The organism is Georgenia sp., from assembly GCF_054605595.1.
The window spans coordinates 1-43,340 of sequence record NZ_JBTSDU010000011.1; the positions used below are offsets into that span (position 1 = coordinate 1).

The 43,340-nt window shown below is 69.4% G+C and carries 48 protein-coding genes and 2 pseudogenes; 31 read left to right on the forward strand and 19 right to left on the reverse strand.

From position 1 onward, the window contains the following. Positions 1-704 (reverse strand): DNA adenine methylase (locus tag ACYC1Z_RS02670; protein ID WP_461408015.1); only part of this gene is annotated, 704 nt, incomplete at its 3' end. 331 nt (positions 705-1,035) lie between these two features. After that, on the reverse strand, positions 1,036-1,365 hold the full coding sequence (locus ACYC1Z_RS02675; protein ID WP_026529636.1) for a hypothetical protein: 330 nt from the start codon (positions 1,363-1,365) through the stop codon (positions 1,036-1,038). 210 nt (positions 1,366-1,575) lie between these two features. On the opposite strand from ACYC1Z_RS02675, the gene dprA reads away from it, so the two are divergent. Continuing rightward, positions 1,576-2,580, forward strand: a complete 1,005-nt coding sequence (dprA, locus tag ACYC1Z_RS02680; RefSeq protein WP_036542732.1) for a DNA-processing protein DprA — start codon at positions 1,576-1,578, stop codon at positions 2,578-2,580. A gap of 22 nt (positions 2,581-2,602) precedes the next feature. Here the strand turns inward: dprA and mobF are convergent, their stop codons facing one another. Next, positions 2,603-6,157, reverse strand: coding sequence for a MobF family relaxase (gene mobF, locus ACYC1Z_RS02685; protein ID WP_461408035.1), 3,555 nt, complete (start codon positions 6,155-6,157; stop codon positions 2,603-2,605). Between the two features lie 326 nt (positions 6,158-6,483). On the opposite strand from mobF, the gene ACYC1Z_RS02690 reads away from it, so the two are divergent. The 3 genes and pseudogenes from ACYC1Z_RS02690 (at position 6,484) to ACYC1Z_RS02700 (ending at position 7,372) form a co-directional block, all read left to right on the forward strand. Then, positions 6,484-6,642 (forward strand): DNA cytosine methyltransferase, encoded by a 159-nt coding sequence (locus tag ACYC1Z_RS02690; RefSeq protein WP_187326294.1) that lies wholly within the window; start codon positions 6,484-6,486, stop codon positions 6,640-6,642. Between the two features lie 33 nt (positions 6,643-6,675). Beyond that, positions 6,676-6,810 (forward strand): annotated as a pseudogene (locus ACYC1Z_RS02695) (DNA cytosine methyltransferase); the annotation flags it as partial. A gap of 94 nt (positions 6,811-6,904) precedes the next feature. After that, positions 6,905-7,372, forward strand: a complete 468-nt coding sequence (locus ACYC1Z_RS02700) for a hypothetical protein (RefSeq protein ID WP_187326295.1) — start codon at positions 6,905-6,907, stop codon at positions 7,370-7,372. Positions 7,373-7,536: 164 nt separating this feature from the next. On the opposite strand, the gene lnt is transcribed toward ACYC1Z_RS02700, so the two are convergent. From lnt to ACYC1Z_RS02745, 9 genes and pseudogenes are all read right to left on the reverse strand, one after another. Continuing rightward, positions 7,537-9,183 (reverse strand): apolipoprotein N-acyltransferase, encoded by a 1,647-nt coding sequence (gene lnt / locus ACYC1Z_RS02705; RefSeq protein ID WP_461408016.1) that lies wholly within the window; start codon positions 9,181-9,183, stop codon positions 7,537-7,539. 78 nt (positions 9,184-9,261) lie between these two features. Then, positions 9,262-9,627 (reverse strand): thioredoxin, encoded by a 366-nt coding sequence (gene trxA, locus ACYC1Z_RS02710; RefSeq protein WP_036542724.1) that lies wholly within the window; start codon positions 9,625-9,627, stop codon positions 9,262-9,264. A 54-nt stretch (positions 9,628-9,681) separates the two neighbouring features. After that, on the reverse strand, positions 9,682-10,575 hold the full coding sequence (locus ACYC1Z_RS02715) for a sulfite exporter TauE/SafE family protein (protein ID WP_036542721.1): 894 nt from the start codon (positions 10,573-10,575) through the stop codon (positions 9,682-9,684). Positions 10,576-10,696: 121 nt separating this feature from the next. Then, positions 10,697-10,930 carry a YgaP-like transmembrane domain gene (locus ACYC1Z_RS02720; protein WP_218871006.1) on the reverse strand — a complete coding sequence of 78 codons (234 nt, stop codon included), beginning with the start codon at positions 10,928-10,930 and terminating at the stop codon, positions 10,697-10,699. Positions 10,931-11,042: 112 nt separating this feature from the next. After that, a pseudogene (locus ACYC1Z_RS02725) lies at positions 11,043-11,297 on the reverse strand (rhodanese-like domain-containing protein); the annotation flags it as partial. 100 nt (positions 11,298-11,397) lie between these two features. After that, on the reverse strand, positions 11,398-12,807 hold the full coding sequence (locus ACYC1Z_RS02730) for an MBL fold metallo-hydrolase (RefSeq protein WP_461408017.1): 1,410 nt from the start codon (positions 12,805-12,807) through the stop codon (positions 11,398-11,400). A gap of 71 nt (positions 12,808-12,878) precedes the next feature. After that, the gene (locus tag ACYC1Z_RS02735) at positions 12,879-14,123 is read right to left on the reverse strand and encodes a hypothetical protein (protein WP_138445558.1); all 1,245 of its coding nucleotides are present in this window, start codon (positions 14,121-14,123) and stop codon (positions 12,879-12,881) included. Next, positions 14,120-14,989 carry a cytochrome c biogenesis CcdA family protein gene (locus tag ACYC1Z_RS02740; RefSeq protein WP_102209895.1) on the reverse strand — a complete coding sequence of 290 codons (870 nt, stop codon included), beginning with the start codon at positions 14,987-14,989 and terminating at the stop codon, positions 14,120-14,122. The genes ACYC1Z_RS02735 and ACYC1Z_RS02740 overlap by 4 nt, the downstream gene beginning before the upstream one ends. A gap of 6 nt (positions 14,990-14,995) precedes the next feature. After that, the gene (locus tag ACYC1Z_RS02745; protein ID WP_461408018.1) at positions 14,996-15,748 is read right to left on the reverse strand and encodes a DsbA family protein; all 753 of its coding nucleotides are present in this window, start codon (positions 15,746-15,748) and stop codon (positions 14,996-14,998) included. A gap of 92 nt (positions 15,749-15,840) precedes the next feature. On the opposite strand from ACYC1Z_RS02745, the gene ACYC1Z_RS02750 reads away from it, so the two are divergent. The 6 genes from ACYC1Z_RS02750 to ACYC1Z_RS02775 are packed head-to-tail and all read left to right on the forward strand — an operon-like array spanning position 15,841 to position 18,886. Further along, a complete protein-coding gene (locus ACYC1Z_RS02750) occupies positions 15,841-16,431 on the forward strand; it encodes a hypothetical protein (protein ID WP_461408036.1) in 591 nt (196 codons plus the stop codon). Continuing rightward, positions 16,428-16,817: a BlaI/MecI/CopY family transcriptional regulator gene (locus ACYC1Z_RS02755; RefSeq protein ID WP_036542093.1), complete on the forward strand. Its 390-nt coding sequence runs from the start codon at positions 16,428-16,430 to the stop codon at positions 16,815-16,817. Before ACYC1Z_RS02750 ends, ACYC1Z_RS02755 begins: the two co-directional genes overlap by 4 nt. Then, positions 16,814-17,797: a M56 family metallopeptidase gene (locus ACYC1Z_RS02760; RefSeq protein WP_036542091.1), complete on the forward strand. Its 984-nt coding sequence runs from the start codon at positions 16,814-16,816 to the stop codon at positions 17,795-17,797. Before ACYC1Z_RS02755 ends, ACYC1Z_RS02760 begins: the two co-directional genes overlap by 4 nt. Before the next feature lie 32 nt (positions 17,798-17,829). Next, entirely contained in the window at positions 17,830-18,156 is a 327-nt protein-coding gene (locus ACYC1Z_RS02765; protein WP_036542089.1) for a hypothetical protein, read from the forward strand. A gap of 30 nt (positions 18,157-18,186) precedes the next feature. Then, on the forward strand, positions 18,187-18,702 hold the full coding sequence (locus ACYC1Z_RS02770; RefSeq protein WP_461408019.1) for an aspartate/glutamate racemase family protein: 516 nt from the start codon (positions 18,187-18,189) through the stop codon (positions 18,700-18,702). Beyond that, positions 18,689-18,886 carry an aspartate/glutamate racemase family protein gene (locus ACYC1Z_RS02775; RefSeq protein WP_461408020.1) on the forward strand — a complete coding sequence of 66 codons (198 nt, stop codon included), beginning with the start codon at positions 18,689-18,691 and terminating at the stop codon, positions 18,884-18,886. The genes ACYC1Z_RS02770 and ACYC1Z_RS02775 overlap by 14 nt, the downstream gene beginning before the upstream one ends. Before the next feature lie 39 nt (positions 18,887-18,925). Here the strand turns inward: ACYC1Z_RS02775 and ACYC1Z_RS02780 are convergent, their stop codons facing one another. The 5 genes from ACYC1Z_RS02780 to ACYC1Z_RS02800 form a co-directional block, all read right to left on the reverse strand. Next, a complete protein-coding gene (locus ACYC1Z_RS02780; RefSeq protein ID WP_461408021.1) occupies positions 18,926-19,579 on the reverse strand; it encodes a class I SAM-dependent methyltransferase in 654 nt (217 codons plus the stop codon). Then, entirely contained in the window at positions 19,576-19,740 is a 165-nt protein-coding gene (locus tag ACYC1Z_RS02785) for a hypothetical protein (RefSeq protein ID WP_169720974.1), read from the reverse strand. Before ACYC1Z_RS02785 ends, ACYC1Z_RS02780 begins: the two co-directional genes overlap by 4 nt. Before the next feature lie 66 nt (positions 19,741-19,806). Further along, positions 19,807-20,082: a metal-sensitive transcriptional regulator gene (locus tag ACYC1Z_RS02790; RefSeq protein WP_026529653.1), complete on the reverse strand. Its 276-nt coding sequence runs from the start codon at positions 20,080-20,082 to the stop codon at positions 19,807-19,809. Beyond that, positions 20,069-20,389, reverse strand: a complete 321-nt coding sequence (locus ACYC1Z_RS02795; RefSeq protein ID WP_028850586.1) for a hypothetical protein — start codon at positions 20,387-20,389, stop codon at positions 20,069-20,071. Before ACYC1Z_RS02795 ends, ACYC1Z_RS02790 begins: the two co-directional genes overlap by 14 nt. Next, on the reverse strand, positions 20,382-20,516 hold the full coding sequence (locus tag ACYC1Z_RS02800; RefSeq protein WP_461408022.1) for a hypothetical protein: 135 nt from the start codon (positions 20,514-20,516) through the stop codon (positions 20,382-20,384). The genes ACYC1Z_RS02795 and ACYC1Z_RS02800 overlap by 8 nt, the downstream gene beginning before the upstream one ends. Before the next feature lie 263 nt (positions 20,517-20,779). Here ACYC1Z_RS02800 and ACYC1Z_RS02805 point away from each other — a divergent pair, with 263 nt between their 5' ends. The 5 genes from ACYC1Z_RS02805 (at position 20,780) to ACYC1Z_RS02825 (ending at position 27,107) form a co-directional block, all read left to right on the forward strand. Continuing rightward, entirely contained in the window at positions 20,780-21,364 is a 585-nt protein-coding gene (locus ACYC1Z_RS02805) for a hypothetical protein (RefSeq protein WP_112266852.1), read from the forward strand. A 208-nt stretch (positions 21,365-21,572) separates the two neighbouring features. Next, positions 21,573-22,424 (forward strand): helix-turn-helix domain-containing protein, encoded by an 852-nt coding sequence (locus tag ACYC1Z_RS02810; RefSeq protein ID WP_164498149.1) that lies wholly within the window; start codon positions 21,573-21,575, stop codon positions 22,422-22,424. Between the two features lie 220 nt (positions 22,425-22,644). Further along, complete coding sequence (locus ACYC1Z_RS02815) at positions 22,645-23,382, forward strand: ArdC-like ssDNA-binding domain-containing protein (RefSeq protein WP_461408023.1); 738 nt, start codon at positions 22,645-22,647, stop codon at positions 23,380-23,382. Continuing rightward, a complete protein-coding gene (locus ACYC1Z_RS02820) occupies positions 23,348-24,643 on the forward strand; it encodes a tyrosine-type recombinase/integrase (protein ID WP_461408024.1) in 1,296 nt (431 codons plus the stop codon). The genes ACYC1Z_RS02815 and ACYC1Z_RS02820 overlap by 35 nt, the downstream gene beginning before the upstream one ends. After that, positions 24,636-27,107, forward strand: coding sequence for a tyrosine-type recombinase/integrase (locus tag ACYC1Z_RS02825; RefSeq protein ID WP_461408025.1), 2,472 nt, complete (start codon positions 24,636-24,638; stop codon positions 27,105-27,107). The genes ACYC1Z_RS02820 and ACYC1Z_RS02825 overlap by 8 nt, the downstream gene beginning before the upstream one ends. Positions 27,108-27,359: 252 nt before the next feature. Here the strand turns inward: ACYC1Z_RS02825 and ACYC1Z_RS02830 are convergent, their stop codons facing one another. After that, complete coding sequence (locus tag ACYC1Z_RS02830) at positions 27,360-28,016, reverse strand: hypothetical protein (RefSeq protein WP_461408026.1); 657 nt, start codon at positions 28,014-28,016, stop codon at positions 27,360-27,362. Between the two features lie 56 nt (positions 28,017-28,072). Beyond that, positions 28,073-28,534 carry a hypothetical protein gene (locus ACYC1Z_RS02835; protein ID WP_461408027.1) on the reverse strand — a complete coding sequence of 154 codons (462 nt, stop codon included), beginning with the start codon at positions 28,532-28,534 and terminating at the stop codon, positions 28,073-28,075. A gap of 367 nt (positions 28,535-28,901) precedes the next feature. On the opposite strand from ACYC1Z_RS02835, the gene ACYC1Z_RS02840 reads away from it, so the two are divergent. The 16 genes from ACYC1Z_RS02840 to ACYC1Z_RS02915 all read left to right on the forward strand — a co-directional run bounded on the left by ACYC1Z_RS02840 (position 28,902) and on the right by ACYC1Z_RS02915 (position 43,091). Then, positions 28,902-30,002 carry an ArdC-like ssDNA-binding domain-containing protein gene (locus ACYC1Z_RS02840; protein WP_461408028.1) on the forward strand — a complete coding sequence of 367 codons (1,101 nt, stop codon included), beginning with the start codon at positions 28,902-28,904 and terminating at the stop codon, positions 30,000-30,002. Between the two features lie 66 nt (positions 30,003-30,068). Next, complete coding sequence (locus ACYC1Z_RS02845; RefSeq protein WP_461408029.1) at positions 30,069-30,317, forward strand: hypothetical protein; 249 nt, start codon at positions 30,069-30,071, stop codon at positions 30,315-30,317. Beyond that, positions 30,317-31,231 (forward strand): bifunctional DNA primase/polymerase, encoded by a 915-nt coding sequence (locus tag ACYC1Z_RS02850; protein WP_461408030.1) that lies wholly within the window; start codon positions 30,317-30,319, stop codon positions 31,229-31,231. Before ACYC1Z_RS02845 ends, ACYC1Z_RS02850 begins: the two co-directional genes overlap by 1 nt. Then, positions 31,228-31,938 (forward strand): helix-turn-helix domain-containing protein, encoded by a 711-nt coding sequence (locus ACYC1Z_RS02855; RefSeq protein ID WP_036542085.1) that lies wholly within the window; start codon positions 31,228-31,230, stop codon positions 31,936-31,938. The genes ACYC1Z_RS02850 and ACYC1Z_RS02855 overlap by 4 nt, the downstream gene beginning before the upstream one ends. Beyond that, a complete protein-coding gene (locus tag ACYC1Z_RS02860; protein WP_026529658.1) occupies positions 31,935-32,339 on the forward strand; it encodes a hypothetical protein in 405 nt (134 codons plus the stop codon). Before ACYC1Z_RS02855 ends, ACYC1Z_RS02860 begins: the two co-directional genes overlap by 4 nt. Before the next feature lie 92 nt (positions 32,340-32,431). Beyond that, complete coding sequence (locus tag ACYC1Z_RS02865) at positions 32,432-33,328, forward strand: hypothetical protein (protein ID WP_461408031.1); 897 nt, start codon at positions 32,432-32,434, stop codon at positions 33,326-33,328. Continuing rightward, entirely contained in the window at positions 33,325-34,350 is a 1,026-nt protein-coding gene (locus ACYC1Z_RS02870; protein ID WP_461408032.1) for a ParB N-terminal domain-containing protein, read from the forward strand. Before ACYC1Z_RS02865 ends, ACYC1Z_RS02870 begins: the two co-directional genes overlap by 4 nt. A 41-nt stretch (positions 34,351-34,391) precedes the next feature. Beyond that, the gene (locus ACYC1Z_RS02875) at positions 34,392-35,081 is read left to right on the forward strand and encodes a hypothetical protein (protein ID WP_036542082.1); all 690 of its coding nucleotides are present in this window, start codon (positions 34,392-34,394) and stop codon (positions 35,079-35,081) included. A gap of 13 nt (positions 35,082-35,094) precedes the next feature. Then, a complete protein-coding gene (locus tag ACYC1Z_RS02880; RefSeq protein ID WP_461408033.1) occupies positions 35,095-36,726 on the forward strand; it encodes a M23 family metallopeptidase in 1,632 nt (543 codons plus the stop codon). Beyond that, positions 36,726-36,992, forward strand: coding sequence for a DUF6112 family protein (locus tag ACYC1Z_RS02885; protein ID WP_026529667.1), 267 nt, complete (start codon positions 36,726-36,728; stop codon positions 36,990-36,992). Before ACYC1Z_RS02880 ends, ACYC1Z_RS02885 begins: the two co-directional genes overlap by 1 nt. 125 nt (positions 36,993-37,117) lie before the next feature. Beyond that, positions 37,118-37,387 carry a DUF6112 family protein gene (locus ACYC1Z_RS02890; RefSeq protein WP_026529668.1) on the forward strand — a complete coding sequence of 90 codons (270 nt, stop codon included), beginning with the start codon at positions 37,118-37,120 and terminating at the stop codon, positions 37,385-37,387. A 28-nt stretch (positions 37,388-37,415) separates the two neighbouring features. Continuing rightward, a complete protein-coding gene (locus ACYC1Z_RS02895; protein WP_026529669.1) occupies positions 37,416-38,747 on the forward strand; it encodes a TrbL/VirB6 family protein in 1,332 nt (443 codons plus the stop codon). 6 nt (positions 38,748-38,753) lie between these two features. Next, positions 38,754-40,220, forward strand: a complete 1,467-nt coding sequence (locus tag ACYC1Z_RS02900) for an SCO6880 family protein (RefSeq protein ID WP_026529670.1) — start codon at positions 38,754-38,756, stop codon at positions 40,218-40,220. A 50-nt stretch (positions 40,221-40,270) separates the two neighbouring features. Then, positions 40,271-41,068 carry a hypothetical protein gene (locus ACYC1Z_RS02905; protein ID WP_036542075.1) on the forward strand — a complete coding sequence of 266 codons (798 nt, stop codon included), beginning with the start codon at positions 40,271-40,273 and terminating at the stop codon, positions 41,066-41,068. Between the two features lie 41 nt (positions 41,069-41,109). Continuing rightward, positions 41,110-41,577 (forward strand): hypothetical protein, encoded by a 468-nt coding sequence (locus ACYC1Z_RS02910; protein ID WP_026529672.1) that lies wholly within the window; start codon positions 41,110-41,112, stop codon positions 41,575-41,577. After that, positions 41,520-43,091, forward strand: a complete 1,572-nt coding sequence (locus ACYC1Z_RS02915) for an ATP-binding protein (protein WP_461408034.1) — start codon at positions 41,520-41,522, stop codon at positions 43,089-43,091. The genes ACYC1Z_RS02910 and ACYC1Z_RS02915 overlap by 58 nt, the downstream gene beginning before the upstream one ends. Positions 43,092-43,340 lie beyond the last annotated feature (249 nt).

The following is a 43,340-nucleotide window of genomic DNA, read 5'->3' on the forward strand; positions in this document are numbered from 1 at the left end:
TCCACCGTATTGACGATCGCCGGGAGGGCTGTGTGATCGCGCCCGTCGAACGCGTTGAGGTAGAGCTGAGACCCCGCCTGAACATAGGGCGGATCGATGTACATAAATGCTCGATCGTCCTGAGCGTAACGCTGGATCACTGTCCTGCCGTCAAGGTCTGAGACCGTGATCTGATCGGCCAAGCCTCCGATCGCAGTCAATCGTTCGATGAGCGTTTCGCGATTGAAGCGGGCGTCAATCTTGTATCTCCCTTCCTGCCGCTGACCGCCGATAACTCCGGCATTCAGAATCCCTGAACGATTGGTCCTGTTCAGAAAGAAGAAGGCGAACCCGAGGCGGAGTGCATCTCGCTCATCGCGCGATCTGTATATCTCTCGCTGCTTCTGCCATTCAGCGATCGTAAGTGGGACGGACGCAACCATTTCAACGAAGCTGGCATTGTCTCCGACCGCAGATTTCCAGAAGGCGTACACCGCAGGGTCAATGTCGTTGATAACCAGTTCTTCGACAATGCCCTCACGGAGCAACGCAATCCCAGCTCCCACGCCACCGGCATATGGCTCGATATAACGTGCGCGCTCGACCCTGAGAGCATCGATGATGTCGCCAAAGAAGCCAGCGAGCGCCGCCTTTCCTCCCGGATAGCGGAGCGGCGAGAGCGTTCCGTACCGACGTGACGCGACAACCCGCAGCGTGTCACTCATCAGGACTCCTTCCCCGCTCGATGCGCGGCGACTCGACAGCGAGCCGAGCAGAAGCGCGCATCACCTCGCCCGAGGAACGCCTGATCGCAGCGCTCGCAGTTACGCCACGCCTTACGGCGACGTAGCCGCTCATGACGCAGCGCTCGATCAACGTCAGTGAGGCCCGCGTCGCTCAGGCTCGTGAAGTCCTGCATGTAACGGATACTACTCGTAACGACATCACAGAGCCATCGACACGCCGAATCGATGCGGTACACCGTGAAGGGACGCGCCAACCGAATGCGACTGTGTCGTGGTCAGTGCCCTATGGCGCGGTGGGCTCGCCTGCGCGTCACCGCGAGGACGGCACCGGCTGCCGTTCGCGACGCTCCCCCGCACGGACACTTATGAGCTGGATCAGACTGACGGGGCCGATCCAAAGGAACTTGAAGGCGTTCCAGACGAACACCAGGACCAGCAGGTAGAGCCAACCGGGACCCCCGTCGTTGATGATCGTGGTGCAGATCGCCGCGGCGTAGAAGTAGACCCCGGCGAGCAGCATCGCGGGGACGCCCCACTTCAGGCCGCGCCGTGTGCGGATCGCGTTGAGCAGCAGGTTCGTGGGTGCGTAGCGGAGTACGCCATAGCCTCGTGCGCTGAGCGCCACGGACGTCCGGAGCATTGCAGGCCTCTTTCCTCGTCATAGCGCGACGGTGTTCCGTCGTGGAGGCGGCTATGAACCGAGTGCCCGCGAAGGGCCGTCCCGAAGGACCCGCATAGTTTGCTGAACCTGCCTCGCTACCGAGTTTACGACTGTCCTATGGCAGAGGGAACCCCATCGGCAGGCGGGCGTGTACCTCGTCGGTGACCTTGGAGCGAGAGGACACCGATCATGGCCACGTTGGCGGAGCAGGTGCAGGGTGAGCGGATGGCGCGGGTCGCGTTGTCGATGATCGCCGAGCCGAACGACCCGATCACGGGGTACGTCCTGGCCCGTCACGGCGGGGTCGAGACGCTGCGGCTGATCGAGTCCGACGACGAAGTGCCCGGCCTGGCACGCGCCGACACACTGATGTGGCGCGAACGACTGACGGCGCGGGTCACACCCGGCCTGCTGGATCAGATGGCTCAGGCGGAGCGGCATGGATTCGGCACGCTCATCCCCGCCGACAAGGAATGGCCCGCCGGCCTGAACGACCTGAGCGATCGTGCGCCGTACCTGCTGTGGACTCGCGGTGCGGTCTCGTTCTTGATGACGGCGCTGAGCGATCGGGCCACGATCACGGGCGCTCGCGCTGCGACCGCCTATGGAGAGCAGGTCGCGGGCGAGCTGGCGGCGGGTCTTGCCGATGAGGAACGGGTCGTCGTCTCCGGTGGCGCCTATGGGATCGAAGGGGCCGCGCACAAGAGCGTGCTTGCCGCGAGCGGTCAGACGATCGCCGTTCTGGCCGGCGGGTTGGACCGCCCCTACCCGGCCGGGCACAGCGAGCTGCTGAATCGCATTGGGGATGTCGGCTTGCTGGTGAGCGAGCTGCCGCCGGGAGCCGCACCGACCAGACACAGGTTCCTGGCCCGCAACCGCCTGCTGGCGGCGCTCTCGGGTGCGACCGTGATCCCCGAGGCCGGTCCTCGGTCCGGGTCGATGACCACTGTCATCGCCGCACGCGAACTCAGCCGGGGCGTCGGTGCGGTGCCCGGCCCGGTGACCAGCGTCGCGAGCGCGGGGCCGAACGAACTCATCAAGCAAGGCTTCGCCTCGCTCGTCACCCAGCCCAGCGACGTGATCGACCTACTCGACGCCGACAGAACCCCGGACCGGACTGTGACGCGGCCCGAGGTCGGACGCGAGTTCGGGCACCGGCACCCGTCGCCGGGCACGCCGGGGCGCTCTCTCTGACGGCCGCCCTCGCTGGACGGGTTCACAAGCTCGGTGCGGGGCGTGATGTGGTCGCTGGCCGCACCGCATCAGCCGTCGTGCCTTCGTGAGCGATCGCCTGGGCGCGGTTGAGGGCGGCGCGGGCGCGGATGGCGTCGATCTTCTGGCTGGTGCTCTCCGGCGTCGGGCCGAGCGGGGTCCGGTCGTCGGTGATGCCGTAGCGGTCGCGGTAGGCGGCGACGGTGCGAGCGGCACGCCACCACGCCGCCTTCTGCTTGTCGCCCCTCGGAGCCGCGCCGAGGTCGGCCGTCCACGGCTCCTCATCGGTGAGGTAGCCGCGGAGCACGGCGTCGGCGCGGCCTTCGATCAGCTCGCGGCGCTCGTCCAGGGCTCGCCGCATGTCGTCTGCCATCTGCCCGCCGGCGTGCGGGATCAGTCCGACGATCAGCCTCGGGGCCTTGCGGGTGCGGCCTGATCCGGCAGGCCGGGCGGTGGCGCGTGCCACGCGGGCGTGCAGGACGGAGGCGATGTCATCGGCATCGTCCAGACTCCGCGCGGCGACCAGCCGCGGGAGCAGCGCGTCGAGGTCGTGGTGGTTGGCCTCGGCGTGACGCAGCTCGGCCGACAGCGCGCCGTAGGCGTCGGAGCCGAGCACGTCTTCGATCTGCTCGGCGGTGATCCCGGACGCGGCGAGCAAGGTCGCCCAGCGGTCGTGCTGGGCGGCTTGCGCGATCGTGTCGTACTCGGCCGCGAGCTGCGCGATCGAGCCCCAGCGGTCCTGCTCGGCAGCGACCGTCTCGTGCGCAGACAGCTCGGCGCCGATGTGCTGCAACACGCCGTAGAGGATCGAGCGAGCGGTGACGTTCGGGTTGTCTCCGGGATGCGGCACCGCGTGTTCTGCGTCCTCTCGGTCGACGGTGACATAGGCGTGGTTGCTGTGGGCGCCGCGGGTCATGGAGACGTAGAAGTTCTCCCGCGTCGTGGTGGCGGTGACGACCGCGTGCGCGGTGTCGGTGGTGACGCCCTGGGCGCGGTGCGCGGTGATCGCGTAGCCGAGGTCCAGGTGCTCGGCCACATAGTCGGCCGGCAGGACGATCCCGCCGCCGAACCTGCGCCCGGCCGGGCGGATGATGACCGACCCGTCCTCGCGAACTCCGGTGACGGTCCAGCGGGAGCCGTTGCGGACCCAGGTTCGGCCGTTGCGGAGCCGCCGGTCGTTCTCGCGGGTGATGACCAGATCGCCCTCGGAGACCGCGGTGCCGTCGCGCAGCGGCAGTTCGCGGGTCGGGTTTACGGTGCCGTCGATGATCCGATCCGCCCGCGCTCTGGCGTTCAGCTCGGTGACGGTCGCGTGGGTCTCGGTCACCAGGATCGACGCCCGCCCGGCGGCAAGATCGGCCCGCCATTCTGTGTAGGCGGCGTCGATCATCGCTTCCTCGTCGCCGCCGGTGATCCGGCCGTGCTCGATCAGGGCGTCGATCGCCTCGGCACGGCCGTGGCGTAGCTGGAGCGAGGTGGTCTTCTCCCATTCGTTGGTGAAGCGGTGCAGATCGGTCAGCTCGGGCGCGTCATCGCGGGCGTGCACGAGCATGGCGAAACTGCCGCCGGCGCCGGGTGATTGGAGCTGGCCCCAGTCGCCGACCAGGAGGACTTTCGCGCCGGCCTTCTCGGCTTCGTGGGTGAGCCGATCCAACGACATCGTGCCGGCCAGGCTCGCCTCGTCGATGATGACGAGCTGCCCGGCCGTGAACGTAGTCCCGTACATGAGGTGGTTCTGCCACCACTTCGCCGTGTTCTCCGTGGCGATGCCGAGGTCATCGGCGAGGACCTGCGCGGCGACCGCCGAGGGGGCGAGCCCGATCACCGACCCTGTGCCGTGCTCCTTCTCCCACGCCCTGCGGAGCCCGTTCATCGCCGTCGTCTTCCCGGCCCCAGCCGGGCCGACCAGCACGTCCACGACCCGACCGGAGACCGCGATCGCGGCAAGGGCCGCGGCCTGATCCTCGCCGAGCACCCGGCCGCGTGCGTCGGGCTTGCGGGCGATCCTCTCAACCGTCTCCAACGGCACCACCGGCCCGGCCGTTGTGGCGGCACGCGCCAGGAGTCGGTCTTCGGCGGCCAGCAGGACTTCGGATGAGAACAGGGTCGAGGCGTGCGGCCGGAACCGAGAGGTGCCGTCCACGCGGCGGAACTGCAACGGGCTGGACGCCAGCTCCGGCGGCGTCAGCCGCAGCGAAGCGTGCTCGGCGGCATCGACCACGAGCCCGGTGATCGCCTCCCGGTCCTGGATGCTGGCGAACCGCCACCCCATCAACTGCCGGGATGCTTCGGCATGCAGGTTCCAGCGGGTCCAGGTCGAACGCTTCTCGCCCACCGTCTCCATCACGGTCTGCCCGACCTCGCGCACCACATCCAGCGGCACGTCGTCGGCGCGCAGCACCCGCCGCGGTGCGTCTGCGGTGGATGCGGTGAACGTGCGCGCCCAGCCGTTCGCGTCCCGGCGCAGCACCCGGCCGGCGCGCTGCCGCCACTCGGCGGTGAGGTCGGCCAGCGACCGGACCTGCTTCTCCGGCCTCGTGGCGAGCGTCGCCTGCGCCCGAAGTTTCAGCACCGTTCGCGCGGAGGGCTGCCTGCCGTGCTTGGCGACGTACCCGGCGATGAGGCGGTCTTTCTCGGCCTCGATGTGTCGGGACCGGGTGGAGAACTCGGTCACCAGCTCGTCGGGCACGCCCTCGATTTCCCATGCCGGGTTCCGGTCCCTGCCCCGTTCGCGTGCTTCCCATTCGACGCCGAGGACGCGGGTGAGCTGGTCGGCCAGCGCGGCGTTGTAGAGCTCGGAGACTGCGACGACCACGGAGTGCATCGGCCGGCCGGCGAGGGTCCGCCAGCGGCCGTCCTGCACGGTCAGGACCTTGTTGCTGACGACGACGTGGGTGTGCAACTGCGGGTCGCCCGCACGGCTGTCGTAGTGATCGAATGCCGCGGCCACGACACCGGCGACGTCGACGTGCGCAACCGCGCCGTCCGGCCCGGTTGCACCGACGCGGGTTGCGGCAACCTCGCGTTCGAGGAACGCAACCAGCTCTGCAACCGCCGCATGATGGGCGTCCGCGATCAGGGCTTGGGTGCCGGCGTCCGCGACCGCCCAGATCGTGGAGACTGACTTGGGCACGCTGAATGTGAAGTCGTAACCGGCTACTGCGCGGCGGGTGCCGCGCTCGGCTTCCTCCGCCTCGATCGCGGCCACTTCCTGCGCTCGAGTCGCCGGCCCCAACTCGGGGTCGAGGGCGTCGACGCGCTGCTTGATCCGCTCGGTGATCGACGCGAACTGCTGGTAGGCGCGGCCCAGCGGCTCGCCCGTGATCGGGTCATGGCCCATCCCGACCAACAGCGCGAGCTGAGCTTCAGAGACCTGCCCTCCCTCGACCAGGTCGCCGTGCCCGAGACGACCCAGCCCCGAGCCCATCCAGAAGCCCGGCGGCGTGCCCGCCTCCGCGTAGTAGCGGGTCAGCGGCGTGCTCAGGCTCCGGTCGCCGTCGCCCGCGGCGATGGACTTCAACAGGTACTTGTATCCATCGCCCGCGCTCATCACGCGCATCGAAACCGTCACCTCGGCTGCTCCTTCCGGCCGCGCTCGGAGAGCAGGTGAGCCCGCGAGACCGGTCGCATCAGATGCGACAAAGCCCGAAACGGCCTCGTCTGAAAGACGTGTGATGGCTCGGTGGGCCGGCGAACGAGAGCTGGCGGCGCCGCCTGAGTCACGGATTCCGAAGTACGCGGGGGTGGTGCGCCGCGCGCGGGTCACGGCATCGGCGACGAGGCAAGCGGTGGCGGTTCGAGTGGTCGCGCACCTGGTCGCTGACCAGCCCGGTGGTGACCTCATGCGTGAAGTCCGACCGGGATCACCCGTCAACCGGAGCCCTCATGCACGACCCTCACGACCGGACTCGCCCACTCAGGGTCGGATCACTGTTCTCCGGGTACGGCGGTCTCGACCTCGCCGTCGAACACGCCTTGGATGGCGAGACGATCTGGTTCTCCGAGAACAACGAACACGTCTCCCGCATCTTCGCCCACCACTGACCCGACGCCCCCAACCTGGGCGACATCACCACCATCGACTGGCGCACCGTCGAGCCGGTCGATGTTCTCTGTGGAGGCTTCCCCTGCCAGGACGTCTCGACCGTGGGCAAGCGCGCCGGCCTCGCGCCCGGCACCCGCTCCGGGCTCTGGTCGTACATGGCCGCCGCGATCGACGCGCTGCAACCCCAGCTCGTCGTCATCGAGAACGTGCGCGGCCTGCTGTCCTCACCCGCCGTCCGCGCACCCCTAGAAGAAGACGACGATGCGCAAAGCAATCCCGACCACGCAACCCCCGGCGATGCAGCCCTTCGCGAAGTGGAACCCGACCCGTGGGGTCTGGGAGACCTCGCAGCTCGACCTCTCCGGGCAGTCGGCGCCGTACTCGGCGATCTGGCCGACCTGCGGTATGACACGCAATGGATCGGCCTACCAGCGTCCCTTGTCGGCGCTCCTCATCCCAGGCTTCGCGTCTTCATCCTCGCCCGCAGCCGGGGCACTGTTCAGGACGCCGCTCGCCACGGACTCGACTCGTGGCGGCGAGTCACTGGAACAGGTGAGGGCGAGGCGGGGGACGATCGCGCTCTCGCATCAGATCATCGACCTCGCGCTAAACGGGCCGGCTGGCTTGCAGAGCAAGAGCAGCGAACCCGAGATGCTGTGGTTCCTGATCGAGGACATCTTCGCCGCTGGGGACGCTACGCCCGCGCCATCGCCCGATGGGAGCATGTGACAGGACGAATCGCGCCAGCGCTGCTAGACAGGACTAGTGGACCGCGGCCGTCGCCCGAGTTCGTGGAGTGGTTGATGGGTCTCCCCAGTGGTTGGATCACTGATCCGATCCATCAACTCACGGCTAATCAGCAGATCGCTGCGCTCGGCAACGGCGTTCTTCCGCTACAAGCGCTCTCGGCGATGCGCGTCGGCGCACTCGTGCAGGCCGATGCTGCTTCGTTGGCTGGAGTCCAGCACCCGATGGTGTCGCGAGGATGCACGGTCTCGCAGGAGGAGGAAGGCGAGGACGAGAAAGCCGGCGAGAGTGCCTGAGACGATCAGCGTGTTGATCGACTGCGCCAACATGACGGCGGCGGTGAGCCCGTCCCGGAGCTCAAGGTCGGCGATCATGAGTCCGGATTCGTCCGCGGCTAGTGCGGCCAGCGTGGCGCCGTTCGGGGCGAGTACCTGGCTGGTGCCGGTGGTGGAGAGGTTGACGACGCTGCGGCCGGTCTCGATGGCACGCATGCGCGCGAACGCAAGCTGTTGCAGGTGTTCATCGGTGTCGCGAAAGTCGGCGTTGTTCGTCTGGAACATGAGCACCTGGGCACCGCTGTGCGCGCCTTCGTGAATGACGTCATCGAAGGCCACGTCGAAGCAGATCGCCAGTCCCACCTCTACGCCGTCGACCTCGATGGCGGGTGTGTCGACGCCGGCGGCGTACTCGCGTTCTAGGAGGTCTACCAGGCTGGGCACGAGCGCGCCGTAGAACCACCGGTCGGGCACGTACTCGCCGAAGGGGACGGGATGGCGTTTGGCGTGCGCGGCCGTCGGCCCGTTCGAGGTCCAGAGGAAGGAAGTGTTGTAGACGAGGTGGCCGTCTGCCGCGGCGGCGTTGAGCAGGATCGGGGCGTCGTATCGGGCGGCTGCATCGTCGAGCGCGTGAGCGGTGGCCTCGTCGGCGAGGGGATCACTGTCGACGCCGCCCTCGGGCCAGAGCACGATGTCGACCTGTTCGTCTTCGAGAGGGGCGGAAGCGGCGAGCTGAGATTCCAGGACCGCGCCCGGTTCGTGCTCATCGACGTACGCGGCGGGGCCGTTGCCCTGCACAGCGCCCACCCGGATGGTGCCCGCGTGACTGGTCGGGAACTGCGGCACCAGGACCATCACCGCTGCGAGACCGAGCACGGGGATCGACGCCGCCCACGAGGCGAGAGGTGTTCTCGGGTGCTCGGTGGCGTTACCGCGTGCCGGTTGCGCGCGCACGATCCAACGGACTGCTTCGATCGCGGCGGCGCACACGGCGACCATCAGGAAGCCCAGGCCGGAGACGCCGACCCATGACGCGACCGGAGCGATCGGGCTTTCCGATTGGCTCATCGCCACCCGTCCCCACGGGAATCCGCCGTAGGGCCAGGAGCCCATGATGAGTTCGCGGATCGTCCAGGCTCCCGCTACCAGCAGCGGCAGCGCCAGCAGCCGCATCGCGAAGGCGTTGCGCCGGCGCGGCAGCCATCGGTAGGCGAGGGCGATCGGCACCGTCAGCACAGCCGTGTAGATCGTCAGCGCGCCAGCCAGGGCCACCCACGGGACCCAGCTCAGCGGATGCTCCCCGAGAAACTGCGCCGACCAGGACACGTGAGGAAACCAGAACGCTGCGCCGAAGACTGTCCCGACCAGCAGCGCCCCCCAGGACCGTCGCCCGATGAGAGTGACCAGGGACAACGTCACCGAGACGAACGCCAGCGGCCACCACCCGAGTGCGGGGAACGCCGCATCCATCGCGAGCCCGGCCACGCCGGCGACTGGCATCGCGGCCCATAGCGGCAAGGGCGCAGTCTCGGACGCCCGCGTCCGCGTGTCGGCCGATGTCTCGACTCTGAGCCCGGAAATGATGCGCTCCCTGTTCTAGCGAGGGTCGGACGCCTGCATTTGCGCGCGCACGTGGTCCATGTCGAGGTCGCGGATTTTGCCGATCAGGTCGTGGAGCGCTTTGGCCGGGAGCGCTCCGGGCTGGGAGTAGACCAGGACGCCGTCTTTGAAGCCCATCAGCGTGGGGATGGAGGTGATCTGTGCGGCGGCGGCCAGGGATGCCTGGGCCTCGGTGTCGACCTTGGCGAACAGGATGTCGGGATGCTCGGTGGACGCGGCCTCGAAGACGGGGGCGAAGCTGCGGCATGGTCCGCACCAGGCGGCCCAGAAGTCGACCAGCACGATGGGATGGTCGGTGATGGCGGCTGAGAATGCGTCTTCGGTGAGGTCGATGGTTGTCATGAGGGTGGGGCTCCGGAGTCTGGTCGGCGACGGTGTGTTGTGAGGTGAAGTGGTTCAGCCCGGGGTCGGCCGGGCTAGGCCGAAGGGACAGTTGAGAGCGGTCAGCCGGCAGACGAGGACGAGGACCACCGTGATGAGTCCGAGGCCTCCGGCGGCGATCGCCCAGGCCGGCGGCAGCTCGATCACGAGCACGAGCGTTCCGGTGAGCAGGACGAAGACGCCGAAGACCTTCTGGAGGGCGTCGGCTGGTATGCGTCCTGACAGGCGCGCACCGAGGAGCGCTCCGAGCACGGCCATCGCAGTGACCGCGGCCACCAGGGGCCAGTCGAGGGTCACCGTGGTCAGGTAGCCGGCGAGTCCGGCGAAGGACTTCATCGCGATCACCAGCAGTGAGGTGCCCACGGCCACCGGCATGCTGAGGCCGCCCAGCAGCACGAGGGCGGGGACGACGAGGAAGCCGCCGCCGGCGCCGACGATCCCGGTGATGAGGCCGACGACGATGCCTTCGAGCATGGTCCGCAGCATCGGCAGCGAGTGGGCGCGCTCGGTCCCGGCATCGGCCGTGGGTTGGTCGGTGTCGCGCCTGGGCTTTCTGGTGACCATCGCGATCGCGGTGGCGATCATCATGATCGCGAAGGCCACCATCAGCACGGCACCGGGGAGCTGGCCTCCGATGAGTCCTCCGGCGAAGGCGCCCACCATGCCAGCGGCTCCGAAGATGAGCCCGGTGCGCCATCGGACTCGACGGTGCCGGGCGTGCACGACGAGGCTGGACAACGAGGTCACGCCGACGATCAGCAGCGAGGCCGCGATGGCCTCTTTCGGGGGCATGCCCGCGATGTAGGTGAGCAGCGGGACGGTCAGGATCGACCCGCCACCGCCGAGCGTCCCTAGCGCGAGCCCGACACCCACGGCGAGCACGAGGGTGAGGATCAGGGTGCCGCTCACTCGTGCTCACCGGGCATCGTGGTTGGTGCTGCGGGTCGTGACGCCGACCGTGCCGATGCCGGTCCTAGATGCGGGGTCGTTGCAGTTGAACGCCGTCGGAACGTCGGAGCACGCCAGGGCATCACAGTTCCTGGGTCGCGACCGGGATGGATGCGATCGCGCTCCGTGCGGTGGGGCTGGCCGTGACCTTGTTCCAGGGCATGCGGGAGAGGATGCGGCCCATCAGGCAGGAGCCGGTGAGCGCCGCGACGACGAGCCCGGCGCTGAGCGCGAACGCGATGAACCGGGACTCCGGCCAGAGGAACTCGGCCACGAGCAGGCTCACCAGGACGATCAGCCCGGCCGTGAACCGCACCCTGGCGCTCGATGTCCCAGCGAGCTGCGCTGCGGACCACCTGGCCGCCAGCGGCCTCGAAGGCGGGCACGCCGCCGGTGAGCACGTTGGCCGTCCGCACGCCGGCGGCAGCGAGATGCTGCTGGGCCTGGGTGGCGCGGTTGCCGGACTGGCACACGAGTACCGCGCGGTGCCCGAGCCGCTCTGCCAGATCCGAGGCGTGTTCGGTCAGCAGCGGCAGCGGGACGTTGTACGAGCCGTGAATGTGGAGGGTCTCGAACTCGGCCGGGGACCGCACGTCGATGATCGTGAGGTCGTCGTGGAGCTGACGCCACTGGGCGAGCTCCTCGGCGGTGAGCGTTCGGAGCTCGGCGGAGGGATCGGTCATGGGGTGGTTCCTCGTCAGGTCTGGCCGCGGGCAGCGGAGATGCGAATGGAAGGGGCTGGGGCCGACCGCCCGTCGGAGGATGCGATCGTTCTGCTGTGCGTCAGGCCAGCGCGGTCTCGCTGGTGGTCTCCTGCCATGCGCGCCAGGCGTTATAGCTGCCGTCGAGCTCGACGACGGCGTGCCCGGCGCGTCGTAGGGCACTCGCGGCGACGGTGTTCCGCATCCCGGACTGGCAATAGGTCACGATCGTGCCGGAGCGCGGCAGCTCGTCTTTGTGCCAGAGGACGCGTGCGGCGCTGAGCTGTGTGGCGCCGGGGATGTGCCCGGCGGCGTACTCGCCGCGCTGGCGCACGTCCAGCAGCAGCGCGGCATCGAAACCTGCCAGCTCTGCCGGCTCGATGAGGGGCGGGACGAACCGGGGAAGCCCGTCGATGGTGGTGACGTAGCCGGCGGTCTGGTCGATGCCGACCCGCAGCAGCCGATCCGCGATCGCCTGGGCGGCGGTCTGGTCCTCGGCCAGCAGCACCAGCGGACGCGAGTCGGCCTCGGGATCGTAGGCCCAGGCGGCATAGGTGGCGGTCTTGGAGCCGTCGGGGATGTTGAGCGAGCCGGCAACGGTGCCCTGATGGGCCTGCGCCGGCGGGCGGGTGTCGACGAAGGTGATCTCGTCGGCCTCCAGCCGCCGCGCCACCTCCGCTACGGCCAGCTCGGGCACCGGGCCGCGCTCGCCCAGCACGGCGGGACCCTCGCGGTTCTGCTTCTTCATCCTCGCGAAGTAGGCGTGCGCGTCGGGCTGCCCGTCGAGCAGCTCCTCGATGAACCCCTGCTCGTCGTCGGCAGCCAGGTGGCGCGACCACCAGGCGTTCGCGCGTTCGTAGCCGACCGTGGTCGAGGGCAGCGCGCCGAGCGCCTTGCCGCACGCACTGCCGGAGCCGTGCCCCGGGTGGACCTGGACGTGATCCGGCAAGGTCAGGAACACCTCACGCAAGCTGGTGAACAGTTGCCGCGCGCCCTCGAAGCGGGTGTCGACCCCGCCCGCGGCCTCGTCCAGCAGGTCGGGGCGGCCCAGGTCCCCGGCGAACACGAAGTCGCCGGAGATAAGGTAGCCGGGCTCGCTGGCGAAGGCGCCGTCGGTGACCAGGAACACCAGGTGCTCAGGAGTGTGACCAGGCGTGTGCCGGGCCTGGATCGTGATGTTGCCGATCGTGATCGTGTCGCGGTCGTACAGACGCCGGGCGTCGAACCCGTACTGCCAGTCCGCGCCGCCCTCGCCGGAGACGTAGACCTCGGCGCCGACCGCCGCAGCCAGCTCGCGGGTCCCGGACAGGTAGTCAGCGTGGATGTGGGTCTCGGTCACTGCGACGATCCGCATGCCGTGCTTGGCCGCGAGCGCCAGGTAGTCCGCGATGTCGCGGCGCGCGTCGATCACCACCGCCTCGCCCTTGGCCTGGCAGCCGATGAAGTACCCGGCCTGCGCCAGGTCCTCGTCGTAGATGCGTTCGAGGAGCACTGTTCATCCTTCCGTCGATGTCATCGATACCCTGGGGGGTATTTTTACCGTCTCATACCCCCTGGGGTATTTCAAGTCGAGTCTGCGACCCGAGCGCCCACGATCGACATGCCCGCGTGGCTGGACGTCGGGAAGGACTCGTTCAGAGGGGACTCAGCGATCGTCGCCACCAGGTGCCGTCGTTCCTGGAGGAGGAGTGCAGCGCCGTTGATGGTGATGTGGGTGGGCACGATGATCGGTCCTTGGCCGTCGGGTTCGTAGGCTTGGGCGACATCGCCGGTGAGGACGTTGTGGACCCGGATCGCCCCGTCCTCTCGCAGGTAGAGGAAGACGCCGCCGATCGCGGCGATGGTGGTCTCGGCGGCAACAGGCAGGGACCACAGCGGTCGGTCGTCGGCGTCGTAGCCGTGCAGGCCGGTGTCGTCCAGGGTGACGAGGGTCCCCGTGGTGGGGTCTACGGCGGCGTCGCGGGCGGTGCTGCTCACGATGCTGCCCTGATCCAGGTTGAGGAGCGCGCCGGTGGTCTCGGAGGTGGCGATGAGCGCGAGCCCGTCTCCCGGTTCAGGGCGCAGGGACGCGCTGATGGACGCCGCTGTCCAGCCGTGCTCGGCGAGGGGGATGCGCCAGAGCTCGTGATCGTCGGCCGTGTCGCGCGCGATCAGAGCGTCCTCGTGGGTGAGCAGCACGATGCCGTGGTACTCGCCGATGATGCGGATACCTTCAGGGCTCGACTCGTCGGCCGCGACGTCTCCGGTGGTGGGATCGAGCGCGACGCGTGGGCCGGTCTCGCCCATGAAGCCATCGGGAGGTGCGGCGAAGACCAGGCCGGGGCCTTGGTAGGGGCCGGGCACCTCGACCGGACCCCAGACCTGTTCCCCGGTCGTCAGGTCGTAGGCGGTGGCAGTCGTCGCGGCCAGGGCATCGGCCGTGATCTGGAGGTCGCCCAGGATCGCGAGGGCTCGGCCGTGCGCGTCGGTGGTCACGACGAACCCGGTGCAGCTCGCTGGACGTTGCGCGGCCCACAGCACGTCCCCGTAGACGTCCACGGCGGTGAACTCCAGCACACCGTCGCGTTCACCGGCGGCCAGGTACACCCCGTCCGCGTACTGAGGAGTGATGTCCCACCCGGGGTCCACGACCTCCAGCTCCTCGAACGGCGTCGGCAGCTGCAAGCCCGAGGTGTCCACCACGGGTAGCGACCCATCGACCGGGTAGGGGTCTCTTACGGGCTCGGGCTCGGATGCCCCGCAGCCGGTCACCAGCAGCGCGGCCACGGCGGCGAGGGCAAGGCTGGAGCGTCCCCGGCGCGGCGTCATGACTGTTCCGCGCGGTGCTCGCCCGCCTGGGCGTCAGCGCGAGCGTGGGTACGGCGGCGTCTGGCCCAGAGCACGAGCACGATCCCGGCGATGAGGACGACGGCGAGGATGTCCAGGATCGGGTTCGCCAGGATCGCGGTGTTCTCCTGGAGCCAGGCCTGGGCGTCGAGCGGAACCAGTTCGGGAGCCCCGACCAGGCCGTTGGTGGTCCAGAACAGCACCCCGACGCCCACGATCAGCAGCCCGGTGACCACCGAGGTGGTGTGCAGCTCCCGGCCCAGCACGGTGAACGATCGCCCGCGCAGGAACCGGCGTCCACGGGCGCCCAGGCGCTGCCAGAGCGCGGCGATCAGCAGCAGCGGCAGCACCATGCCCGCGCCGTACACGGCGAGCATGACGCCGGCGGCGAGGGTGTCGCCGCGGGCGGCGGCCAGGGTGAGCACGGCGCCCAGGATCGGGCCGGCGCAGAATCCCGCGATGCCGCTGGCAGCGCCCAGCAGCACCGTCTTGACGAGTCCGGTCTTGGACGCCGCTTGCGCGTGCAGGTCTGCCCCGGCCGGTAGCAGCCGGGCAGGGTCGAACCCGAACCCGAGCGCCTGCGCCGCGCCGAGGACGACCAGGACCAGCGAGGCGACGAGCACGATCGCCTGCCGGTGAGTCACGAACAGCGTCCCCAGGGCGCCGGCTCCGACCCCCACGGGGACCAGGACGGTCAGCAGGCCGACGTAGAACACGGCTCCGTGCAGCAGCAGCCGGGGCCCGCTGCCGATCGTGGAGGCGAAGAACGCCGGCATCAGCAGCGCCGCGCACGGGCTCAGCAGCGCGAGCGTGCCGCCGGCGAACGCGGCGAGCAGTCCGATGTCCACGCCGCCTCACTCCGCCGCGTCGAGCGCGCTCTGGAACGCTTCCTGGAACACCTCGGTGGGCTGCGCCCCGACGATCGGCTGTCCGCCCAGGATGAAGATCGGGGTGGAGGTGGCGCCGAGGTCGAACCCGAACTGCTGGTTGGCGGCGATCACCTGCGCCGTCTCCTCCGAGCCCAGGTCGGCGGCGAACTGCTCGGTGTCCAAACCGAGTTCGCCCGCCAAGGCGACGAGGGCTTCCTCGCTCAGCTCGCTCTCGGACCTGCGCTCCCCGTCCTCGAACAGGGCGTCGTGGTACTCCCAGAGCGCCCCCTGGAGGGCGGCGGCGTACGAGGCCCGCGCTGCGCGCTCGGACGCGGGACCGAACACGTTGATGTCGCGCCACTCGATCCGCAGATCCCCGGCGTCGACGTGCTCCATCATCGACGGCAGTGTCTGCTCGCTCCACCGCGCGCAGAACGGGCACTGATAGTCCGAGAACACCACCAGCACCACCGGCGCATCCACGGGCCCGGCCGCGAGCAGGTCCGCCTCGTCCCTGGTCTCGGCCGCAGACAGGTCCGGTTGCTCGGGGTTCTGCACCTCCGTCGGCGCGCCGCTATCCGACGGCGAGCCCCCCTCCTCGGCCGTCGTGCCACTCCAGTTCACCGCCACGATCACGGCGATCAGGACAGCAGCCAGGGTCAACACGGCGACCGGCACGATTAGTGACGACCTCGAACGGTTCGACGGTTTCGGGCGGTTCGTGGTCTCGGTGGGCATAGGGATTCTCCTGTCACTGTCGCGGGCACCGACCTCTACTATCTCAGATAGTCGACTATGCGTGGTAGTCGAGTCGTGTCAGAATGGGTTCCATGACCTCTCCCACGACTCGATCCCGCCAGGGCATCGGCGAAAGCTTCCGGTTGGCGGTCCAGGCGCTTCGAGGGTGGACGGGCAGGCAGGTGCTGGCCGCGATCGCTGCCTCGGCGGTTGTCGCGGTGGTGGTCGGGGTGGCGACGGTGCTGATCCCCAACCCGCTGTTCGGTCGAGACATCCCGCCGGTGTGGTGGAACTATCCGGTGTGGCTGGTCACCTCGGTGCTGTCGGGCATGCTGGTCGCTACGTATATCCGCCCGTACCGCGCCGCCGCGGACGAGCAGCAGGCGAATGCGGTCAGCGAGGACGGCGCCGCCACCGACGCGGCCGATGAGGCGCAGGCTCGGCGCAGCAGCCGGATGGGAATGGCCGGCGGCATCCTGGCGTGGTTCGCGGTGGGGTGCCCGGTGTGCAACAAGCTGGCGCTGCTGGCGCTGGGGTACTCGGGAGCGATCACCTGGTTCACCCCCGTGCAGCCGTTCCTCGCGCTCGGCGCGCTGATCCTGACCGGCGTCGCACTGGTGTGGCGACTACGCGGGCAGGTCGCTTGCCCGGTCCGCCCCGAGCCGGTGGCGGCTGTGCGATGAAGGCCGCCGATGGGCGCTCCGGCGACCTGCTGCGCCTGGGGGCGTTGGAAGCGCAGGTGATGGACGTGCTGTGGGACCACGGCCCGGCTACCGTGCGCGAAGTGATCGAGCACCTGCCCTCCGACCCCGCCTACACCACCATCGCGACCGTGCTCACCAACCTGGATCGCAAGCGCCTGGTGACCATCACGAGGCAGAACCGGTCCACCCGGTACGGCGCCAAGATCACCAGGCACGAGCACGCCGCGGGGCTGATGGAGCAGGTGCTGGAGGCTAGCCGCGACCGGGCCGCCTCGATCCTGCAGTTCGTGGACTCGATGCCCGAGAACGACCTGGACCTGCTGCGCGACTACCTGGAACGCCGCGACCGGGGAGACATGCCATGACCGCGGGCATCCTCACGATGGCTCTGTGCACCGGACTGGTGGCATTGGCGGTGTTCGGGCCGTGGTTGCTGCGGCACGCTGCCCCCGCCCTGGTGCGCGTCCCGCGCTTGGCGATCGTGGTCGTCGCCGGCGGCATCGGGGTCTGGCTGGTCACGCTGCTGGCGATCGGCCCGGTGCTGGCCTGGGCCGGAGCCGGCCCCGCGCTGCTGCCCGAACGCGCGGCCGAGGTCTGCCAACGGTGCCTGACCGCCGCGAACCCGTTCTCCGCCGACACCACCGAAACCCTGATCCCCGCGGTGCTGCTGCTCGCCCTGCCGGTGGCGCTGGCCCTTGCTCTGGGAGCAGGTCTTGCCCGCCAGATGGTTCGGCGCAGCTCTCGCTCCCGGGACGCCGCCCGCACGCTGCTGCACGGCGCGCGGCGGCAGCTCCTTCACGGGCACGAGGTGGCACTGGTCGACGCCGAGCACCCGTTCGCGCTTACCTTCCCCGACCGTCACGGCGGGATCGTGCTCTCCACCGGCGCGGTGCGCGCGCTGGGGCCGGGCGAGCTGGCCGCCGTGCTGGCCCACGAGCACGCCCACCTGCACCAACGCCACCACCTCATCACCGCGCTAGTGGACAGCATCGCCGCCTACCTACGGTGGGTGCCGCTGATCCGCGCTGTCGCCGACGCGCTGCCGCACTACCTGGAGATCGCCGCGGACGACCAGGCCCGCCGTCACGCAGGAACCAGGGCGCTGGTCAGCGCCCTGGTCAAGCTCGGCGAACGCACCCACCCCGCCATGCCGCAGCACTCCTGCCCTGTCGCCTTGCACGCCGCTGGTCCCGAACGCATCCGCCACCTCGTCCACCCCAGCGCCGGGCTGGCAGGCGCCCTGCCCGCCGTCGCGATCGCCGCATACCTGGTCGGCATGGCCGCCCTTGCTGCCCTCGTCCATCTGCCCTACGTCTCAGCCGCCCTCACCGGCTGCACCATCTGACCCTGCCGGAAACCAAGAGAGAACACCAAACAATGAATGAGAACACTCGTGAGGTGATCCTGCACGTGGCCGACGACCCCGCCGACGTGCAACGGGCGCTGGACGCCGCCGCCGGACTCCACGCCGCCGGCCTGGGAGTGCGGGTGCGGGTGATCGTCAACGGCCCGGCTCTGGCCGGCCTGACCGGCACCGATGCCGTCCAGGTGCCCGAGCACACCGAGGTGGCCGCGTGCAGCGTCGGGCTCGGACGGCGCGGCATCGACCCCGGCGAGTTGCGACCCGAGGTCGGCACGGTCCCCTCCGCGGTCACCGCGATCGTCCATGCGCAACTGGCCGACGCCGCCTACATCCGCATCTGACCGGACCAGAAGGTGGCAGATGGAGCGCCGATGAGGACCATCGGGTTGCTGCACGGGATGAGCAGCGTCGCGACGGTGGACTACTACCGCCGGATCAACGACCGCGTGAACGAGCTGCGTGGCGGGCACGAGCGAGCCGAGCTGGTGCTGTCCAGCGTGAACTTCGGCGTCATCGAACGATGCGTGCGCGCCGAAGCCTGGGATGAGGCCGGACAGTATCTGGCAGGCAAAGCCCGGGGCCTGCAGCGGGCGGGAGCGGACTTCATCGCCTGCGGGAGCAACACGATGCACCGAGTCGCGCCCGTCATCGAGGCGGCGATCACCGTCCCATTCCTGCACATCGCCGATGTGGTCGCGACCACAGCGACCGACATCGGGGTGACCCGGCTGGGACTGCTCGGCACCGCGCCGACGATGGAACAGGACTTCTACCGGAGAAGACTCGAGCGAGCGGGCTTCACTGTGCTGCCCCCCGGAGCCCGTCGACCGGACCACGGTCGATCAGATCATCTTCGACGAGCTGACCAGACACGTGTTCCGGCCTGAGTCTCGGGAGACCTACATCCGGGTCATGACAGACCTCCACGCGGCCGGGGCCGAGGCGATCGTGCTCGGATGCACCGAGATCATCCTCTTGGTCGGCCCCGACGACGTGCCGGGACTGCCGCTGCTTGACTCGACCACGCTGCACGTCGAAGCCATCGTCCAGACCGCGATGTCCCGCGGCTAAGCCGCCCCACAGCGGGTCCGCCGCGCCGGGACGAGCCGGTCACCGGCGCTGGAGGAGAAGTACCCCGTCGGTCAGCTCGGCGGCCTCGCCGGAAGGGGCGGTGGCGTGTCGGGTGTGCGTCTGGATGCTCAGGACGAGCCAGTCGTGCTCGTTGAGGTTCAGCTCCACGAACTGTCGTGCCGGGCTGGGAAAGCTGTGCGCGGGATGATCCGCGGCGTCGACCCAGGGTGGGAGTGCGGCGTGGGAGAGGACCACGAGGTGACCGCCGGCGCGCACCGTGGTGGCTGCGCGTTGCAGGATCGCGATGCGCGGGAGCGGGACAGGCGAGTGCAGGAAGCTGGCGGTCATCAGATCGTAGGGGCCGTCGTCCGGCTCCCACCGTGCCAGGTCGGCAGTGACGAACCGGGTGGCCGCGCTGGCCTGTTGACGCTGAGCCTCGCGGCGTGCGCGGGCGATAGCGGTGGCGGAGATGTCCACGCCGGTGACGAGCCAGCCCTGGGTGGCGAGCCAGATCGCATCGGCGCCCGCCCCGCACCCCAGATCCAGCGCTTTCCCCGGAGCCAAGTGCTGCACAGCGTTGACCAGGCTAGGGTTCGGGCGGCCCGACCACACGCGCTCGGCGTCCCGGTAGCGGCCCTCCCAGAACTCCTGAGGATTCTGAGAGGGCGAGTCGTGGCGCGTGGCGCCTGTCATCGTCCGAACAGGCGGGCGAAGAACCCGCTCGTCGCGGCTGCCTTCTCCTTCTCCTTGTCGTGTCCGGGGCACCACTGGCCCGCCGGCACGGTGCGCTTGACCTCGGCGATGTGCTGGCCGCAGCCGGCCCAGGTGGTCTTGCCGCAGGTCTTACAGGTCACAGCTCGGCACATGGATTGCTTCTTCCTTCGAGGGCTGGCTGTCGGTTGGTCGTGAGGATCGCTCGTTCAGGCGAGCGTGAGGAACAGCTTCTCCAGCTCCTCGGTGGTGATGTCGTCGGCACGGTTGGTGCCGTCGGGGTCGGCGATGCAGTCCTTCATCGCGGTGGAGATGATCGCGAACCCGGCACGGTCAAGCGCCGAGGAGACCGCCGCGAGCTGGGTCACCACCTCCCGGCACGACCCGCCGCCTTCGACCGCGTCAATGACGGCGTTGAGCTGGCCGCGGGCGCGGCGGAGCCGGTTGAGGATGCGGCGCTGGGCGTCGGGGTCACTCGTGGACATGAGAACTCCTGTTCGGGACGGGGGCGCTCGTCAGGTCGACGTGCTGCCGGGCATCGGGGATGTCGAGTGTGTGCTGCGGCGTCTGAGGCTGCCGACGAGTGGTGAGCCAGCTCGTCGGGCATGTTCCAGTGACCGCCATGACCGCGATGACGGTGGCCATCACGCCGGCGGCTACCGCGATCGCCGGGTCCGTCGACAGCATGGATGCACCGAACGCGCCGACGATCAGGGCGACGGCTCCACGGCTCAGCCGCCCCCATACGCCGGCGCGGCATGCCGGGGCGCAGGTGAGCTGTCGGTCAGACATAGGCGAAACTCCTCTGACTGTCAGGAACGTCGTCGAGTGGGTGGTCGGCCCAAAAGCCCAGGATCGGCACCGAGCTCTCCTCGACCACCCGGGTCGGGTTCCCTCGCCTGATCTCGGTCGCGCCCATGACTCCACTATACCCCCGGGGGTATCGCGATCTCAACTTTGTCATCGCAGCGTCGCGAACGAGGTCTCCGCGACAGAGGCAAGCGGACTCTCCGGACGGTTGTGCAGCGCCCGCCGATCGCTCCTCGCGCAGCCCACTCCTCTCGGACCGCGTGGGCCGCAGAGGTCACGAACCGGGCGGGAGGCGGCTACCCCACGGCGGCCGGCGAAGACAGGCTGAACCATACGACTATGCTAGATAGTAACTATCATGGATAGTCGAACATGAGGTTGGTCAACGTGCGGAACGGGGTTCGGAGCATGCGGGAGACAGTCGGACGGAGTAAGCCACCGCCGCGGCGCTGGCATGGGTTCCTCAGCGCGGCGGCGGGGACGGTCCTCGTCCTCGCTGGCGGGGCGCTGCTGGTAGGCCTTCTCGCCGCGCCGGAGCGGGTCGAGTATGTGTACGGGACGGTGAAGACGGCGGTCACGGGAAGCATCCATGCCGCGCGGGAGGACGCGTTCGGAGACCTGCCCACCGTGGACTTGGGCGCCACGGGTGGCGTGCACGAACTAGACGGCTGCGACGGAACGTTCACGGAGATGAGTTCCTACGAGCGGGAGGGCGTTCCGCCGGTATGGGCAGCTCACAACAATTGTCAAGGCGACGTCCTGCTCCCCTGGGAGATAGGCCAACGGGTGCAGGTCGAGGGTAGCGATCAGGTGTATCAAGTGGTTGATATCCGCCACACGCCAAAGACCTGGGCGACCACCGATGACCTACTTGGCCTCGACGGTTCATTCGCCTTGCAGACATGCTTCTACGGCGAGGACCGGATGAAGTTCGTTGGGCTCGAACCGGTCGATTAGTCGCGGGATTGTCGAGACCCGCCCGTCGCGCAGTCCTCAGCGCGGTCCGTCTGGTGCCCGCGAAAGAGGTGGTCAGGAATCCCATCCCAGGAATGCGGTTGATGAGCCCGAATCGGTCGCGGCGTCGAACCAACACGAGTCCTGCAGTCTCCGCGGTTTCGCACCCATCCTCGCCCGGAACCGCATCACCGTCCAGCCGGTCGGGCCGTTGGCCTACGACTGCGTTCAGGTCATCGTCGTTCGCGATGGAAGCGCTATCCTGTTTAGCGAGTTCAAGCAGAAGCTGGTCAAGTTTGGGGACGTGATTCTCCTGGGGGCCAACACACTGCTTGGGGGTGAGCCCGAGGGTCGTGCAACTGTGACGACGGTCTATCTCGACACCGACTACTTGATTGACCAGATTTTCTGGCAACACGTCGGCATATTACGGGACCGCCTCGACGCGCAGTGCTTTGCCGAGACTATGTATGCCGAGCCTGCGCAGGTACTTCATATCGGCGAAGATCGAGCGGGTATGCTGATGCCGCGTCTCGATGAGCTGGTTGCTCTCAGTATCGATGGCCGATTCGCGGAGAACTTCAATCGAATGCAGGCATTGTGGTTCAGCATCGCTCATGTCGTGACTCCCTTTGTCAAGACCTCACCGATCCGTACATCCCCGACGCAGCGCGCGACCGCGATACCCTCCCTACCTCGTGTTCGTCGGTTTGCGCCATTGCGCACAGAAGCGCGCAAGGTCGCTGAACTCTTACGGACGGACCCGGCGCGGCGTTGGTCCGTGTCGGACTTGGCAGATGAAGTACATCTGTCGAAGTCACAGGTCAACCGCATCTTCGTTGAGGCGTACGGGAAGTCACCGATCGCTTACCTGACCATGCAGCGAGCCGAGCGGATGGCGCATCTTCTACGCACGACGTCCCGCTCTGTTGCGGCGATCGCTCAGGAGGTGGGCTGGAGCGATCCTGACTTCGCCGCTCGCCAGTTCCGCCGCGGCGTCGGCCTTACTCCCAGCGACTACCGGACGATGCATCGGGTGACGTCCACGCAAGTGGCCGGGTGAAGGACGCATCTGTCCGGGTGATAGCCGCGGGATCGGTGGCCGCAGGCCCCAGGGCCAGTTCCGATCCGGTAGGCCGGTAGAGACTCGTCGGGTTCGTCGCGGAGCTGACGGTCGCCAGTCTTGTTCCGTCGTCCGTCTTGTCTTCCTGATCCGCCCGGCGTACCTCGCGGTCGCACGGTTGCTCCCACTCGGAGTGGCCCTGGCGGAGGGAGGTCAGGCGATGGCTGCGAACGAGGACAAGCAGGCGGCGCGGCAAGTGACGCTCGATGCGCTGGAAGAACGCATCGTGCGTTCGGTCGAGGAACTGGTGTCGGGCGATGACTGGCGGCGTGCGATCGAGTTCGCCGCGAGGTTCCGGACCCGCTCGTTCAACAACACGCTGTTGATCTGGGCGCAGCATCTCGAAGCCTACGAACAGGGCCGGGTGCCGACACCGACGCCGACCTGGGTTGCCGGGTACAACGACTGGCAGAAGATGGGCCGCTGGCCGGAGAAGGACGGCGGCTATCGGATTCGCGGTCCGGTCAAGGCGAGGTTCGCATCGGCGACCCCGCGCGATCCGGCGTCGTGGCGGCGGCTCGGGAAGTGGGAGAAGCCCCGACCGGGCGAAGTCGTGCGCAGGCGGATCGTCAGCGTCGTCCCGGCCTATGTGTGGGACGTGTCGAGGACGCACGGCGCACCGCTTCCCGAGCTGCCCCGTCCGAGGCTGCTGGAAGGCGAAGCCCCGGCCGGGCTGTGGGAGGGCCTGACCGAGCAGGCGGAGTCGCTGGGGTTCGAGGTGCTGCGGATGCCGCGCGACCGCATCGAACGGGGCGCGAACGGCTGCATCGACTTCGAGACCCGGCAAGTGATGGTCTGCGCGGACATGGACCCGGCCGCGCAGGTCAAGACCCTCGCGCACGATCCGTTGACCGCACCAAGTAGTGCTGGACAGGCTGTTTCGGCCGTGGTGTGCTGACGCGCCACGCCGGTCGAGCGTCGGGTCCGAGGTCTTCTGGGTTGGTCGTGCTGCTCTCGGCTTCTTCGATGAATGGGGCTGTGACGTGAAAGAGCTTGAACGGGCGATCGTGTCTCGGGACGTGACGTCGCTGGAGGTGTCGCTGGTGGGCCGGGTCGCGGAGGTCGGTGATCCGGCCCGCGTGGTGCTGCTCGACGCTGCCGGTGAGCCGGTGGGTGAGGTGAGTGATTTCTTCGCCTCGATGCTTGCGTCGGGCGCGAGTCCGGGGTCGTTGCGTTCGTACGCGATGGACCTGCTGCGCTGGTGGCGGTTCCTGGCGGCTATCGAGGTGTTGTGGCAGCGGGCGGGGCGGGTCGAGGCGCGCGACTTCGTGCTGTGGATGCGGCTGGTTGGCCCGCCCGGGCGTTCTGTGACCTATGCGCCGGCGACGATCAACCACGCGCTGGCGGTGATCAAGATGTTCTACGCGGATCGGCAGGTCGCCGGCGACGGGCCGTTGGTGAACCCTGTGCCGGACGCGGAGCACCGCCAGGGGCGGCGGGTTCAGGCGCATCACAACCCGATGCAGCCGTTCGTGCCGGGTCGGCGCGCGCCGTTGCGGCAGAAGCTGCCCGAGCGGGTGCCGCGGTACCTGTCCGACGTGCGGTTCGACGACCTGTTCGCTGCCATGGTCTGCGATCGTGACCGGGCGCTGCTGGCGTTCTACGTCTCGACCGGCGCCCGCGCCTCGGAGCTGCTCGGTGTGACGGTGGACATGGTCGATCCGGGTGCGCAGCGCATCGGGGTGCGGCGCAAGGGATCAGGGCGGTTGCAGTGGCTCCCGGCATCGGCGGACGCTTTCGTCTGGCTGCGGCTCTACGAGCAGCAGGTGCGTCGTCCGGCTGGTGAGAAGGCGTTGTGGCTGACCAGGCGGATGCCGGTGCGGGCGCTGACCTATCCGGCGGCGCGGCGGATGCTGCAGCGTGCCAACGACTCCCTGGGCACGGGGTGGACGCTGCACGATCTACGTCATACCGCCGCTCAGCGGATGGTCGACGACCCAGGTCTGTCGCTCAGCGATGTCCAGTGGGTGCTCGGCCACGAGAACATCACCACCACCCAGCTGTACCTGCGGCCTCGCGAGGCCGACGTGGTGGCCCGGGTGCTCGGTCACCACCGCGACCGGGCCGAGCCGCCGGTCCGGTCCGCTGCGCCGGTGGACGGCTCGGGCTACTCCGCTGAGGTCCTCGCTCTGCTGCTGGGTGGTCAGGCTCGTGACTGAACGCGTCGATCCTGGCCCCTACCTGCAGAAGGCCGCGCGCCCGTCGCGGCGCCCGGCGGCGAACAACGGGGCGCTGCGCCCGAGGTCTGCGACGCCCTCGCAGCCGCCACCGCAGATCGCCCGGCCCACGCTGTGGCCCGCGACGCAGATGAGCTACGAGGAAGTCATCGGCACGGTCCGGGAGATGGAACGACCGGTGAGCGGCGGTGAGAAGGATCTGCGCCGCCGCGTCCATGGTGTCGCCCTGCTGCTCGAGTGGCTCATGGCGTTTCCTGGGGAGTCGTGGCAGCAGCGGTGGCATGCCTCGAACCTCGACGAGGCAGGCAAGCGGTGGACCGACCAGATGGCCCTCGAAGGTGGTGGTGCGGGCGGGAGGCGGAACACGTTCACCGGGGCTGCCGGGCGGCTGATCGTGCTTGACGTCATCCGCCCGGACTACTCATGGTTGTACTGCGCCGTGGCACACACGGTGGTGTTCGACCGGTTCCGTGAGCTGCGGGATCCCGACGGGTTCGCCGTGATGGAGAAGTTGTGCGAGGCGAACCCGCGGCTGCAGTCGAACGACCGGCGCCACGCGATGATCCAGCTGACGCGGATGCTCATGCACAACGGCGGGCGCCTGGCGGACATCACGATGGTCGACTGTCTGGAGGCCTACCACGCCCAGCACGGCAACAACGCCCGGCAGCACTCCCACTGGTATGCGCTGTTACGCGAGGCGGAGATCCTGCCGGCCGACAGCCAGCCGACGATCTACGCCGCCTCGCTCAGGGGCCCGCTGACGATCGAGGAGATGGTCGACCGCTACGACGTCCAGTGCCGCCCGGTCCGTGACCTGTTCGTCGCCTACCTGCACGAGCGTCGCCCTGGGATGGACTACAACTCGATCCGGTACCTGGCCTCCAAGCTCGTCCTGCTGTTCTGGCGGGACCTGGAGATCCACGAGCCCGGCATCGAGTCGCTGCACCTGAGCGATGAGGTCACCCGCCGGTGGAAGCAGCGGCTCGCCGGCGTCGTGCAGTACGGCAGCAACCGGATCGGGCAGAAACGGCAGGACCCCTACACGATCCTGATGGCAGTACGTGCGTTCTACGCGGACCTGTCCCACTGGGCACTGGAGGACCCCGCCCGCTGGGCGCGGTGGGCTGCTCCGACTCCCGTCGATTCCCGGGACCTGGCAGGCATGAGCAAGATGATGAAGCAGTCCCGCTCGCGCATGCACCAACGCACCCGTGAGCTGGCGCCGCTGCTGCCACGGCTGGTCGAGGCCGCGACGCACCGCCGCAACCAAGCCCAAGCCCTGCTGGACGAGGCTCGCCAGACCGCTCCTGGTGAGGTGATCGACGCCGCGGGCCGGACCTTGCGGCGCGCGGTGATGAAGACGGACGCCCAGTTCGGCGGGTCCGGCCGCCAGGGCGTCATTTACGCCCTACCCGCCGACGGGTCCGGCAAGAAACGGAATCTGACCCTGGAGGCCGACAAGGCGTTCTGGACCTGGGCCTTCGTCGAGGTCTTCCGACACACCGGTGCCCGGATCGAGGAGGTCCAGGAGATCACCCACCGCTCGTTCGTCTCCTACACCCTCCCGGCGACCGGTGAGGTGATCCCGATGCTGCAGATCACCCCGTCCAAGACGGACAAAGAACGCCTCCTGGTCATCGGCCCGGAGCTAGCCGTCGTGTTCGCCGAGATCATCTCCCGGGTCCGCGACGGTCAGGAGCACATGCCACGGGTCAGCCGCTACGACGCCGCCGAACGTGAGCACAGCCCCGCACTGCCGTTCTTGTTCCAACGCAAGTGGGGAATCCGCAACACCACGATGACGAACTCCTTCATCATCGGGCTGCTCAATGACGTCGTCACCACCGCGAAGATCCAGAACACCGACGGCACCCCGGCCAAGTTCAGCCCGCACGACTTCCGGCGGATCTTCGCGACCGAGGCGGTCGCCTCCGGCCTACCGGTCCACATCACCGCCAAGATCCTCGGGCACGAGTCGATCGCCACGACCCAGACCTACATCGCGATCTACGACCAGGACGTCATCGACCACCACCGCGCCTTCATCGCCCGACGTCGCGCGCTGCGCCCCGCCGAGGAGTACCGCGAGCCGACCGACAGCGAGTGGGACGAGTTCCTCGGCCACTTCGCCAAGCGCAAGCTCGAGCTCGGGACCTGCGGACGCGCATACGGCACCGGCTGCCAGCACGAGCACGCCTGCATCCGATGCCCGATGCTGCGCCCCGACCCCGCCCAACAAGACCGGCTGGAACAGATCATCGCCAGCCTCGACGAACGCATCACCGAGGCCGAGGAACACGGCTGGAACGGCGAGGCCGAAGGACTGCGCACCAGCCTGGCCGCCGCGAACACCAAGCTCGTCCAGATGCGCCGCACCGCGACGAACCTCGGCATGCCCACCACCCGCCACGCAACGAGCCGACCCCGACCGTCGTCCTCGTGACCCCCACCGGGGCGGAGGGCCGCGCAGGACCCCACCCCGGTGACTTTCGCCCTTGAGCGGGCTTCTGTCGATGCTCTGTGGCGGCCTCTGCTCCGGGGCCGATGCGGGCAAAGCTGCGCTTGACCGATTTCTCGTAAGCCGATCCGCTTCCGGGACCCACACCCCAAGTTGCTCTCGCCAGCAACTGTTCCGCGTGTCGGTCGTCGTTCCCCTATGGGACTCGCAAGACCTTCACACCGGCCGGACGGCCGCTCAGTGCTGGGGCGGGATGTGGAAGTCGATGGTGTTGTCGCGCACGAGACCGTTCTCATCACCGACCGTGGCGATCCTGTACGGGTTGAGATTGATGGTGTCCCCCGCGTAGAGGGGCATCGATCCGGCGAGATCGAGTACTGAAGTTCCTTCGCCGCGGCGGATGGCGTTGATCCACTCCAGGTAGGGGTAGTGGTCGATGCAGAAGCGGGCAGCGATGGCGTGCATGGTGTCCCCGGGTGCCGCGACGTAGGCGACGGGCTGACCGTTCTCATCGTAGGTCGCCTCACCGGTCGCGCGCTCGATGGGGCCGACGTCGCGCAAGCTTGAGTACCAGTACCCGACGACGCGGTCCTCGGTGGCATTGGTCCGCGGCTCCAGACTGGGAAGCCCCGCACAACCATCCCCGCCTCGCTCCGGCACCATCGCCCTGCCATCGTCGACGACGTAGTAACCCTCAGGAACATCCTCGAACCCCGAAGACGGCTGCTCTGTCACTGTGTCGCTGCCGGCGGACGCCCAGGCCGTGTCGGTGTCGGAGGTCGGCTGGGGCGAAGCGGTCGCGACAGCGTCCTCGGTGGCCGGCGCCGACGTGGTCTCAGCTGACGGCTCCTCCTCGGGGCTGCAAGCCGTCACGGCCGCGATCGACAGCACCACGGCCGCCAGGGCGCAGGTCCGGGCCAGTGGACGTCCCTGGGTCGCCGCTGAACGCCTCATCCGCCGGTGAAGGCGTTGATCGCCAACGGAACACCGAGGTCGTCACAGGCGGCACCGAGGGCACCTTCGACGTCGTACCACTCGGGCGAGCGCACGCCAGTCGGCTCGGCGCCTGCTCCGGATGGCACGGCCGGCGCGATCTCCTGCAGCTCGGCGATCGCAGCGTGGACTGCGCTGTCCCCAGTGGAGGGCAGGCGGTCGAGCACGCGAGTTGCCAGTCGGTACCAGCCCTCATGCTCCTGCGCCTCCATGCGGCCGTCCGCGAGGCCCAGATCGGCGTTCTCCACGATCGTCAGCACATCGCCGAAGGCGTTGCAGATGGCGGCGTCATCCATGGTTTCGTCTGCTGGAGGCGCGGCTGGGGCAGGTGCCTGGGTTGCGTCCTGCGTCGTCTTGGTCTGCTCTGCGTGAGCCGCGCCGTCGGCGCTGCACCCACCGACAACCATGGTGCTGAGCACCGCCGCCGAAACTACTGTCCACCGTCTCGCTCGCATCTGTGCACGCTCCCGCTGATGACCTCTGGTCGGGTACCGATCATATGGGTTGGTAACCGTCCTCAAAGGGGCTTACGTCGACGGGTCCTGCGGTTAGGGCACACGGTTAGGGCGCAATCTCGACTCGCCCATTCCGGTAAGGACCCGCTCGCGGGACTTCAAGCTGGTCTCTCCGGCTGCCGTTCGTCGCTGGGCTTATGGGCGCTCTCGAATACCGAACCCGCGCGTGGCGAGAGCATCGACAGTGCCCCGCCATCTAGCGGCCAAAGCCACGCCACCAGGCCACGGCGCCAGCCGCGCACCTATCTCTCAGGAAACGCTGGGAGGCCCGATGCGCACCGACACACGCACGCTCGAGGAGAAGGTCGCCGACCGCTACGCGAAGCTCGACGCTATGCACGTCAAGCTCACGAGCGCCGTTGAACAGCTCGTCACCGGCGACGACTGGCGGCGAGCCCTCTCGTTCGCCGCCCGGTTCCGCTCCAGATCGTTCAACAACACCCTCCTGATCTGGCTCCAACACTCCACCGCGCACGACCAAGGGTTCGTCCCCGCGCCGACACCGAGCTACGTCGCGGGCTTCCAGCACTGGCGCACCCTGGGCCGGCACGTCATGAGGGGCCAGCCCGGCTACCAGATCTTTGCCCCCGTCACCGCTCGCATGGCCGGGCACGACGACGACCCCGGCTCCTGGCACCGCCTGGCCCGCGGTCACAAGCCCGAACCCGGAGAGACGGTCCGGTCTCGGATGATCGGGGTCCGGCCCGCATACGTCTGGGATCTGAGCCAGACCGACGGTGCGCCCATTCCCGAACCGCGTCCGGTCGAGCTGCCCACCGGCCAGGCGCCACCAGGTCTCTGGGACGGCCTAGTCACCCAGATCAGGGCACTCGGCTACGACCTGCGCCTGGTCCCTGACGCTCTTGGCGGCGCCAGCGGACGAACGACCTATGCCGAGCACCTCGTCGAGATCCAGGCTGACCTCGATCCCAGCGGTCGTACCGCCGTCCTGGCCCACGAACTCGCTCACGCCCTGCTCCACGCGCCCGGGCACGACAGCGCCCCCCGGGACGCCACCACACCCGAACCCGGACACGAAGGCCGATCCCCGCACCGCGGGATCCGCGAAGTCGAAGCAGACTCTGTCGCCTACATGATCTCGGCTGCGCACGGTCTGGACCTCACCGCCTGGACCGTGCCCTACGTCTCGGGCTGGGCAGCGTCCGTTCCCGGCATCAGTCCGGTCGAGGCCATCCAGAAGACCGCCGCCCGCGTCCGCTCGACCGCCGTCACCGTCCTCGACCAGCTCAACACCACACAGATCCCCGACGGTGCGCCGCCCATCCCGCCCACAGCGCCACCGGAACGTCCCAACCCGAAGCGCCGCGCCAGCAGAAGCACTACCCACCGCCCACCGGGAGTCTCGCTATGAGCCCGACAAGGATCACCTCGCGCTGGTGCAGAAAAGATCCCGTATGTCGCCGGATGGGCGAGCAACGTGGACGGGAAAGACCCCGTGGCGGTGGTCCGCGCCACGGGCGAGCAGGTGCGCAGCACCGCATTCGACATTCTCGACAAGCTCGACACCACACAGCTCGGGAACGGCAACCCGCTGTCCCTGCGTGTCGATGGCCCGGAGCACACGCCGCAGGCCCAGGAGACGCCAGAGCAGGCCGCGCGCCAGGTCGAGCCGCTGCCGGAGCGGGAGACGCCGGCGGCCTCAGTCGGCTCGGGACGGGGCCTGTGATGGTCACCCCCGCCACGGCTGCCGCCGTGTTCGGTCAGCTCGACGGGGCACCGTTGCCGGTCGCGGCTGGTGAGCTGGCGCGGGCCGGAGTTCCGGTGTTCCCCTGTGCGCCGGCCGGGAAGCGGCCGATCCCGGAGCGCGGATTCCACGAGGCCAGCATCGACCCGAGCCGTGTTGAGGCGTGGTGGCGGGCGCGGCCGGCCGCGAACATCGGCATCCCGACCGGTGCCGTCTCGGGGCTGGTAGTGATCGACGTGGATGTGCACGGCGTCAACGGGTACGCCGCCTACGCGCGGTCAGCCCGGGCCGGGCTGATCCCCGAGCCGCTGGCGGTCGTGCGCACACCCACCGGCGGCCAGCACGCCTACTTTCCAGCCGACCCGAACCAGGCGCAACGGTCCTGGCAGGCAGGGAAGGTCGGTATCGACTGTCGCGGGGACGGCGGCTACATCATCGCCCCGCCCTCGCTGCTACGGCTCGACGGCCTGCGCACGCCGTACCGGGTCGAGCAGCTCGCGGCCGGTGCGGCCTGGCCGATAGATGCGGGCCGGCTGCGAGACTTCCTTGATCCTCGGCCCGCGCCTCGGCCGCGCCTCGGTGGGCCAGTGCGGCGCGAGGATGCGGAGCGGCTGGCGACGTGGCTGGGGCGGCAGGCCACAGACCGCAACCTCAAACTCTTCTGGGCCTCGTGCCGGTTGTCCGAGGGCGGGGTGCCGCTCACGGATGCCCTGGACGCGATGGTGACGACCGCACAATCCGATTTCGGGGAGCGGGAGATCACCCGCACCGTCTACAGCGCCTATCGCAGCGTCGGCGCCGGAGCCCGCCGGGACCGTCCGGCCGCATCGGCTTCGGGCGAGTTCGCTCGCGGGAACGCGCAGCAGCGGGCGCCCGCCACGCGGGGGCTGTCATGAAGGAGCTACGCGGCCGCCGGTGGGCGGTCATCACCTCGGTCGCCGGGACGGTGTTCATCGCTGCCGGCGCGTTCTGGTTGTCGTTCACGTCCCTGGCCGACCTTGCCCGCCGCTCCGGGATCGGGGCCGGGCAGGCGTGGGCGTGGCCGCTGATCGTCGACGGCGTAATCGTGGTCTCCACGGTGGCCGTCGTTGCCCTCGCCGGTGAGCGAGCGGCGTGGTATCCGTGGGCGTTGCTGGTCGGCGGTGCCGCGGTGTCGGTGACGGCGAACTCGCTGCATGCGGTGGTCGCGGCCGACGCCGACGTGCCCGGACCGCTCGCGGCCGCGGTCGCTGCCGTGCCGCCGGTCGTGCTGCTGGCGATCACGCATCTGACCGTTGTGCTGACCCGCGCCACCGCACGCCCGGCTACTGCGCTCGAGTTGCCGCCGGCGGTCGAGCCGATCACCCCGTTGCCCCAGAGCGAGACGGCATCTCTTGACCCGCCATCTACGGCGGCAGGCGTCACCGCTGCGGACACGGACGGCGGGCCGGATCGTCGGGCGCTGGCGGCAGAGCTGCGAGAGCAGGACTGGTCGAACAAGGCCATCGCCCGGCATTTGGGCGTGCATCCCTCGACGGTGGGTCGCTGGCTGCCTCGTGCTCACCAGTCCGATGAGGCCGACCCGTCCGGGTCGCAGCCCGAGATGGAAGGAGCCCTGCCATGAACGATCAGGACCGGATGCGGGAGCAGCATCGCTCCGAGCCCGAGCCGCCACCCCGTAAGCGGAACGACCTGAACCCAACCGAGGCGACCGAAGCAGCGGGGACGCCGGATGCGGTCAAGGCCGCCGCGTCCCGCACGGCGGCGAAGGAGAAGCTGGCGCGGGTACGGGGCCGGGGCGTGGATTGGGTGCGCCCGACCGACCTGATCGCCCAAGGCGGCGGCCGGTTGTCCCGCCGGGGCATCGACCGGACCGCCGATATGAACCGGCACGTTCGCGCCCCGATCGAGAAGGGCGCCCGCTGGGTCGCCGAGCGAGCCAAGCGTCTGCCGCCTCTGAGCGCCTTCGGCCGTCGCGGCGGCGCCGAGCAGGGACCGCACCGCTCCGGGGTCGGGATGAGGTAGCCGGGTGGTGATGAGTCATGGGCGCTCATTCCGTCAAGGCGAGCCCCGCAGTCGTCTGCGGGTGCACCTCGCCGTCGGGAGGTGCCCAGACCATGACCAACGACACCAGCACCATGAGCGAGACCAGCGGCCGGACGGCTGAGGACTACCGCACCAGCGAGGGCCTGCGTGCCCTGCTGAAACGGCTGCACGCCGCCGGCCAGCGCGCCTGGGAGCACGACCCGGTAGCGGCAGAGCTGATGACGTTCGCGGCCGAGAAGTACGCGGCGCTGGCGCACAAGCACCGGCTCGATCCGTGGGAGGCCGCGTCGGCGGCGTTCGACGTGATGCGCACCAAGGCCGCCCGCACCGCCGATGACCCGTGGGCGGTCATCACGCACGCGGTACGGATCACCTGCATCGCCGAGGAACGCGGCCAAGGGCTGCTGTGCTCGACCCACCAGGCACGCCGGCCCCGCTACTCGATCTTCCACGACCCCGAACGGCTCTCCGACCGCGAGAACGTCCTGAGCGACTACCATCCCGCGTTCCAGATCAAGGACGCCCACGACCGCGACAACACCCCGGAGCAGGCACCGGCCGAGCCGGCGGCAACCACCGCGGCGTCGGCGGTCGAGGACGCGATCACGCTGCTGATGCTGCTGGACTGGCCCGAGGGCACGGCACGCCCGGCGGTAGAACACGTCTGCGTGGCGCTGACGCGCGTCGGGAACCGGCACACCGCCTACGAGACACTGCGACGCGACAAGCACGCCCGAGCCCTGATCGACCTTCCTGGCCGGTCCTGGGCGGTGCTGCTGCGCGCCCTGCTCGGCTGCCCGGACCCGGCGCTCGCGGCGACCGGCGCGGGACGCGGCATCCTGCTGCGGCTGCTGATCGGCGAGACCCTGCCGGTGCTGCTGCGCGATGACGACCTCGTGCTCACCCTCTCCCTGGCCGCACCGGGCATCAGCAAGCCGGGCGCGAGAAAGGCGCGAGGTGCGGGATGAGCGCACCGGCCGGACACATCGAGCTGGAGCGGGCGGTTGACTCCATCACTGTCGGCCGCCGGCACCGCACGGACCTGGGCGACATCGACGCGCTCGCGGCGTCGATCGACCGGGACGGTCTGTTGCAGCCGCCGACGATCACCCCGGACGGGGTGCTGATGTGCGGGGCGCGCCGGATGGCCGCGATCAAGAAGCTCGGCTGGCGCCGCGTCAGCGTGTGGGTGCGCTCCGGTATCTCGGACCGGCTGGGGCATCTGCTGGCCGAGCAGGACGACAACCAGCTCCACAAGCCGCTCACCGCGATCGAGGCCGCCGCCTTGTACCGGGAGATCAAGGAACTCATGGCCGAGGACGCCGCACGCCGCAAGGCCAAGACCCAGTTCCACGAGGGCCACGAGCCCGGAAAGCATGGTCCCGCCGATTCGGCGGGACCATCGGACTCGCACCAGCTCGGAGACGCTCGGACACAGGCGGCGCGGATGGTGACCGGCTCGGCGTCCTACAGTCGGCTGGAACAGATCGGCTACCTGCAACACCTGGCCGACGATCCGAGCACCCCGGAGACGATCCGCGTCCAGGCGCGGGACGGGCTGACGCAGATCGAGGCCGGTGCGGCGGTCAACCCGATCTTCCAGCGCCTCCGCGACAGCCAAGCCAAGGCCGACAGCGAGCGGGACCAACGGTTGCACGAGCTGGCCGACGAAGCCCTGGCCCGCGTCCACGCCGCCAAGACCAGCAAGGCCAGCAAGGTCAGCAAGCCGGCCACGCCGAAGCGTCGCCCCGTCGTTGAGGACGAGGAACCGACGCGGTACCCGCTGCGGGCGTTCGTACTGACCTGGGGCGACCTGGAAGCGTGGTGGACCCACTACGACGTGGACGAGCTGGCCGTCGAGCTCACCGACGAGCAGGCCGAGGCGTTCTTCGCCACCGTCGAGGGCACCACCGAGTTCGCCGACCGGCTCCGCACCGCCCGCACAACCGTCGCTGAGTCGGCGGGCCGGCCGCTGCTGCGCGCCCTCTGATGCACCGGTAGGGCCAGTCACCGGCGGGCTCACCTCTGGGCATGAAGACGAATCTCGCTTCCTGGTCCCGTGGCCGACTCATCGCGGTGATCGCCGCCGGCCTCGTGCTGCTGCTCCTGATCGGCGTCGGCGTGTATGGGCTCATCACCGGCCCACGACAGCCCACCGATCGCGCGCCCGATCCGGCTCCGACCATCACCGCTCCGGGTGAGTCCGAGCCCGGCAAACCGGGGCCGCCGCGGGTGATCCCCTCGCACGACCCGGATGAGTTCGCCCGCAATGTCGCTGAGGCGCTGTTCGCCTGGGACACCGGCTCCGGGCTGATGCCGCTGGATTACTCCGCCGCGATCTTGGAGGTCGGGGACCCCTCCGGCCATGAGCAGGCGGGCCTCGCCGCCGACATCGCGTCCTATCTGCCGTCGCGGGAGGCGTGGATCGAGCTGCGCAAGTACGCCACCACCCAGCATCTCACCATCGAGTCCTCGTTCGTGCCCCAAGCATGGGACACCGCGGTTGAGCAGGCCCAGTCCGGCCAGCTCCCGCGTGGTGCGACCGCGATCACGATCGAAGGAACCCGGCACCGCGAGGGCGTCTGGAACGGCGAACCCGTCACCAGCGAGCACCCCGTGGCCTTCACCGTGTTTCTGGCCTGCCCGCCCCCGGCGCCGGAGTTCCGCACCGGCCCGTGTCACGTGCTGCGCCTGTCGCAGCTCGACAACCCGCTGCGATGACAGAAGGCACGCCGTGGTCAAGAAGCTCCTCATCCTCGGACTCGCCTTCGTCCTGTTCGGCCCTGCCTGTGTCCTGATGGCGATCGGCGTGCTGATGAACCCCGCCGCCGCGAACTGCGCCGTCCCCGGCGGCAGCGTCACCGTGGGCAACGTCCCCGATTCGTTGACCGTCACCACGCAAGACGGCACCACGTTCACGCTGAACAAGACCCAGCTCACGCACGCGGCCACGATCATCACTGTCGGCGGCGGCATCGAGGGCGTCGGCCGGCCCGGCATCAAGATCGCGCTGATGGCCGCGCTCACCGAGAGCACCCTGCGCCAGCTCGCCAACACCAGTGCCTACCCCGAGTCCGCGAACTACCCCAACGACGGCAACGGCGGCGACCACGACTCCCTCGGCCTGTTCCAGATGCGCCCGCAATCCGGGTGGGGAACCGTCGCGGAGCTGATGGACACGAACTATCAGGCCCGCGCGTTCTACGGCGGACCCGATGGACCTAACTATCCCTCGCCGCGGGGCCTGCTGGACATCCCCGGCTGGGCGCAGATGGACCCCGGCGAGGCCGCGCAAGCCGTCGAGGTCAGTGCCTACCCTGACCGCTACCGCAACTACGAGCCGGTCGCCGAACGCATCCTCGACGCTCTCACCGGCGCGACGCGTGCGGCTGGCCCGGCCACCGCCTCGGTGGTGGCCGGTCCGGTCGCGGAGTCCTCGCGGGTCGTGTTCCCGCTCCCCGAGGGAACTTGGGTGCTCACCAGCGAGTTCGGGCCGCGTATCCATCCGATCACCGGGGAACCGTCGTTCCACACCGGCACCGACTTCGCCGCACCGGACGGCACGCCGATCCTCGCCGCCGCAGACGGGACCATGACCGTGGCCGAGTTCTCCGGCGGCTACGGCGGACTCATTGTCATCGAGCACCAGATCGACGGGCAGACCGTGGCGACCGCCTACGCGCATATGTGGCAGTCCGGCATCCTCGTCGCGGCCGGAGATCGTGTGACCGCGGGCCAGCACATCGGCGATGTCGGCAGCTCCGGGAACAGCACGGGGCCACACCTGCATTTCGAGGTCCGGCCCGGCGGCACGAGCGGCGAGGCCGTCGACGCGGCCAAGTGGCTTAACGACCACAACGCGGTCGACCTGCCCGAAGCCACGGTCGGCAGCCCGAACGAGTGCAGTTCCGGTGGAGCGCCGGGCGATCCCGCCCCGCTGGACGGCGACCCCGACCAGATGGTCGATGACCCCACCAGCGACGGGCAGATCACCGCGCGGATGGCGCACGTCATGGCCCAAGCCCGTGCCGCGTTCCCCGACAGCTCCTGGGCCTGCTACTCGCCCCGGCCCGGCACAACGTCAGAGCACCCGCTGGGCCGGGCGTGTGACATCACGTTCGGGAACCCGATCGGGACGCACCCGACGCCCGCGCAGCTCGAGGACGGGTGGCGGGTGACGAACTGGATGAAGGACCACGCCGAGTCGCTGGGCGTGGAGTACCTGATCTGGCAGGGCCAAATCTGGTCCCTGGCCCGCGACGCCGAAGGCTGGCGCCCCTACAACGGCGGCGGGATGCACGACCCCGGCGACGTGACCGGCGGCCATTACGACCACCTGCACGTCACCGTCAGGGCCGGTTCGTGATGGAAGTGTTCCCCGACTTCGACGGGCTCGGAGGCATCGGTGATCTGAAACAGGTCATCGGCGCCCTGCTGATGTTCGTGCTCATCGTCGCGGTGCTCATGGTCATCGTCTCGGCGATCTGCTGGGCGCTGGGCGCCTCGCACGGCAACCACTCGCTTGCCTCCAAGGGCCGGGTCGGGGTGCTCGTCGGCGTCGGCGCCGCCGCGCTCGCCGGCGCGGGGGTGGCGTGGGTGAACTGGCTCATCGCCCTCGGCCAACAGCTCTGATCCTCCGTCGCCAGCAGGCCCGCTCTCTGCGTTGGGAGCGGGCCTTTCGTCTGCCCGGTCTCGCCAGTCGCTCCCTGGTTCACCTCGTCGCCACAAGCCATTCGCTCAGCGAGGGAGTAACCGCCGTGATCGACATCGACCCCAACAGCTCGGGACTGCCCGGCATCGACCAGCTCCGCACCATCGTTGGCGCCGTGATGACGGTCGGCCTCATCCTCTCCGTACTGGCGCTAATCGTCTCCGCGATCGTCTGGGCCTACGGCGCCAACAGCTCGAACCCGCATCTGGCGGGCAGGGGCAAGCTGGGCGTTCTCATCTCCTGCGGTGCCGCGGTGATCTGCGGCGCGGCGGTGACGCTCGTGAACTTCTTCTGGAACGTCGGCCAGGCTGTATAGGGCCGCCGGTCACCGCAGGAGATTTGAGATGGGTGTCTGCGACGTTCCCGTGATTTCGACCGTCTGCGACGTGGCGGGCGAGGCTGCCGCGACGGTCGTGGCTGCCCCGTTCGACTGGCTCGCCCAGGCGATGGGCGGCGCGGCCGGCTGGCTGATCGAGGCGATGTGGGCCGTGTTCGACACGACCACGCTGGTCGATGTCCAGACGGACGGGTTCACCAGCGTCTACAACCTGATCTTCGGCATCGGCGTCTTCCTCGTCCTGATCTTCTTCTGCCTGCAACTCATCACCGGGCTGATCCGCCGCGACCCGACCGCGCTGTCCAGAGCCGCGCTCGGCGCGGCGAAATCGGTGCTGGGCGCGTTCGTGGTCGTCACGCTGACCGCGCTCGCACTGGAAATCGTGGACCAGCTCAGCATCGGCATCATCCAGACGTCCGGCGAGACCACCGAGACGATGGGCGACAAGATCATCCTGCTCGCCGCCGGGCTCAGCGGCATCAACATCGCCGCGCCCGGCGTCGGCGCGATCGTCACGATCTTCCTGGCCGGGCTGATGATCGCCGCCGTCGCGATCGTCTGGTTCAGCCTGCTGATCCGCAAGGCGCTGCTGCTGGTCGGCGTGGTGCTGGCACCGATCGCGTTCGCCGGCGCGTCCTGGGACGCCACCAAAGGATGGATCGGGAAATGGGCGGCGTTCGTGATCGCCCTCATCATCAGCAAGCTCGTGCTCGTCGTCATCTTCTTGCTGGCGATCACGCAGATCGCCACCCCGATCGAGCTGGACATCGCCGCCGTCACCGAACCGATCACCGGCATCGTGCTCATGGGCATCGCGGCCTTCGCGCCCTACATGGTCTACCGCTTCGTGTCGTTCGTGGGCTTCGACCTGTACCAGCAGATGGGCACCGAGCAGGAGGCCAAGAACGCGCTCAACCGTCCCGTCCCGATCCCCTCCAAGCCCCAAGGCGGCGGCGAGCCCAAGAAGGTTCTCGAAGACCCCAATGACGGCGCGTCGGACGCAGGATCAGGTGGCACGCCTCCGCCGTCGCCCGCCCCGGCGCAGGCACCTGCCGCGGCCGGCGGTGAAACCGTGGGCGCCGAAGCCGGCGCCTCCGCCGCGGGCGCGGGACCGGCGGCAGCCGTCGTGGTCGGAGCGAAGGTCGCCAAGGATGCCGCCGAGGCCGGGCCGAAGGCCGGGCACGCGGTGGCCGGTCAGGCCGAGACCGCCGCCGACGCCGCAGGCGGGCAGAACGGCGGCACCCCGCCGCCGTCGCAGACGCCCCCGCCGTCCACGCCGCAGCCGAGGACGCCCACGGAGCCGTCCAACCCCACGGCATCGCCGTGGGGCAAGGAGTGACCACCCATGCCCACCACGGACCAGAAGACACCCGGTAGCGAGCTGACGCCGATGAAGTTCAGCCGACTCACCCGCCGAGGGGTGCTGCTCGGCCTCTCGGTCGCGCAGCTCATCACCCTCGGCATCGGCGGCCTGGCGCTGCTGGCCGCGTTCTACGGCGGCGCCGGGATGCTGCTGGTCTACACCGCCCCGGTCTGGCTGCTCGCGGTCGTGCTGACCTGGGTGCCCATCGCTGGGAGGCCGATGGTCGAATGGCTCCCTGTCGCGCTCTGGTGGCTGTGGCGCTCCACCGGCGGGCAACTGCTCTACCGGCGGCGGATCGTCAAGCCCCGCCCTGCCGGAAGTCTCGCGCTGCCCGGTGACATGGCCCGGCTTCGGGAGCACCTGGACCCCGAGACCGGGGCGTGCATGATCCACGACCCCCGCCAGGCAACCTTGACGGTCGTGACGGAAGTGACCCATCCGGCATTCATCCTGCTCGACCCCGGCGAGCAAGAGCGCCGCGTCACCTCCTGGGGGCGAGTGCTCGCCACGGTCTGCCGGTCCGGGCGGATCGCGACCCTGCAAGTGCTCGAACGAACCCTGCCCGACTCCGGTAGCGGGCTGGCCGAGTGGTGGGCCGAGCACGGCACCGACGACGGCTCCTGGGCCGCGACCACCTACCGCGAACTGATCGAGCGGGCCGGCCCCGCCGGGGAACGGCACGCCACCACGGTCAGCCTCTCCCTGGACATGAAGGTCGCCTCCCGGCAGATCAGGACCGCCGGCGGCGGCATCCGCGGCGCCGCCGCGGTGCTCCGGCAGGAGATGGCGACGCTGGTCGCCGCGCTGCGTTCGGCGGACTTGACCCCTTCGGGGTGGCTCGGCCCCGGTCAGGTCGCGGTCATCCTCCGCTCGGCGTATGACCCGGCCGTGGCCGCCACCTTGGAGCGCCACGGGCGGCTCGGGCAGGAGCTCGCCGCCGCCGGCCCGGTCGCGGTCACCGAGACCTGGGGCAACCTGCGCACCGACTCCGCCTGGCACACCGTGCTGTGGGTCTCGGAGTGGCCCCGCAGCCTCGTCTATCCGGGGTTCCTCGCGCCGGTGCTGCTCTCCACCGGCATCCAACGGGCGGTGTCGCTGATCTACACCCCGATGCGCTCGGACCAGGCGGCCCGCGACATCCGCAAGAAGAAGGTCGAACACATCTCCGATGCGGCCCAGCGCGCCCGAATCGGGCAGATCGAGGACGCCGCGCAGACCGCCGAATACCAAGACGTTCTCCAGCAGGAAGCCGACCTGACCGCCGGCCACGGGATTCTGCGGGTCTCCGGGCTCATCTCCGTCTCCGCCCCCAGCGTCGACGAGCTGGAAGCCGCAGTCGCCGCGATCGAACAAGCCTCGATCCAAGCCTCCTGCGAGACCCGAAGGCTCGTCGGCCAGCAAGCCGTCGCGTTCACGGCGGCCGCGCTGCCGCTGTGCCGCACGGTGTGACCGGCGCGCTCACCTGGCAGGCATCCCACCCTCGTTGAAGGAGGCCCGTGATGCCGACATACACGAACCCGACCAGCGATGCCAGCGATGCCTACGAGGCGTTGCGCGGTCTGGCTCACGCCAGCCGTAGCTTCGAGGACCCGTCCGAGACCTACGTGGTGATCGGTGAGCTGTTGGGCGGGCTGCGATCGCTGCGGCAGGTGCTCGACCAGCTCGCCGCCGCCCATCTGAGCCGGCAGCATCACGTCACCGACGAGTCCCGCGAGTACAGCGGCGGTGCGGCCGAGGCGCTGGCCGCAGCGGATGAGCTGCACCAGGCCGGCACGCTCATCGACCAGGCCGACGACCGCCTGAGCGCGGCCATGACCCACTCGGGCCGGATCGTGTGGAACCCGCAGGACCGGATGGTGGAGCGGTGGGTTGGCGTCGTGTTCCTCCAAGGCGAGGAAGCCGACCGGGTGATCGACCTCATCGACGCCCACGGGGTCGAGGCGGGGATCGAGCATCTGTCGGCGTGGGACTACGGCGAGGAGACCACGAACGCCGCCTTGGAGAACGGCGACGTTCACGACACCGCCCCGGTCTATCCCGGTGACCGGCAGGCCGAGACCGGCGACTACGCGATGACCTACAACCCGATGGCCGGGCACGTCGCCCTGTACCGGCGGCACCTGATCCGTGCCGAGGACGCCATCGACAAAGAAGCAGGGGCGCACGTCCCGGCCCGCCGCCCGACGACAGGCCGTGAGCGAGAGACGGCCGGGCGGCGTAGCGCCGTCCGTGACGGGGGCTGGTTCGAGCATCCCGGCGTCGCCGCCGTCAAGCAGGCCCGCGGGCTGTCGCTCTGACATAGCCACCACGGAGACGTGCCGGCGCGCACCTGCCCGCCATGAACAGCGCAGACCCCACCGCTTCGATGTCCCGGCACGTCGGGACGCTCACCTTGACCGTCTGGCCGGACTCGCCGCTGGGCGAGCACCAGCGATATGCCTACCGCATCGAGGACACCGCGACCGGGCAGACGCTCGTCGGCCGGGACCTGTTCACCGGCGCCGGAGCGCCGGTCGCCCCGGACCGCGCGATGCGCGACCTCGCCGCCTTCCTGGCAGCGGCCGGCGACGCCCGCCAGTACGCCATCGACAACCCCGGCAGCAGGCCCGAGCATGAGTGCCTGTTTCCCGGATGGGTCGCGGAGGCCGCTCGCCAGAACGCGGACGCGCTGGCACCGCTCGGCATCGAGGGCCCGCCGCAGCCCAAGCCGGACATGCCACAGCAGCCTCGCCCGGCGCCGGACTCGTCATGGTTCGACCGTCCCGCCGGCGGTTGGGTCTCCGGGACGCGGGGGCGGTCGTTGTGAGCCGGGGCGAGAAGCTGCACACCGCTGTCCTCGTCACTCCCGCCTCGGAGCGGCGCCGGCTGCGCAAGCAGCGGCGGCAAGCCGCCGCCCGCCTCGTCGCCGAGCAGCGTCACGTCGAGAAGGAAGCGGCCCAGGCCAAGGCCGCCGCCGAACGGGCTGAACGCCGTGCCACGGTCTACCTGCCCGCCGCCGGCGAGCCCGGCCCGGCCGCGCTGAGGACACCGGGCCGCTTCCGGGTGGCCCGGCATCAGGACACCAGCGCCGTGCTCGCCGGGCAGTACCCGTTCCTGGCCGAAGCCGGGCTCGGAGCCGCGGGAATCTTCATCGGCCAAGACCTCTACAGCGGCTCCTCGTTCGTGTACGACCCGTGGGAGTTGTACCGCAGGGGCATCATCACCGCGCCGAACCTGATCTTGGCGGGGATCGTCGGCTCCGGGAAATCGTCGCTCGCCAAGAGCCTCTACACCCGCAGTCTGCCCTTCGGGTACCGCGTCTATGTCCCCGGCGACCCCAAAGGCGAGCACTCCGGCGTCGCCGAAGCAGTCGGCGGGAAAGCGATCATCCTCGGGCACGGGATGGGCAACAGGCTCAACCCCTTGGATGAGGGCTACCGGCCCGGCGGCCTGTCCGACCAGGAGTGGGCCACCACCCTCGCCGCGCGACGCCGCGATCTGCTCGGAGCCTTGACGGAGACGGTGCTGGATCGGCGGTTGGCGCCGTTGGAGCACACCGCGATCGACACCGCCCTGGCCGGCGCGGTCCGCGACGCGGACGTGCCGATCCTGCCGATGGTGGTCGACCGGCTGCTGCGCCCCGACCCTGCCGACGACCCGGACGGCCGGCTCACCGAGGACGGCCGCCAGGTCGGCCACGCGCTGCGCCGCCTGGTGGCCGGGGACCTGGCCGGCCTGTTCGACGGGCCGAGCACCGTCAGGTTCGACCCGTCGCTGCCGATGGTCAGCCTCGATCTTTCGCGCGTCACCGAGAACAGCACGTTGATTTCGGTGCTGATGACCTGCTCGTCGGCATGGATGGAAGCCGCCCTGCTCGACCCCAACGGGGGCCGCAGATGGGTCGTCTACGACGAGGCATGGAGGCTCATGTCCCACCCGGCGCTCCTGCGCAGGATGGACGCCCACTGGCGTCTCGCCCGGCACTACGGGCTGGCCAATCTCTTGGTGTTCCACAAGCTCACCGACTTGGAGAACGTCGGCGATGCCGGATCGGCGAACCGGGCGCTGGCGAACAGCCTGCTGGCAAACGCGGAGACGAGGATCGTCTACCGGCAGGAGACCGATCAGCTCGGCCCCACCGCCGTCGCGCTCGGGCTGACCGGCACCGAACGCCGCCTGCTGCCCGGACTCGGCACCGGGCAAGGGCTCTGGCGGATCAAGGACCGGGCCTTCGTCGTGCAGCACCAACTCCACCCCGCCGAGCTCGCCGCGTTCGACACCACCGCCCGCATGACCGGCGAACCCCGCAAGTTCAAGAATGCTGAAGCCTCATTCGGGTGAATATGCGAGTCGAGGCCCGCTGTGCGGGGTGGTGGAGTCGCATGTTCGTCGAACCTGCACCCTCACTGGGTCCAGAGTGCGCGTCCTGGTCAGCGTCTCGTTAACGGTGGGCGGAGGCGTGTGGTGCGGTGGCCGCGCGGGGGCCCTGGTCGGGGGTCCGCCAGGTCAGGACCGCGAGGATCGTTCCGGCGACGCCGATGGCGACGAGGACGAGGCCGATCGCGGGCAGCCCGATGGCGGCGCCGAGAA

Excerpts from the sequence above, each read along its gene's own strand:
- ACYC1Z_RS02675 (WP_026529636.1), bottom strand. The coding sequence starts at position 1,365 with ATGCTCCGGACGTCCGTGGCGCTCAGCGCACGAGGCTATGGCGTACTC.
- dprA (WP_036542732.1), top strand. The coding sequence starts at position 1,576 with ATGGCCACGTTGGCGGAGCAGGTGCAGGGTGAGCGGATGGCGCGGGTC.
- mobF (WP_461408035.1), bottom strand. The coding sequence starts at position 6,157 with ATGCGCGTGATGAGCGCGGGCGATGGATACAAGTACCTGTTGAAGTCC.
- ACYC1Z_RS02690 (WP_187326294.1), top strand. The coding sequence starts at position 6,484 with ATGCACGACCCTCACGACCGGACTCGCCCACTCAGGGTCGGATCACTG.
- ACYC1Z_RS02700 (WP_187326295.1), top strand. The coding sequence starts at position 6,905 with ATGCGCAAAGCAATCCCGACCACGCAACCCCCGGCGATGCAGCCCTTC.
- trxA (WP_036542724.1), bottom strand. The coding sequence starts at position 9,627 with ATGACAACCATCGACCTCACCGAAGACGCATTCTCAGCCGCCATCACC.
- ACYC1Z_RS02735 (WP_138445558.1), bottom strand. The coding sequence starts at position 14,123 with ATGACGCCGCGCCGGGGACGCTCCAGCCTTGCCCTCGCCGCCGTGGCC.
- ACYC1Z_RS02745 (WP_461408018.1), bottom strand. The coding sequence starts at position 15,748 with ATGCCCACCGAGACCACGAACCGCCCGAAACCGTCGAACCGTTCGAGG.
- ACYC1Z_RS02750 (WP_461408036.1), top strand. The coding sequence starts at position 15,841 with ATGACCTCTCCCACGACTCGATCCCGCCAGGGCATCGGCGAAAGCTTC.
- ACYC1Z_RS02755 (WP_036542093.1), top strand. The coding sequence starts at position 16,428 with ATGAAGGCCGCCGATGGGCGCTCCGGCGACCTGCTGCGCCTGGGGGCG.
- ACYC1Z_RS02760 (WP_036542091.1), top strand. The coding sequence starts at position 16,814 with ATGACCGCGGGCATCCTCACGATGGCTCTGTGCACCGGACTGGTGGCA.
- ACYC1Z_RS02765 (WP_036542089.1), top strand. The coding sequence starts at position 17,830 with ATGAATGAGAACACTCGTGAGGTGATCCTGCACGTGGCCGACGACCCC.
- ACYC1Z_RS02770 (WP_461408019.1), top strand. The coding sequence starts at position 18,187 with ATGAGGACCATCGGGTTGCTGCACGGGATGAGCAGCGTCGCGACGGTG.
- ACYC1Z_RS02780 (WP_461408021.1), bottom strand. The coding sequence starts at position 19,579 with ATGACAGGCGCCACGCGCCACGACTCGCCCTCTCAGAATCCTCAGGAG.
- ACYC1Z_RS02790 (WP_026529653.1), bottom strand. The coding sequence starts at position 20,082 with ATGTCCACGAGTGACCCCGACGCCCAGCGCCGCATCCTCAACCGGCTC.
- ACYC1Z_RS02795 (WP_028850586.1), bottom strand. The coding sequence starts at position 20,389 with ATGTCTGACCGACAGCTCACCTGCGCCCCGGCATGCCGCGCCGGCGTA.
- ACYC1Z_RS02800 (WP_461408022.1), bottom strand. The coding sequence starts at position 20,516 with ATGGGCGCGACCGAGATCAGGCGAGGGAACCCGACCCGGGTGGTCGAG.
- ACYC1Z_RS02805 (WP_112266852.1), top strand. The coding sequence starts at position 20,780 with ATGAGGTTGGTCAACGTGCGGAACGGGGTTCGGAGCATGCGGGAGACA.
- ACYC1Z_RS02815 (WP_461408023.1), top strand. The coding sequence starts at position 22,645 with ATGGCTGCGAACGAGGACAAGCAGGCGGCGCGGCAAGTGACGCTCGAT.
- ACYC1Z_RS02840 (WP_461408028.1), top strand. The coding sequence starts at position 28,902 with ATGCGCACCGACACACGCACGCTCGAGGAGAAGGTCGCCGACCGCTAC.
- ACYC1Z_RS02850 (WP_461408030.1), top strand. The coding sequence starts at position 30,317 with ATGGTCACCCCCGCCACGGCTGCCGCCGTGTTCGGTCAGCTCGACGGG.
- ACYC1Z_RS02855 (WP_036542085.1), top strand. The coding sequence starts at position 31,228 with ATGAAGGAGCTACGCGGCCGCCGGTGGGCGGTCATCACCTCGGTCGCC.
- ACYC1Z_RS02860 (WP_026529658.1), top strand. The coding sequence starts at position 31,935 with ATGAACGATCAGGACCGGATGCGGGAGCAGCATCGCTCCGAGCCCGAG.
- ACYC1Z_RS02865 (WP_461408031.1), top strand. The coding sequence starts at position 32,432 with ATGACCAACGACACCAGCACCATGAGCGAGACCAGCGGCCGGACGGCT.
- ACYC1Z_RS02870 (WP_461408032.1), top strand. The coding sequence starts at position 33,325 with ATGAGCGCACCGGCCGGACACATCGAGCTGGAGCGGGCGGTTGACTCC.
- ACYC1Z_RS02875 (WP_036542082.1), top strand. The coding sequence starts at position 34,392 with ATGAAGACGAATCTCGCTTCCTGGTCCCGTGGCCGACTCATCGCGGTG.
- ACYC1Z_RS02885 (WP_026529667.1), top strand. The coding sequence starts at position 36,726 with ATGGAAGTGTTCCCCGACTTCGACGGGCTCGGAGGCATCGGTGATCTG.
- ACYC1Z_RS02895 (WP_026529669.1), top strand. The coding sequence starts at position 37,416 with ATGGGTGTCTGCGACGTTCCCGTGATTTCGACCGTCTGCGACGTGGCG.
- ACYC1Z_RS02900 (WP_026529670.1), top strand. The coding sequence starts at position 38,754 with ATGCCCACCACGGACCAGAAGACACCCGGTAGCGAGCTGACGCCGATG.
- ACYC1Z_RS02905 (WP_036542075.1), top strand. The coding sequence starts at position 40,271 with ATGCCGACATACACGAACCCGACCAGCGATGCCAGCGATGCCTACGAG.
- ACYC1Z_RS02910 (WP_026529672.1), top strand. The coding sequence starts at position 41,110 with ATGAACAGCGCAGACCCCACCGCTTCGATGTCCCGGCACGTCGGGACG.
- ACYC1Z_RS02915 (WP_461408034.1), top strand. The coding sequence starts at position 41,520 with ATGGTTCGACCGTCCCGCCGGCGGTTGGGTCTCCGGGACGCGGGGGCG.